The sequence below is a fragment of the Methylobacterium sp. E-045 genome, assembly GCF_022829685.1.
Classification (GTDB): domain Bacteria; phylum Pseudomonadota; class Alphaproteobacteria; order Rhizobiales; family Beijerinckiaceae; genus Methylobacterium.
Genome location: NZ_JAKSYE010000076.1, coordinates 1 through 56,123 on the forward strand (window position 1 = coordinate 1; position 56,123 = coordinate 56,123).

Annotated in this window: 53 protein-coding genes, 1 tRNA gene and 1 rRNA gene (1 of these 55 running past the window's edge); 24 read left to right on the forward strand and 31 right to left on the reverse strand. The window is 66.8% G+C overall.

The window, feature by feature from the left end:
- Positions 1-111 precede the first annotated feature (111 nt).
- From rrf to MKK51_RS12045, 6 genes are all read left to right on the forward strand, one after another.
- Positions 112-227 (forward strand): 5S ribosomal RNA (gene rrf, locus MKK51_RS12020).
- 238 nt (positions 228-465) lie between these two features.
- Positions 466-1,176 (forward strand): response regulator transcription factor, encoded by a 711-nt coding sequence (locus MKK51_RS12025; RefSeq protein ID WP_243977581.1) that lies wholly within the window; start codon positions 466-468, stop codon positions 1,174-1,176.
- Positions 1,173-2,561, forward strand: coding sequence for a sensor histidine kinase (locus tag MKK51_RS12030; RefSeq protein WP_243977342.1), 1,389 nt, complete (start codon positions 1,173-1,175; stop codon positions 2,559-2,561). Before MKK51_RS12025 ends, MKK51_RS12030 begins: the two co-directional genes overlap by 4 nt.
- A gap of 293 nt (positions 2,562-2,854) precedes the next feature.
- Positions 2,855-3,061, forward strand: coding sequence for a type II toxin-antitoxin system ParD family antitoxin (locus MKK51_RS12035; RefSeq protein ID WP_243977343.1), 207 nt, complete (start codon positions 2,855-2,857; stop codon positions 3,059-3,061).
- On the forward strand, positions 3,048-5,156 hold the full coding sequence (locus tag MKK51_RS12040) for a PAS domain-containing protein (protein WP_243977344.1): 2,109 nt from the start codon (positions 3,048-3,050) through the stop codon (positions 5,154-5,156). The genes MKK51_RS12035 and MKK51_RS12040 overlap by 14 nt, the downstream gene beginning before the upstream one ends.
- 258 nt (positions 5,157-5,414) lie before the next feature.
- Positions 5,415-8,273, forward strand: a complete 2,859-nt coding sequence (locus tag MKK51_RS12045; protein WP_243977583.1) for a bifunctional [glutamine synthetase] adenylyltransferase/[glutamine synthetase]-adenylyl-L-tyrosine phosphorylase — start codon at positions 5,415-5,417, stop codon at positions 8,271-8,273.
- A gap of 160 nt (positions 8,274-8,433) precedes the next feature.
- Here MKK51_RS12045 and MKK51_RS12050 read toward each other — a convergent pair whose 3' ends face one another.
- The 3 genes from MKK51_RS12050 to MKK51_RS12060 form a co-directional block, all read right to left on the reverse strand.
- Complete coding sequence (locus MKK51_RS12050; protein WP_243977345.1) at positions 8,434-9,447, reverse strand: adenosine kinase; 1,014 nt, start codon at positions 9,445-9,447, stop codon at positions 8,434-8,436.
- 99 nt (positions 9,448-9,546) lie between these two features.
- A complete protein-coding gene (locus tag MKK51_RS12055) occupies positions 9,547-9,867 on the reverse strand; it encodes a hypothetical protein (RefSeq protein ID WP_243977346.1) in 321 nt (106 codons plus the stop codon).
- Positions 9,868-9,951: 84 nt separating this feature from the next.
- Positions 9,952-10,845 carry a sulfite oxidase heme-binding subunit YedZ gene (locus MKK51_RS12060; RefSeq protein ID WP_243977347.1) on the reverse strand — a complete coding sequence of 298 codons (894 nt, stop codon included), beginning with the start codon at positions 10,843-10,845 and terminating at the stop codon, positions 9,952-9,954.
- Positions 10,846-11,070: 225 nt separating this feature from the next.
- Between MKK51_RS12060 and ligA the strand changes: the two genes are divergently transcribed.
- Positions 11,071-13,494 carry an NAD-dependent DNA ligase LigA gene (ligA, locus tag MKK51_RS12065; RefSeq protein WP_243977348.1) on the forward strand — a complete coding sequence of 808 codons (2,424 nt, stop codon included), beginning with the start codon at positions 11,071-11,073 and terminating at the stop codon, positions 13,492-13,494.
- Positions 13,491-14,360: a 3'-5' exonuclease gene (locus MKK51_RS12070; protein WP_243977349.1), complete on the forward strand. Its 870-nt coding sequence runs from the start codon at positions 13,491-13,493 to the stop codon at positions 14,358-14,360. Before ligA ends, MKK51_RS12070 begins: the two co-directional genes overlap by 4 nt.
- Here MKK51_RS12070 and MKK51_RS12075 read toward each other — a convergent pair.
- Positions 14,347-14,829: a peroxiredoxin gene (locus MKK51_RS12075; RefSeq protein ID WP_243977350.1), complete on the reverse strand. Its 483-nt coding sequence runs from the start codon at positions 14,827-14,829 to the stop codon at positions 14,347-14,349. The genes MKK51_RS12070 and MKK51_RS12075 overlap by 14 nt on opposite strands.
- Positions 14,830-15,517: 688 nt before the next feature.
- On the opposite strand from MKK51_RS12075, the gene MKK51_RS12080 reads away from it, so the two are divergent.
- Positions 15,518-16,114: a YqgE/AlgH family protein gene (locus MKK51_RS12080; protein WP_243977351.1), complete on the forward strand. Its 597-nt coding sequence runs from the start codon at positions 15,518-15,520 to the stop codon at positions 16,112-16,114.
- A gap of 22 nt (positions 16,115-16,136) precedes the next feature.
- On the opposite strand, the gene MKK51_RS12085 is transcribed toward MKK51_RS12080, so the two are convergent.
- Positions 16,137-17,123 (reverse strand): hypothetical protein, encoded by a 987-nt coding sequence (locus MKK51_RS12085; protein ID WP_243977585.1) that lies wholly within the window; start codon positions 17,121-17,123, stop codon positions 16,137-16,139.
- Between the two features lie 509 nt (positions 17,124-17,632).
- Here MKK51_RS12085 and dnaK point away from each other — a divergent pair.
- The 3 genes from dnaK (at position 17,633) to MKK51_RS12100 (ending at position 21,649) form a co-directional block, all read left to right on the forward strand.
- Entirely contained in the window at positions 17,633-19,549 is a 1,917-nt protein-coding gene (dnaK, locus tag MKK51_RS12090; protein WP_243977353.1) for a molecular chaperone DnaK, read from the forward strand.
- Between the two features lie 116 nt (positions 19,550-19,665).
- On the forward strand, positions 19,666-20,829 hold the full coding sequence (gene dnaJ, locus MKK51_RS12095) for a molecular chaperone DnaJ (protein WP_243977356.1): 1,164 nt from the start codon (positions 19,666-19,668) through the stop codon (positions 20,827-20,829).
- A 184-nt stretch (positions 20,830-21,013) separates the two neighbouring features.
- Positions 21,014-21,649 (forward strand): class I SAM-dependent methyltransferase, encoded by a 636-nt coding sequence (locus tag MKK51_RS12100; protein WP_243977358.1) that lies wholly within the window; start codon positions 21,014-21,016, stop codon positions 21,647-21,649.
- A 741-nt stretch (positions 21,650-22,390) separates the two neighbouring features.
- Here MKK51_RS12100 and deoA read toward each other — a convergent pair.
- The 4 genes from deoA to cdd are packed head-to-tail and all read right to left on the reverse strand — an operon-like array spanning position 22,391 to position 25,684.
- Positions 22,391-23,692, reverse strand: coding sequence for a thymidine phosphorylase (gene deoA / locus MKK51_RS12105; protein ID WP_243977359.1), 1,302 nt, complete (start codon positions 23,690-23,692; stop codon positions 22,391-22,393).
- Complete coding sequence (deoC, locus tag MKK51_RS12110; RefSeq protein ID WP_243977360.1) at positions 23,689-24,435, reverse strand: deoxyribose-phosphate aldolase; 747 nt, start codon at positions 24,433-24,435, stop codon at positions 23,689-23,691. Before deoC ends, deoA begins: the two co-directional genes overlap by 4 nt.
- Before the next feature lie 9 nt (positions 24,436-24,444).
- Positions 24,445-25,254, reverse strand: a complete 810-nt coding sequence (locus tag MKK51_RS12115; protein WP_243977361.1) for a purine-nucleoside phosphorylase — start codon at positions 25,252-25,254, stop codon at positions 24,445-24,447.
- Positions 25,247-25,684, reverse strand: a complete 438-nt coding sequence (gene cdd / locus MKK51_RS12120) for a cytidine deaminase (protein ID WP_243977362.1) — start codon at positions 25,682-25,684, stop codon at positions 25,247-25,249. The genes MKK51_RS12115 and cdd overlap by 8 nt, the downstream gene beginning before the upstream one ends.
- A gap of 189 nt (positions 25,685-25,873) precedes the next feature.
- Here cdd and MKK51_RS12125 point away from each other — a divergent pair, with 189 nt between their 5' ends.
- Complete coding sequence (locus MKK51_RS12125; protein ID WP_027170736.1) at positions 25,874-26,098, forward strand: DUF2093 domain-containing protein; 225 nt, start codon at positions 25,874-25,876, stop codon at positions 26,096-26,098.
- On the opposite strand, the gene lpxK is transcribed toward MKK51_RS12125, so the two are convergent.
- From lpxK to MKK51_RS12140, 3 genes are read right to left on the reverse strand one after another with little or no spacing between them, the layout of a single operon-like run.
- Complete coding sequence (gene lpxK, locus MKK51_RS12130) at positions 26,043-27,074, reverse strand: tetraacyldisaccharide 4'-kinase (protein WP_243977363.1); 1,032 nt, start codon at positions 27,072-27,074, stop codon at positions 26,043-26,045. The two genes, MKK51_RS12125 and lpxK, sit on opposite strands and share 56 nt — an antisense overlap.
- A complete protein-coding gene (locus tag MKK51_RS12135; RefSeq protein ID WP_243977364.1) occupies positions 27,074-28,378 on the reverse strand; it encodes a 3-deoxy-D-manno-octulosonic acid transferase in 1,305 nt (434 codons plus the stop codon). Before MKK51_RS12135 ends, lpxK begins: the two co-directional genes overlap by 1 nt.
- Positions 28,375-29,127, reverse strand: coding sequence for a lysophospholipid acyltransferase family protein (locus MKK51_RS12140; protein ID WP_243977365.1), 753 nt, complete (start codon positions 29,125-29,127; stop codon positions 28,375-28,377). The genes MKK51_RS12135 and MKK51_RS12140 overlap by 4 nt, the downstream gene beginning before the upstream one ends.
- Positions 29,128-29,500: 373 nt before the next feature.
- Here MKK51_RS12140 and MKK51_RS12145 point away from each other — a divergent pair, with 373 nt between their 5' ends.
- Positions 29,501-30,406, forward strand: coding sequence for a metallophosphoesterase family protein (locus MKK51_RS12145; protein WP_243977366.1), 906 nt, complete (start codon positions 29,501-29,503; stop codon positions 30,404-30,406).
- A gap of 25 nt (positions 30,407-30,431) precedes the next feature.
- On the opposite strand, the gene MKK51_RS12150 is transcribed toward MKK51_RS12145, so the two are convergent.
- Positions 30,432-30,593 (reverse strand): hypothetical protein, encoded by a 162-nt coding sequence (locus tag MKK51_RS12150; RefSeq protein WP_243977367.1) that lies wholly within the window; start codon positions 30,591-30,593, stop codon positions 30,432-30,434.
- A 532-nt stretch (positions 30,594-31,125) separates the two neighbouring features.
- Here MKK51_RS12150 and MKK51_RS12155 point away from each other — a divergent pair.
- Entirely contained in the window at positions 31,126-32,217 is a 1,092-nt protein-coding gene (locus MKK51_RS12155; RefSeq protein ID WP_243977369.1) for an acyltransferase family protein, read from the forward strand.
- 12 nt (positions 32,218-32,229) lie between these two features.
- On the opposite strand, the gene MKK51_RS12160 is transcribed toward MKK51_RS12155, so the two are convergent.
- Positions 32,230-32,982, reverse strand: coding sequence for a GDSL-type esterase/lipase family protein (locus MKK51_RS12160; protein WP_243977372.1), 753 nt, complete (start codon positions 32,980-32,982; stop codon positions 32,230-32,232).
- 71 nt (positions 32,983-33,053) lie between these two features.
- Positions 33,054-33,129 (reverse strand) — tRNA-Glu (locus MKK51_RS12165).
- 95 nt (positions 33,130-33,224) lie between these two features.
- Between MKK51_RS12165 and MKK51_RS12170 the strand changes: the two genes are divergently transcribed.
- Both MKK51_RS12170 and rpoH read left to right on the forward strand, forming a co-directional pair.
- Entirely contained in the window at positions 33,225-34,226 is a 1,002-nt protein-coding gene (locus tag MKK51_RS12170; protein ID WP_243977374.1) for an RluA family pseudouridine synthase, read from the forward strand.
- A 309-nt stretch (positions 34,227-34,535) separates the two neighbouring features.
- Complete coding sequence (gene rpoH, locus MKK51_RS12175; RefSeq protein WP_026175648.1) at positions 34,536-35,426, forward strand: RNA polymerase sigma factor RpoH; 891 nt, start codon at positions 34,536-34,538, stop codon at positions 35,424-35,426.
- A 72-nt stretch (positions 35,427-35,498) separates the two neighbouring features.
- Here the strand turns inward: rpoH and MKK51_RS12180 are convergent, their stop codons facing one another.
- From MKK51_RS12180 to MKK51_RS12205, 6 genes are all read right to left on the reverse strand, one after another.
- Positions 35,499-37,058: a histidine kinase gene (locus MKK51_RS12180; RefSeq protein WP_243977375.1), complete on the reverse strand. Its 1,560-nt coding sequence runs from the start codon at positions 37,056-37,058 to the stop codon at positions 35,499-35,501.
- Positions 37,059-37,267: 209 nt separating this feature from the next.
- Positions 37,268-38,560: an adenylosuccinate synthase gene (locus tag MKK51_RS12185; RefSeq protein WP_056150105.1), complete on the reverse strand. Its 1,293-nt coding sequence runs from the start codon at positions 38,558-38,560 to the stop codon at positions 37,268-37,270.
- Positions 38,561-38,696: 136 nt separating this feature from the next.
- On the reverse strand, positions 38,697-39,035 hold the full coding sequence (locus MKK51_RS12190) for a hypothetical protein (protein WP_243977376.1): 339 nt from the start codon (positions 39,033-39,035) through the stop codon (positions 38,697-38,699).
- Between the two features lie 171 nt (positions 39,036-39,206).
- Positions 39,207-40,052, reverse strand: coding sequence for a D-amino-acid transaminase (locus MKK51_RS12195; protein WP_243977377.1), 846 nt, complete (start codon positions 40,050-40,052; stop codon positions 39,207-39,209).
- A gap of 102 nt (positions 40,053-40,154) precedes the next feature.
- Positions 40,155-41,462 carry an adenylosuccinate lyase gene (gene purB / locus MKK51_RS12200; RefSeq protein WP_243977378.1) on the reverse strand — a complete coding sequence of 436 codons (1,308 nt, stop codon included), beginning with the start codon at positions 41,460-41,462 and terminating at the stop codon, positions 40,155-40,157.
- Between the two features lie 290 nt (positions 41,463-41,752).
- A complete protein-coding gene (locus MKK51_RS12205) occupies positions 41,753-42,499 on the reverse strand; it encodes an arginyltransferase (RefSeq protein ID WP_243977379.1) in 747 nt (248 codons plus the stop codon).
- 399 nt (positions 42,500-42,898) lie between these two features.
- Here MKK51_RS12205 and MKK51_RS12210 point away from each other — a divergent pair, with 399 nt between their 5' ends.
- Both MKK51_RS12210 and MKK51_RS12215 read left to right on the forward strand, forming a co-directional pair.
- On the forward strand, positions 42,899-44,494 hold the full coding sequence (locus MKK51_RS12210) for a glycosyltransferase family 39 protein (RefSeq protein ID WP_243977380.1): 1,596 nt from the start codon (positions 42,899-42,901) through the stop codon (positions 44,492-44,494).
- A complete protein-coding gene (locus MKK51_RS12215; protein ID WP_243977381.1) occupies positions 44,491-45,720 on the forward strand; it encodes a glycosyltransferase in 1,230 nt (409 codons plus the stop codon). Before MKK51_RS12210 ends, MKK51_RS12215 begins: the two co-directional genes overlap by 4 nt.
- Positions 45,721-45,755: 35 nt before the next feature.
- Here MKK51_RS12215 and MKK51_RS12220 read toward each other — a convergent pair whose 3' ends face one another.
- From MKK51_RS12220 to hemB, 4 genes are all read right to left on the reverse strand, one after another.
- Complete coding sequence (locus tag MKK51_RS12220; RefSeq protein WP_243977382.1) at positions 45,756-46,253, reverse strand: RDD family protein; 498 nt, start codon at positions 46,251-46,253, stop codon at positions 45,756-45,758.
- Between the two features lie 101 nt (positions 46,254-46,354).
- Entirely contained in the window at positions 46,355-47,413 is a 1,059-nt protein-coding gene (locus MKK51_RS12225) for a methyl-accepting chemotaxis protein (RefSeq protein WP_243977383.1), read from the reverse strand.
- Positions 47,414-47,587: 174 nt separating this feature from the next.
- Positions 47,588-47,962 (reverse strand): hypothetical protein, encoded by a 375-nt coding sequence (locus tag MKK51_RS12230; protein WP_243977385.1) that lies wholly within the window; start codon positions 47,960-47,962, stop codon positions 47,588-47,590.
- A gap of 1 nt (position 47,963) precedes the next feature.
- The gene (gene hemB, locus MKK51_RS12235; protein ID WP_243977387.1) at positions 47,964-49,019 is read right to left on the reverse strand and encodes a porphobilinogen synthase; all 1,056 of its coding nucleotides are present in this window, start codon (positions 49,017-49,019) and stop codon (positions 47,964-47,966) included.
- Between the two features lie 225 nt (positions 49,020-49,244).
- On the opposite strand from hemB, the gene MKK51_RS12240 reads away from it, so the two are divergent.
- The 4 genes from MKK51_RS12240 (at position 49,245) to MKK51_RS12255 (ending at position 52,181) form a co-directional block, all read left to right on the forward strand.
- On the forward strand, positions 49,245-50,321 hold the full coding sequence (locus tag MKK51_RS12240; RefSeq protein ID WP_243977389.1) for an enoyl-CoA hydratase/isomerase family protein: 1,077 nt from the start codon (positions 49,245-49,247) through the stop codon (positions 50,319-50,321).
- Positions 50,318-50,785 carry a DUF6163 family protein gene (locus tag MKK51_RS12245; RefSeq protein WP_243977391.1) on the forward strand — a complete coding sequence of 156 codons (468 nt, stop codon included), beginning with the start codon at positions 50,318-50,320 and terminating at the stop codon, positions 50,783-50,785. Before MKK51_RS12240 ends, MKK51_RS12245 begins: the two co-directional genes overlap by 4 nt.
- A 164-nt stretch (positions 50,786-50,949) precedes the next feature.
- A complete protein-coding gene (gene ldtR, locus MKK51_RS12250) occupies positions 50,950-51,462 on the forward strand; it encodes a transcriptional regulator LdtR (RefSeq protein WP_018042165.1) in 513 nt (170 codons plus the stop codon).
- Between the two features lie 296 nt (positions 51,463-51,758).
- A complete protein-coding gene (locus MKK51_RS12255) occupies positions 51,759-52,181 on the forward strand; it encodes a thiol-disulfide oxidoreductase DCC family protein (RefSeq protein ID WP_243977394.1) in 423 nt (140 codons plus the stop codon).
- A gap of 170 nt (positions 52,182-52,351) precedes the next feature.
- Here MKK51_RS12255 and MKK51_RS12260 read toward each other — a convergent pair whose 3' ends face one another.
- The 6 genes from MKK51_RS12260 to pqqA (MKK51_RS12285) all read right to left on the reverse strand — a co-directional run bounded on the left by MKK51_RS12260 (position 52,352) and on the right by pqqA (MKK51_RS12285) (position 54,270).
- On the reverse strand, positions 52,352-52,576 hold the full coding sequence (locus MKK51_RS12260; protein ID WP_243977396.1) for a hypothetical protein: 225 nt from the start codon (positions 52,574-52,576) through the stop codon (positions 52,352-52,354).
- A 37-nt stretch (positions 52,577-52,613) separates the two neighbouring features.
- The gene (locus MKK51_RS12265; RefSeq protein ID WP_243977398.1) at positions 52,614-52,964 is read right to left on the reverse strand and encodes a 4-fold beta flower protein; all 351 of its coding nucleotides are present in this window, start codon (positions 52,962-52,964) and stop codon (positions 52,614-52,616) included.
- A gap of 7 nt (positions 52,965-52,971) precedes the next feature.
- Positions 52,972-53,322, reverse strand: coding sequence for a hypothetical protein (locus MKK51_RS12270; RefSeq protein WP_243977400.1), 351 nt, complete (start codon positions 53,320-53,322; stop codon positions 52,972-52,974).
- Between the two features lie 221 nt (positions 53,323-53,543).
- Positions 53,544-53,807, reverse strand: coding sequence for a hypothetical protein (locus MKK51_RS12275; RefSeq protein WP_243977401.1), 264 nt, complete (start codon positions 53,805-53,807; stop codon positions 53,544-53,546).
- 220 nt (positions 53,808-54,027) lie between these two features.
- Positions 54,028-54,117, reverse strand: a complete 90-nt coding sequence (gene pqqA, locus MKK51_RS12280) for a pyrroloquinoline quinone precursor peptide PqqA (RefSeq protein ID WP_018042171.1) — start codon at positions 54,115-54,117, stop codon at positions 54,028-54,030.
- Between the two features lie 63 nt (positions 54,118-54,180).
- A complete protein-coding gene (pqqA, locus tag MKK51_RS12285; protein ID WP_227437192.1) occupies positions 54,181-54,270 on the reverse strand; it encodes a pyrroloquinoline quinone precursor peptide PqqA in 90 nt (29 codons plus the stop codon).
- A 527-nt stretch (positions 54,271-54,797) separates the two neighbouring features.
- Here pqqA (MKK51_RS12285) and mgtE point away from each other — a divergent pair.
- On the forward strand, positions 54,798-56,123 hold the 5' portion of the coding sequence (mgtE, locus tag MKK51_RS12290) for a magnesium transporter (protein WP_243977403.1). Its footprint extends 45 nt past the window's final position; only the first 1,326 of its 1,371 coding nucleotides appear in the window; it begins with the start codon at positions 54,798-54,800; its stop codon lies off the right edge, out of view.

Sequence of the window (56,123 nt, forward strand, 5' to 3'; positions counted from 1 at the left end):
TGTTATACACTCAACGCACGCCCACACAATATCCCCAATAACGTCCACCCTTGCCCTGCACGACGCCCTTCCGATCTCAAAATGCTTGCCGAACAGCCTGTCCTCCGCCGGTCTGGTGGTTTGGGCGGTGTGCCCAGAACCCGATCCCATCTCGAACTCGGCAGTTAAACACACCAGCGCCCATGGTACTGTGTCTCAAGACACGGGAGAGTCGGTCGCCGCCAGACCTGCACAGAACAGATTACAGCCCCGATAAACGATCGACGCAAAACACCCGCCTCTCACGAGGCGGGTGTTTTGCGTTGTGGCATCGCTTGTCTTACCGAATGGTCATGATCCAGCCAAAGCGCGGTAAGCCGATCTCCGGCATCCTCCGTCCCGTCTCACGAGAGGGGAGGGGGCTTCGTGCCGATCCAGGTTCAACCGGCTTTCCCGCGCAGTCCCGACCACGTATCGTCCGGCCCCATGCGCCTTCTCATCATCGAGGACGACCGCGAGGCGGTTTCCTATCTCGTCAAAGCCTTCAGGGAAGCCGGTCACGTGCCGGACCATGCGGTCGACGGGCTCGATGGCTATGCGCTCGCGCGGGAAGGCGCTTACGATGTCCTCATCGTCGACCGCATGCTGCCGAAGCTCGACGGATTGTCGCTCATTCGCTCCCTGCGCGAGCAGGAGGTCACGACCCCCATCCTGATCCTCTCGGCCCTCGGTCAGGTCGACGACCGGGTGAAGGGCCTGCGGGCCGGAGGCGACGACTATCTCCCGAAACCCTATGCGTTCTCGGAATTGCTCGCCCGCGCCGAAGTGCTGGCCCGGCGCCGGGCCGCCTCGCCCGGAACCATGGAGGCGACGTCCTATCACGTGGGCGACCTGCACCTCGATCGCCTGTCGCATCGCGTCACGCGCGGCGGCCATGACATCCTGCTCCAACCCCGTGAATTCCGGCTGCTCGAATATCTCATGCGTCATGCCGGGCAGGTGGTGACCCGCACAATGCTGCTCGAACATGTCTGGGACTACCATTTCGACCCGCAGACCAACGTCATCGACGTCCATGTCTCGCGCCTGCGGGCCAAGCTCGACAAGGATTTCGACACCGCTCTGATCCATACGATCCGCGGTGCCGGCTATATCCTGCGACCGGACGAATCGCCCCGCGAGCCGGTCGCCTCGTGAGCGAGGCCGAGCGGGCGCCCGCGCGGATCCGGAACCTGTTCCGGACGACCGCCTTCAAGCTCTCCTTCGCCTATCTCCTCGTCTTCGCGACCTTCGCCTTTCTGGCCCTGGGCTATGTGGCCTGGAATGCGAGCCGTGTCCTCGACGACCAGATGGTGTCGACCATCGAGGCCGAGATCAACGGCCTGTCGGACCAGTACAAGGCCGGTGGCCTGCGCCGGCTGATCTCCGTCGTCGAACGCCGGGCCGGCGAACCCGGCGCCTCTCTCTATCTGGTGACGACGGCGGCGGGTGAGCGGGTCGTCGGCAATGTCGGCGCGCTCGCGGACGGAACCCTGGCCCAGCCGGGCCAGACCGAGGCGGCCTATGCCCGCAGCGGTCAGTCCGATGTGCTCGACCACCACGCGATCATGCAGGTCTTCGTCCTTCCCGGAGGGTTTCGCCTCGTCGTCGGGCGCGACGTGGAGGAGCGTGACAGGCTGCGCTCCATCATCGCGACGACCTTCGGCTCCTCCGTGGCCCTGGTCGTCATCCTCGGCGTCGTCGGGGGATGGTTCGTGGCCAGCCGCGTCCTGCGGCGCGTCGATGCCATGACGGAGACGACGCGCCGGATCATGGCCGGCGACCTCGACGGGCGCCTCGCGGTGGCCGGCAACGGCGATGAGCTCGATCGCCTGGCGAGCAATCTCAACGAGATGCTCGAACGCATCGGTGAACTGATGCGCGGCCTGCGCGAAGTCTCGGACAATATCGCCCATGATCTCAAGACCCCGCTGACCCGGCTCCGCAACCGCGCCGACGAGGCGCTCCACGGCGCCGACACGCCCGAGCAGTTGCGCGGCGCCCTGGACGGCGTGATCGAGGAGAGCGACGGCCTGATCCGGGTCTTCAACGCCCTTCTGATGATCGCACGGCTGGAAGCCGGCAATGCGCAGGAGATCATGGCCCGGTTCGATCTCGGCCTCGTGGCGCAGGAGGTCGGCGAACTCTACGAGGCACTGGCGTCCGAGCGGGGAATGGAGCTCGTCATCGCGGCACCCGAAGGGCTCCTGATCCGTGGCAACCGCGAACTGGTGGGGCAGGCCCTCGCCAATCTCATCGACAACGCCGTGAAATACGGCGGCTCGGGCGGGACGGTCCGTGTCACGGCGGAAGAGCGCGGGTCGGGTGTGGCGGTCATCGTCGCGGATAACGGCCCCGGCATTCCCGAGGAGGCGCGCGGGCGTGTGCTCGGCCGGTTCGTCCGACTGGAGGAGGCGCGCTCCCTGCCGGGCTTCGGGCTCGGGCTCAGTCTCATCAACGCGGTGGTGCGCCTTCATCAGGGCACACTCGCCCTGGACGACAATCGGCCGGGACTTCGCGTCGTGATGACCCTCCCGGCCTGAGAGGGTTCGCAAAACTCCCGGTGACGGCCGGTTCTCGCTCACGGCACGACTGCGCGGCCGAGACGTTTTGATAGATACGAAGCGGGTCCGCGTTGGCGAGCCCATGCTCCATCGGGTGGTCGACATCCGGCGGATGGAACCGACGGCCTGGCTCCGCTCTCGACCCTACTCGGACACTGGCGTAGGCACCGTCCAACGTCCGGTCCTGCCGGAAAGCGGACGCTATAAGGGCCGCGACCGGATTCCACATGTGTCACGTGTAAGACAGTGTGTGGACGTGTTACCGATCCGGCATGGCCGTGCGCGAAACCATCACCATCTCCGTGCCCCCGGAACTCCGGGTGTTCTTGCAAGGGTGCGTCGCCACCGGCCGCTATAGCAGCGTCAGCGAGGTCGTGCGGGCCGCCCTGCGCGAGTTCGAGCACGCCGAGATGGGTAAGACCCCGATCTCCCGGCAAGCGATGGCGCAGAGGACTCCTCCCCCTCATGACCGCGCCTGATCCGATGTCGGGTAGCCTCGACTTCCTCAGCGAGGGTGGTGAGATGGGCGCGCGCATCCGCGTTCATGACTGGGCGGCTACACCACTTGGCGAACCGTCATCGTGGCCGCAGTCCCTGCGCTCCACCCTGTCAGTCTGCCTAAACTCGTCGATCGTCAGTGCCCTCTACTGGGGCTCTGAGTTCGTCCTAATCTACAACGACGCCTACGCTCCCGCTCTCGCCGAGCGCCATCCGCAAGCGCTAGGCCAACCGCTTCGCGAGGTCTGGTCCGAGCTCTGGTCCGTGCTCGAACCCCAACTCGAACGTGTCATGGAGACAGGGCAAGGGTTCGCAACAGACCGGCAAAGGCTGCTAATGAGGCGCCATGGGCGCATGGAAGAGACCTACTGGTTTTATAGCTTCGCGCCCGTGCGCGCCGAGGGTGGAGCGGTCGCAGGCGTGTTCGTCAACGCCATGGATGTTACGTCGCAAGTCGACACCGAGCTAAAGCTCCGCGAGCGCGACGAGCGACAGCGACAGGTCTTCAGGCAGATGCCCGGCTTCGTAGCGGTCTTGAAAGGTCCTGAGCACGTCTACGAGTACGTCAACGAAGCCTACGTGACGATAGCTGGTCAGCGCAGCTTCCTCGGTCGCGAGGTGCGAGACGTGTTCCCCGAGCTCGAGGGGCAAGGCTTCTTCGAGTTGCTCGACCAGGTCTACACGAACGACGAACCGTTCTCGGCTCAGGGTTTGCCGCTCCGTCTCGCTGGTGAGGACGAGGACCGCTTTATCGATCTTCTGTACCAGCCGATCCGCAACGATGACGGCGTGGTCAACGGCATCTTCGTCGGCGGCTACGATGTCACCGTGCAGAACCGCGCAATAGTCGCCTTGCGCGAACTCAATGAGACGCTCGAACAACGGGTGGCCGAGCGCACCAAGGAACTTATGCTGGCGGAGGACGCCTTACGCCAATCCCAGAAACTTGAAGCCATCGGCCAACTGACCGGCGGCGTTGCCCACGACTTCAACAACCTGCTCACCGTCATCAAGTCGTCCACTGACCTGCTCAAGCGTCCCGACCTCGCGGAGGAACGCCGCCTTCGTTACGTCGCGGCGATCTCCGATACGGTTGACCGCGCTGCCAAGCTCACGGGGCAGCTTCTCGCATTTGCCCGGCGGCAGGCGCTCAGGCCCGAGGTGTTCGATGCTGCCGAGAGCGTTCGAGCAATCAGTGACATGATGGGTACGCTCACCGGCTCACGTATTCACATCGTCACGCAGCTTCCGGTTGATCCCTGCTTCATGGATGCCGATCCCAGCCAATTCGATACCGCGCTGGTGAACATGGCCGTGAACGCACGCGACGCGATGAACGGCGAAGGGCACCTCACGATCCGGGTCGAAGCCGTCGAGCAGATGCCAGCCATCCGAACGCACGCGGCGGTGGTTGGGGCGTTCATCGCCGTGTCCATCATCGACACCGGCTCTGGCATCCCTGAGGAACGCCTGGACCACATCTTCGAGCCGTTCTTTACGACCAAGGGCGTGGGGCAAGGCACGGGGCTTGGCCTGTCGCAGGTGTTCGGCTTCGCCAAGCAGTCTGGTGGCGAGGTCGCGGTCACAAGCGTGGTCGGCAAGGGCACTACGTTCACCCTGTACATGCCGAGCGTCGAGACGATGGGACAGGTAGCGGTCCCCTTCGAGCCCGAGGTTCTGATGGATGGTCACGGCACCTGCGTGCTCGTGGTGGAGGACAACGCGGAGGTGGGCAACTTCGCGGTTCAGACCCTGCGGGACCTGGGTTACGTGCCCGTGCTGCCGACGCATGCCGAGGAGGCGCTGGCCGAGTTACGACGAGATGCCAACCGCTTCGACGTGGTGTTCACGGACGTGGTGATGCCGGGCATGACCGGGATCGATCTCGCCCACGAAATTCGCCGTCTGCATCATGATCTGCCGGTCCTACTGGCTTCGGGCTACAGCCACGTGCTCGCGCAGAACAGCACCTACGGGTTTGAGCTACTGCACAAGCCTTACTCGATCGAGAACCTGTCGCGCCTTCTGCGCAAGGTCGCGACGTGGCAGCGCCGCAAGCGCATCGTGGGCTCGTAGAGCGCCGTCATCGTCTGCTCTATCCGTGTTCCGGACATTCGTTAGACGATTGTCGAACTTCCGCTGACCACCCTGGACAGACGCTCAAGGCGGGTACCCTCCGTCAGATTTCCACCACGAGCTTGGGCTCTTGAGGTGTCGTGCGTTGTCTGACGTCACATCAGTGCCCGCTTTTGCTGAACCCGTTGAGCCGGGAAAGGACAGCCCGTGACCGAGGAAGCGCCTTTGACCCAGCGCCTGACGAGGGCGCCCGTCCTGATGGATCCCGAACGTGCGGCGGCACGGCTCGAAGAGGTCGAGGCCTCGTTCGGCCCTCTCGACGAGGCGGGACGAGCGCTGCTTCTCGGCCTCGCCGACCATTCTTCCTTCCTGTGGCGCTGCGTGGTGCGGGACCCCGGGCGCGTCGCCGCGATGCTGGCCAGCCCGCCCGAACGCGTGGTGGCCGACCTCATCGCCCGGCAGCGCTCCGCTGCACGCAGTGAGAGCGGAGAGGTCCGCGATCTCGATGCCGTCGCCGCCGAATTGCGACGCAACCGCGGCGACCATGCGCTCCTCGTGGCTCTCGCCGATATCGGCGGGCTTTGGCCCCTGGCGACGGTGACCAAGGCGCTCTCCGACTTCGCCGATGCATCCGTCCATGCCGCGGCCGACGCCTTGTTGCTGCAGGCGGCCAAGGCCGGGCGGTTCTATCCCCAGGACGTCGCGAGCCCTCAGGCCGGATCCGGCCTCGTCATCCTCGGCCTCGGCAAGCTCGGGGCCGGCGAACTCAACTATTCCAGCGACATCGACCTCGTCGTGTTCTTCGATCCCGATCTCGCGCGGCTGAAGGAGGGGCTGGCACCGACGCCGTTCTTCTCCAAGCTCGCGCAGGGGATCGCCAAGCTGCTGCAGGAGCGCACCGCCGAGGGCTACGTGCACCGCGTCGATTACCGGCTGCGCCCCGATCCCGGATCGACGCCGACGGCCATCTCGCTGAACTCCGCCTATCTTTATTACGAGAATCTCGGCCAGAACTGGGAGCGCGCCGCCTATATCAAGGCCCGTGCGATCGCCGGAGACATCCAGGCGGGCGAAGACTTCCTGACCGGCTTGCGGCCCTTCGTCTGGAGAAAATATTTCGATTTCGCCTCCATCGCCGACGTCCATGCGATGAAGCGCCAGATCCATGCCGTGCGGGGGCACGACACGATCGCGGTCGCCGGCCACGACATCAAGCTCGGGCGCGGCGGTATCCGCGAGATCGAGTTTTTCGTCCAGACCCAGCAGCTCGTCTTCGGCGGGAGACGGCCGGACCTGCGCGGCCGCCGCACCATCGAGATGCTGGCGGCGCTCACGAAGGAGGGCTGGATCGACGGCGCCGCGCGCGACGAACTGGGACAAGCCTACGATTTCCTGCGCACCGTCGAGCATCGCCTGCAGATGGTGAACGACGAGCAGACCCAGCGATTGCCGATGGAGGCGGCCGGGATCGAGGCGTTCGCACGCTTTGCCGGTTTTGCCGATGCGGAGGCGTTCGAGACGGACCTGATGCACCACGCCCGGCGGGTGCAGGCGCATTACGCGCTGCTGTTCGAGGCGGAACCGGACCTGTCCGCCTCGGTGGGGAATCTCGTCTTCAGCGGGACGGACGACGATCCCGCGACCCTCGCCACCCTGCGGACCCTGGGCTTTGCCGATCCCGAGCGCGTGGCCGAGACGGTGCGCGGCTGGCATTTCGGTCGTCGCCCGGCCGTCCGCACGGCGCGGGCCCGCGAGGTTCTCACCGAACTCGTCCCGGCCTTGATGCAGGCGCTCGGCGGCACACCGAACCCGGATGTGGCCCTCGACACCCTCGACCGGGCCTTCGCGCGGATGCCGGCGGCGGTGGAACTCCTCACCATCCTGCGTTCGAACGACCGGCTGCGCCTGCTCTTCGCCGACCTGCTGGGGAGCGCACCGCGCCTCGCCGAGACCGTCGCCTTCAGCCCCCATGTCCTCGATACGGTGATCGACCCCGCCTTCGTCGCGCCGACGGTGGATGCCGGCGATATCGCCGCGCAGTACCGGGGCCTCGTCGGCAAGCCGGCGGCCTACGAGGATTTTCTCGACCGCAGCCGGGATGCGGCGCGGCAGCTGCGCTTCGTGACCGGGGCGCGCTTGCTCACCGGCATCCTGTCGCCGCAGGCGGCGGGGCGGGCCTATGCCGGCATCGCCGACGCCGTGGTGGAGGCCAGCCTCGAAGCGGTCTCGCGCCAGTTCTTCGCCGAGCATGGGGAGGTGCCCGGTGGGCGCTGCGTCGTCCTCGGCCTCGGTCGGCTCGGCGCCAAGCAGATGACGGCGGAATCCGACATCGACCTCGTCGTGCTCTACGATTTCGACACTGAGAACCGGACGAGTCGGGGGCCGAAGGCGATCGACGCGGTCATGGCCTACAACCGGCTGACGCAGCGACTGGTGGCGGCGCTGACGGCGCTGACCCGGCGCGGCGGTCTCTACGAGGTGGACCTTCGCCTGCGTCCCGGCGGCGGGCAGGGGCCCGTGGCCGTGCAGGTGCGGAGTTTCCTCCCCTACCAGCAGGGGGAGGCCGATCTGTGGGAGCATATGGCGCTCACCCGTGCCCGGGTCATCGCCGGGGACCGGAGCCTCGGCGACGCCGTGATGGACCAGATCCGGACCATCGTCGGCTCGACGCGCGAGACGGCGGAGGTCTACCGCGCGGTGCGCGAGATGCGTCAGGTCGTGGCCGGCGAGAAGGGGTTTGCGGGACCGCTCGATCTCAAGCTGGCCCCGGGCGGATTGCTCGATCTCGACTTCATGGCCCAGGCCCTGACCCTGGCCCATGCCGAACGCCATCCCGGTCTCATCGGCCTCGATGCATCCTCTGTTTTCGCCGAGGCCGGTAAGCGGGGCCTGCTACCGGTGAACGAGGCCCGTCGGCTCGGCGAGGCCTATCGCATCGTCGACGACGCCCTCCATTGGCAGCGGCTGATGGGCGAGGCGGAATCGAAGGCGGGCGCCTCGGTGGCGCTGACACGGCTCGCCATTGCCATGGGCCTGCCGGATGCCGCGACCCTGGCGGCGGAACTCGATGAACGCCGCGCCGAGGTCAGATCGCTGTTCGAGCGCTTGCTCGGCTGAGGCTCGCCGGCCCGCTCGTTCGGGTCTGTCCCACCGGAATCGCCGTCATTCGCCGCTGCGTCGTAAATCGCGGCCGATGGCGGTCGAACGGGGGGTGCCGTGGCGGTCGAACGGGGGGTGCTGCCGTGGCGGTCGAACGAGGGGTGCGATGGCGGTGGCTTCAGAGAAGGCCGCGCCCCTTGGCTAGGGCCACGAGGTCGTGCTGCGGCCGGGCGCCGATATGCTGGATCACCTCCGCCGCCGCCAGCGCCCCGAGCCGGGCGCTCGACACGTTGTCGAGACCGCGGGCGTGGCCGGCGAGGAACCCCGCCGCGAACAGGTCTCCGGCGCCGGTCGTATCCACCACCTCATGCACCGGTGCGGCCTCGATGGCGCGGATCTCGCCGCCCTTCACGACCATCGCGCCCTCGGCGGACCGGGTGACGAGGCCGAGGAGATGCATGCCGCGCTGGTTGCGCTCGTCGCGCAGGGCCTTGATCGCGGCCTCGTCGTCCTGCGTCTCGTAGAGGCTCTTCAACTCACTGATATTGGCGAACAAAATGTCGATGCTGCCATCGCGGATGAGGCCGAGAAACTCCTCGCGGTAGCGCCCGACGCAGTACGCGTCCGACAGGGTGAGCGCGACGGCGTTGCCGGCATTGTGGGCGATCCTGGCGGCCTTGCGGAACGCGTCCTTGGCCGCCGGCGGGTCCCAGAGGTAGCCCTCGAGATAGACCGTGCGGGCGCTCGCCACGGTGGCCTCGTCGACATCGGCCGGCGACAGACCCTGGCAGGCACCGAGATAGGTGTTCATCGTGCGCTCGCCGTCCGGCGTCACCAGGATGAAGCAGCGGGCCGTTGCCGGTCCTTCCGACGCGGGCGCTACGGCGAAGGACACGCCGGTCGCCTTGAGATCGTGAGCGAAGAGGCCGCCGAGCTTGTCGTCGCGGACCTTGCCGATGAAGCCGGTCTTCGCGCCGAGGAGGGCCGCGCCCACCGCGGTGTTCGCACCCGAGCCGCCGGAGACGATGGTGGCCGGTCCCATCACCGAGAACAGGCTCTCCGCCCGCTCTTCGTCGATGAGCTGCATGGCGCCCTTGGGGACGCCCTGCTGCTCGAGAAACCCGTCATCCGTCCGCGCGATCAGGTCGACGATGGCATTGCCGAGGACGAGAAGGTCGAGGGGAGCAGTCATCGGACATCCTGTCTGGCGCTGGCGATGCCGCAGGCTGTGGCATCGCACCCGGGGAGGGTCAAGCGCGGGAGGCGCGACATCGGTCTCCGAAGACCTCGGCTATTGCAGCGCCTTCACCTCGCACTGCACGTAGTCGCCGCTCGCTTTCACATAAGCGTTCAGCGCCTTCACATAGGCCTCGGCCAGGGGACGATAGGCCGCGATTTGCAGGTTGTAGGCCTTCACCGCGTCGTTGAACGTGTAGGCCTCCCAGCCGGGACATCCGCCCTTGGCGTCGAGGCAGGCGGGCTTGGCGGGAGCAACCGGCTTCGTCGGGCGCGTCGCCGGGTCGGGCGGCATGGCCTTCGCGCATTCCGCCATGGCGAGGGACGGCAGAAGGGCCGTCAGGACGAGAGCCGCTCCAAGAAGCCTGACACGCATCGCTGGAATTCCCTCACGTTCGAGACGCCCGTTCACCAGGACGGCGCTGCGCTTGTGCGCGAGGGATTGGTCCGTCGCAAGCGCTCAGCTCGCCTGGACGGCCTCCTGCCCGGACCGGTGAGAGACCGGTTTACCCTTGCCGCCGCCATTCATGGCCGGACGCATGATGTTGAGCAGCGGCAATGCGATGCCGGTGACGAGCACCCACCAGGCCGGACGCAGGCCATCGTAGAATTCGAGGTTGGCTCCGAGCACCGCGCTGGCGGGCACGCCGCTTTTGAACCCGTACCACGCCGCTTCCACCAGCGCGGTGACGAGGGACGTCGCGAGGGCGAGGCCGAAGAGGGTGATGGCATTCATCGGAAGACGGTAGCGCTGCATAGCCCGCCATCCCATCAGCAGAAGGAACAGGCCGGTCCAGTAGACCGGCGCCGACACGTCGATCTTGGCCTGAAGGAAGTAGTGGAGCAGGCCGAGCACCGCGATGGCATAGACGGTCTTGTGCAGGCGCGGCCAAGCCTTTCCGAGGCGGCGGATCATCCCGTCCGTGGAGGTGATCCCCAATACGGCGAGGCCGAGCAGGGCCACGAAGCCGATGGTGAGGTAGAACCGCGAGACAATCTCGCTCGCGACCTTCGACAGGATGAAATTCTGGTCGACGACGTAGAGACCGAGATGGACGAGCCCATAGGCGAGGACGGTGAGGCCGAGCATGCGCCGGACCAGGATGAGCTTGGGATAGTTCGCGATCCGCCTCAGCGGCGTCACCGCCAGGGAGAGCAGCAAGAATCGCACGGCCCATTCGCCCGTACCGTGGATAAGGGCGGTGATCGGCTTCGGCCCGAGGGCGTCGAACCCATAGGCGGCGGCGAGCCAGAGCCCCGGTGCCAGCGCGAACAGGAATGTCGCGAGTTTCAGGCCCGAGACGCGGCCGGCGCGGTCGCGCCAGGGTGCGGAGAGAGCGGGTTTGGCCGGCATGAAGATCCGTCGGTGAAAAGTCCTCGCCTTCAGATAGGCGAACGTGGGGAGGATATGGGGTGGCTCGGTCGCACGTTCGCGCGAGACCGCCTCTTCCATTCGTAGGCCTTCGACAGAAGGTTACCTTTCCGTCGTGCCGCTGCGGCGCATCCGCGGGGCCTCCCGTCGCGGTATCCGGATGTGATAAACTCCGCGACGCCCCAGCCAAAGCCGTGAAACGTGTTCATGCCAGCACCCGCCTTGCCCGACCCGATCGATGCATTCAGCGCCGAGGAGGCTCGCGCCGAGCACGCCGCATTGTCGGAGCAGATCGCGGAGGCGGACAGGCTCTATCACGGAGAGGATGCGCCCGAGATCACGGATGCGGAATACGACGCCCTCCGGCGTCGCCTCGAGACGATCGAGACCCGCTTCCCCGATCTCGCCGGCACCGGACAGGCAAGCGTGTCCGTGGGCGCGAAGGCCTCTGAGAAGTTCGCCAAGGTCCGGCACGCGGTGCCGATGCTGTCGCTTGGCAATGCCTTCGCAGACGAGGAGGTCCACGATTTCGTGGCCCGGGTCCGCCGCTTCCTCAACCTGCCCGACGAGCCGCTCGCCTTCACCGCTGAACCGAAGATCGACGGCTTGTCCCTCTCCCTACGCTACGTGGAGGGCAAGCTCGTCACGGCGGCCACGCGCGGCGACGGCGAGGTCGGCGAGGATGTGACCGCCAATGCGCGAACCGTCTCCGGCATCCCTGAGACGCTGGCGGGGACGGGCTGGCCGGAGATCTGCGAGGTGCGCGGCGAGGTCTATCTCTCGCACGCGGATTTCACCGCCATCAACGCCCGCCAGGAGGCGGCGGGAAAGGCGCTCTTCGCCAATCCGCGCAACGCGGCGGCTGGGTCCCTGCGCCAGCTCGATTCCCAGATCACCGCCTCGCGACCATTGAAATTCTTCGCCTACGCCTGGGGCGAGATGTCGGAGATGCCGGAAGTCACGCAGCACGGAATGATCGCAGCCTTCGCCGCTTGGGGATTCGCGGTGAACGACCGCACGGTGCTCTGCGCCGACGCTGAGGCCATGCTGGCGCATTACCGCGTCATCGAGGAGGATCGCGCCGGTCTCGGCTACGACATCGACGGCATCGTCTACAAGGTCGACGATCTGGCGCTTCAGCGCCGCCTCGGCTTCGTCTCGCGCAGCCCGCGCTGGGCGCTGGCGCACAAGTTCGCCGCGCAGAAGGCCTTCACGATTCTGGAGGCCATCGAGATCAATGTCGGCCGGACCGGGTCGTTGAATCCGTTGGCGCGCTTGAAGCCGGTGACGGTGGGGGGCGTCGTCGTCTCGAACGCGACGCTCCATAACGAGGGCTACGTCCAGGGCGTCGGCGGCGACGGCGAGCCGATCCGCGACGGTCGCGATATTCGCGTCGGTGATACGGTCATCGTCCAGCGCGCCGGCGACGTGATCCCGAAGGTCATGGATGTCGATCTCGCCAAGCGGCCGGCTGATGCGAAACCCTATGTCTTCCCGGAGACATGTCCCGCCTGCGGCAGCCGCGCCGTCCGCGAGGTCAATCCGCGCACCGGTCAGCGCGACGCGATACGCCGCTGCACCGGCGGTCTCATCTGCCCGGCGCAGGGTCTGGAACGCCTGAAGCATTTCGTCTCCCGCAACGCCTTCGATCTCGAAGGCTTCGGCCAGACCTATATCGAGGTGCTGTTCGAGGCCGGTCTCATCAAACAGCCCGCCGACTTGTTCCGCCTTCAGTTCGCATCGCTCAAGGAGGCCATCGTCGCTCGCCGCGAAGCGCTTTCGGCCGAGCGCCGCGCCGAGGGTGAGCCACCGGCGAAGAAAGCGAAGAAGAAGGGCGACGACGAGGACAAGGCGATCAAGAACCTCTTGGCCTCCATCAATGAGCGCCGCAGCCTGCCCCTCAACCGGTTCCTGTTTGCCCTCGGTATCCGCCATATCGGCGAGTCCACCGCCAAGGCCCTTGCCAAACGCTTTCCGGACATGCCGGGCCTAATGCAGGCGATCGCCGCTGCCGCCGCCGCTCAGGCCGGACCGGATTGGCTCGAACTCTCGGCGGTGCCGAGGGTCGGACCGACGACTCGGGACCGGTTGCTCGAATTCGGTTTCCCGGGCGAGGCAGAAGGCGGCGAGGCTGCGACGGGCCGGCGGCCGACCGCGGCGCAGCGGGCCAACCTGATCGCCCATTACGGCGACGAGGCCGCCGTGGGAGCGGCCGTCGCCCGTGCCCGTGACCAGCGTCCCGGGGATCCCTACCGGGTCTTCGCTGACGATGGCGAGATCGGCCCCGTGGCGACGGATTCTCTCATCGCCTTCTTTGCCGAACCTCACAATGCCGATGCGGTCCATGCCCTGCTCGATGAGGTCAACACCGAGCCGATGGCCGCGGCTGCCACGGCGACTGCTTTCGCTGGAAAGACCGTGGTCTTCACCGGCTCCCTGGAGCGCATGACCCGAAGCGAGGCCAAAGCCACGGCCGAGCGCCTCGGCGCCAAGGTCTCGGGCTCGGTCTCGGCCAAGACAGACCTCGTCGTCGCGGGTCCGGGAGCGGGCTCCAAACTCAAGGATGCCGAGAAGCACGGGGTCAAGGTGGTGAGCGAGGAGGATTGGCTCACCATGGTGGAGACGGCGTGACGACGCTCGCCATCGATTTCGAGACAGCCAACGAGCGGCGCGACAGCGCCTGCGCGGTCGGGCTCGCCTGGATCGAGGGTGGGGCCGTGGTACGGCGTGAATCCCGGTTGATCCGCCCTCGTGAGATGCGCTTCTCCCCCGGCAACATTCGTGTTCACGGTATCCTGCCAGCGGATGTCCGCCAGAAACCGGAATTCCCGGACGTGATGGCGGAGTTTCTGCCTGACCTCTCGTCCGGGCTGATTCTCGCCCACAATGCCGGCTTCGACATGGGCGTGCTCCGCGCCTCGCTCCATGCCTATGGGATGGCCGTTCCGGCTATTGCTTCGCTCTGCACCCTCCAGATCGCCCGGAAGGTCTTTCCCGCACCGGAGGGATGCGGCCTTGGCAAGGTCGCCGCCCGGCTTGGCATCCGTTTCGAGCATCACGATGCGGGCGAGGACGCCTACGCCTGCGCGGAGATCGCCCTGGCGGCGGCAAGGGAGCGTGGCGCGCCCGACATTCCCGCCCTGGCGAGGGCAATCCATCTACCGATCACACGGCTGCCGGCCGGTTATGTCGAGCGGGAAACGCGATCGTTCGGGACGCCCGGCCTGCAGAGTGCGGCGATGCGGTTTTCCGTGCGTGGGAGCCGCGGCAATCTCTACGCAGTGACCCTGGAGGATCGCCCGGGCGGCCCGCGCCTGCGCTGCACCTGTATGGCGGGACGCTACGGCGTCGCCTGCCGCCATGCCAAGGCGCTTCTCGTCGGCGATATCACCGATCTCGTGTCCGGCAACCACGCGGACGTGGTCGCCCTTAGCCGGATGTTCGACGAGGCCGCGATGCCGCGGCCTCGTCCTCCAGAACCGTTCAGATCACCTTGAGCAGGGCGTCGACGCCGGAAATCTCAGTCTTGGCCGGGGATTCTTCGACGTTGAGAACGCGCACGACGCCGTCATCCACCAGCATGGAGTAGCGCTTCGAGCGCGGCCCTAGGCCGAAACCGGCCCCGTCCATGTCGAGGCCGATCGCCTTGGCGAACTCGGCATTGCCGTCGGCGAGGAACTCGATCCCATCGGCGTTGCTGGCCTTCTGCCAGGCTTCGAGCACGAACACATCGTTGACCGAGGTGACGGCCACGGCATCGACGCCGCGCGCCTTGACCTCTTCCTGCTTCTCGACGAAGCCGGGCAGGTGGTTGCGGTGGCAACTCGGCGTGAATGCGCCGGGCACGCCGATCAGAACGATGCGGCGTCCCTTGAAGATATCGTCAGTGGTCTTCGCCTCGGGGCCCCCGGCGCCGCTCACGCGAAATGTCACCTGGGGAAGGTGGTCGCCAACCTGGATCGTCATCCGTCCTCGTCTCCTCAGATCGCCTAGAGCCCATACCCGGTCTTGAGGACCGATTCTGACACCACGTGGTGCGTGAGCCCATCGGCCAACGGCGCCATAATGGCCCTCCGATGGGCGAGAAGGGTCTAGCCCGTGCCCATGGGCGTGTCGAGGCAACCCGCGGAGAAGCCGGTCCCGTCCACATTTCCCTGATGGATCGCGACCGTATTCAACGAGAACGGAAAGGATGCCATCCTCAGCCTCGCCGGGTTCAGCTCAGGAGCGGGATGCGAAAGGCTGTTTCGGTTCCTGACCCTAAGGAAGGCCGAAAACGGATGAATAGACGAGATGAGGTAGTCAGCTCGATGCCGCCGATATCGGCCTCGTGGAGAGCTGTCCGTCGTCGTCTTCTCGGAGCAGGGAACGAAGATCGTCAAGTTGATGCTGATCCGAAGTGGCATATGTCACTTACGGCTCAATTCCGACCGCCTGTTGCTCATCGAGAACCACGAGCGGGTCGTAAGGCTGAAGAAGCAGAGGATCAATTCCGATGCTTGGGCCGTCGAAGCTCAGGAGCCTCGGAAAGCCTCGAAAAAACTCTTCACTTCCTGTCGCCTCAGCGGTCAGAGCAAGGTTGCCTTCTTCGTTATCCCGATGGACCTGTCGCATCCCCGCTGGACAAGCCCTCCGGCCCAGGTAGCATGATGCGATGCGACATGATCCGGTTTCCGCCTATCTCGACGGTCAGTTCCTGGTAGCAATGCCCGGCCTCACGGACGAGCGCTTTGCAAGGTCGGTGATCTATCTTTGCGCCCATTCAGCCGATGGGGCGATGGGGATCATCCTGAACAAGCCGGCCAGCGACCTGAACATGCCCGACCTCCTGGTCCAATTGGATATCGCCAGCGAGGATGACGCGATCCGCCTGCGCGAGACGGTCGGTCATATTCCGGTTCTGATGGGTGGCCCGGTCGATGCCAAGCGCGGCTTTGTGCTTCACACCGACGATTTTCACATCGACCAGTCGACACTTATCATCGATGACGGGATATGCCTCACCGCCACCGTAGAAATTCTGCGGGCCATCGCGAGCGGGGCGGGGCCGGCCAGCGCTGTCCTCGCCCTCGGCTATGCCGGGTGGCAGGCGGGTCAGCTTGAGAGTGAGATCTTGGCCAATGGCTGGCTCAACTGCCCAGCCGATCCCGACATGATCTTCAATGCCGCGCTCGACACCAAGTACGAGCGCACCCTGCGCAGCAACGGAATTGATCCGGCGATGCTCTCACTTAGTGCTGGCCGGGCCTGAAGGGCATCAGCCCAGCCACGTCTCACTCGCCGACCGGAGAACCGTCACCGTCGGGGTTCATCCCCTCCACCGCCGGCTTCGGCTTGCGCGGGCGTGGCGTCGTGCTCGCGGTCGGTGTGCTCGTATTGGCACCGAGCCTCGCCGCGAGAGACAAGGCACGGGCTTCAGTAAAGCGCACGTTGCAGAAGCCGTGGGCGCCCTCGCGGGCATAGGTCCGGCATGTTTGCTCGCGGTCGGAGGAGAAAGCCGCCTGTTCGGTCACGATCGTGCGAACATCCTGCCCACGGGCACGCTGAGTCATCACCTTGTAATTGTCTCTCACAGCCTTGTCAGCGACGCCTCGTCCGGAATCGAATTCGGCGGAACGTGGGATCAGGGTTGCGGCGGCAGGTCCCCAGAGACCCGAAGGAGTCGTTGCGCAATCGGCCGATGCGAAGCTGCAGACACGACTGCCGCCCAGCGACGTCACCAAGACGCTACCCTCGAGAACCTCGAACCGAAGCGGACATTCGCCGCCCGCTATCTCGTAGCGTGCCACGCCCTGGGGACGTCCCTCGGAGGATAGGGAGATCGGCGAGCCGCCCGAAAGCGGAACCTTGCAGGCCTCATTCGGCTGCGAAATCTTGGTGCCGGGCAGGGTGACCCGCACCGTTGCCGCGCTGCCCGCCTTGTCGATCTTGAGGCTCCCGGTCAGGCCGTTCAGCAGGAGTTCCTGGCCAAGAATGTTATCATCGCCCGGCGTCTTGAGGACGACGGGGCGCAGGGGAGCCGGAGCCGCTTTCGGCGCTTCCGGCGCCGATTCTCCCGGCGCGCCTTGCGGGAGCAGTGTCCCTGGCTGAGGCGCCCCCGCCGGAGGTACTCCACGCGACGGCACAGGAGGCTTGGCCGCCTTGCCGATGCCGAACAGTTCCTCGAAAAAGTTCTGCGCGGACGCTTCGTGAGCCGAGAGAGCGACCAGGGGCAGGACGAGGAGAGAGGGGATCAGGCGGAAGGCTCGGGACGGACGCATCAGGTCTTTCATGCCTCTGAAGCTCGCAGCACCGGACCGACGAACCGTGAATGTGCAACGGGCTTTCGTCTTTGCATCAGCTTTTTCGAAACCCGGTATCATATGTGGGGCTGACGCTTCCGATGGCCGACCTGCTTCCGATCCGCGCTGACGGCCCGGCAGCCGGTCTTTCATAACCGAGCCTAGCACGCGATCGATGGCGCGGACGTGGCGTCCCTGCAACATTTTTGGGGTCCACGGCGCCGAATATCTGTCATCCCGTGTGCGAACATCCTGGTCCGCAAAGGCGATGAGGTCGGCGTGGCAGTTCGGAGCGTGTCGCCTTGCGGCCCCGCATCACCCTTCTTATATCCGACGGGACGCGGGATTAAGACCTGGATGGGCGCGTTTCAGGCGCTCTGGCTGGTTCGAATTCCGCTCTCACAATCTTTCGTTCTTCACCGCCATGGGCCGGGCCGCTTCGGGGCTCGGCGGTCTGCTTGACCAAATGACATGAGAGGGATCCCACCATGGGTAAAGTAATCGGCATCGATCTGGGCACCACCAATTCCTGCGTGGCCGTCATGGAAGGCACGCAGCCCAAGGTCATCGAAAACGCGGAAGGCGCGCGCACCACGCCGTCCATCGTCGCCTTTCTCGACGATGGAGAGCGTCTCGTCGGCCAGCCGGCCAAGCGCCAGGCGGTCACTAATCCGGAACACACGTTTTTCGCCATCAAGCGTCTGGTGGGTCGCACCTACGACGACCCGATGACGCAGAAGGACAAGGGCCTCGTGCCCTACAAGATCGTCCGCGGCGACAATGGCGATGCCTGGGTCGAGGCGGACGGTAAGAAGTACTCCCCTTCGCAGATCTCCGCCTTCACGCTTCAGAAGATGAAGGAGACTGCCGAGGCCCATCTCGGCCAGCCGGTGACGCAGGCCGTCATTACTGTTCCCGCCTACTTTAACGACGCCCAGCGTCAGGCCACCAAGGATGCTGGCAAGATCGCCGGCCTTGAAGTGCTGCGCATCATCAACGAGCCTACGGCGGCCGCTCTCGCCTACGGCCTCGACAAGAAGAAGACCGGCACGATCGCGGTCTACGATCTCGGCGGCGGCACCTTCGACGTGTCGATCCTCGAGATCGGAGACGGCGTGTTCGAGGTGAAGTCCACCAACGGCGACACCTTCCTCGGCGGCGAGGATTTCGACAACCGTGTCGTCGAGTACCTCACCTCCGAATTCAAGAAGGAGCAGGGTATCGACCTGACGAAGGACAAGCTTGCCCTTCAGCGCCTCAAGGAGGCTGCCGAGAAGGCGAAGATCGAGCTGTCCTCGGCGACGCAGACCGAGATCAACCTGCCTTACATTACTGCTGATGCGACCGGGCCGAAGCACCTCGCGCTCAAGCTCAGCCGCGCCAAGTTCGAGAGCCTGGTCGACGATCTCGTCCAGCGCACCATCGAGCCCTGCCGCAAGGCTTTGAAGGATGCGGGGGTCTCGGCCTCCGAGATCGACGAGGTGGTTCTGGTCGGCGGCATGATCCGCATGCCGAAGATCCAGGAAGTCGTGAAGTCCTTCTTCGGCAAGGAGCCCCATAAGGGCGTCAACCCGGACGAGGTCGTGGCCATCGGTGCGGCGGTGCAGGCCGGCGTGCTCCAGGGCGACGTGAAGGACGTGCTGCTCCTCGACGTGACTCCGCTGTCGCTGGGCATCGAGACCCTGGGCGGCGTGTTCACCCGGCTCATCGACCGCAACACCACCATCCCGACCAAGAAGTCGCAGACCTTCTCGACGGCCGAGGACAACCAGAATGCGGTCACCATCCGGGTCTTCCAGGGTGAGCGCGAGATGGCGGCCGACAACAAGATGCTCGGCCAGTTCGACCTCATGGGCATCCCGCCGGCCCCGCGCGGCATGCCGCAGATCGAGGTGACCTTCGACATCGACGCCAATGGTATCGTCAACGTGACGGCCAAGGACAAGGCGACGAACAAGGAGCACCAGATCCGCATCCAGGCCTCGGGTGGCCTGTCGGATGCCGACATCGACCGGATGGTGAAGGACGCCGAGGCCAATGCCGAGGCCGACAAGAAGCGCCGCGAGCTCGTTGAGGTGAAGAACCAGGGCGAGAGCCTGATCCACGCCACCGAGAAGTCGGTGAAGGAGTACGGCGACAAGGTCTCGGCCGACGACAAGGGCGCGATTGAAACTGCTATGACCGCTCTTCGCACGGCGCTTGAGGGGGACGACGTCGAAGTTATCAAGTCCCGCACGACGGACCTGATGCAGTCATCGATGAAGCTCGGCGAAGCGATGTATGCAGCCGGCCAGACACCCGAAGGCGGGGCCGAGGGCGCTGACGGCCAGGAGCCCAAAAAGGATGACGTCATCGACGCCGACTTCCAGGAAGTCGATGACAAGGACCAGAAGAAGCGGGCATAAGGCCCACGCTGCATGCGGGGCCGGAGTGATCCGGCCCCGCATCATGTCTGGTCAGCGACAATGGCGTGATCCCGAGACGATCAGTGTGATCCGCCAGGGACTTTTGAGGACGGGGAATGTCGAAGCGGGACTATTACGAGATTCTTGGGGTCTCAAAAACCGCGACCGACGGCGAGATGAAGGTCGCTTTCCGCAAGCTGGCGATGACCTATCACCCGGATCGTAATCCGGGGAATGCGGAAGCAGAACTCAAGTTCAAGGAAATCAACGAGGCCTACCAGACGCTCACCGATGGGCAGAAGCGCGCGGCTTATGACCGCTTCGGCCATGCCGCCTTTCAGCAGGGCGGAGCGGGTGGCCCCGGATTCGGTAACGAATTCGGTGACTTCATGTCGGACATCTTCGACAATTTCTTCGGTGATGGACGCGGTGGCGCGGCGGCGGGCGGTGCGCGCGGAGGTCGCGGTGGCGCGACCCGCGAGCGCGGCGCCGACCTGCGATACAATCTCGAGATCTCTCTCGAGGATGCGTTCGCCGGCAAAACCGAAACCATCACGATGGCGACGGCCGTCACCTGCGAGGTCTGCTCCGGGAGCGGCGCGAAGGCCGGATCCAAGCCCAAGCCCTGTCAGACCTGCGGCGGCTACGGTCGCGTACGGGCGGCGCAAGGGTTCTTCGCCATCGAGCGCACCTGCCCGGCCTGTCACGGACGCGGTGAGATTATCGATAATCCGTGCGGCAATTGCTCCGGAGCGGGTCGTGTGACCCGGGAGCGCACACTCTCGATCAATGTCCCGGCCGGCGTCGACGATGGCCTGCGGATCCGTCTGGCCGGCGAGGGCGAGACAGGCCTGCGCGGCGGCCCGGCCGGCGACCTTTACGTCTTCCTCTCGATCAAGCCGCATACCTTCTTTCAGCGGGATGGTGCCGATCTGTTTTGCCGTGTGCCGATTTCGATGGTCACTGCTGCCCTGTCAGGGGAGATCACTGTGCCGGTCATCGACGGTTCGCAGACCGAGGTCCGCATTCCCGCAGGCACGCAGACGGCCAAACAGTTTCGGATCAAGGGCAAGGGCATGCCGGTCCTCCGGTCCCGCGATGTCGGCGATCTCTATATTCAGGTCTTTGTCGAGACACCGCAGAACCTGTCGAAGCGCCAGCGCGAATTGCTTCAGGAGTTCACCAACACGGCCTCGGACGAGAACCATCCCGAAAGTGCCGGGTTTTTCTCCAAGGTCCGCGATTTCTTCGATGGTTTGAGCGGCGTCGCGAGGTCGTGACGATCCGCGATATACGGGATGGCGGATCGAAACGGCTTGGCCGTCGTTGTGGCTGTGGCAGCGCTGCATCGTCGCCAAAAGCACGATGCGCCGGTACCGCCCTATGCCGAGCTTCGACCTTGACGGGCCATGGCTTTCGTCGTCTAGCCTAGACTTCCCATGCGTGATCTGAGGACATTGGATCTTGCCGCCGCTCCATCGACCCAGCGCTAAAGCCTATGCCGCCACCGGTTCGGTCCGTGAACGGCGGGAGCCGCTGGAAGATGAAGCGCGTTTCCTGCGGTCCTGGTTCGAACGTCCCCTCGTTACCGGATCGGTAACGCCGTCGGGCAGGATGTTGGCCCGCATGATGGCGTCCTACGTGGACCCCCGTGTCCCGGGACCCGTCATCGAGTTAGGGCCCGGCACTGGTCCCGTCACCGAAGCACTGATCCGCCGCGGCATCGAGCAGGAGCGGCTCGTCCTGGTGGAATACAACCCGGACTTCTGCAAGCTGCTGCAGAAGCGCTTTCCACGGGCCACGGTCTTGCGTGGAGATGCCTACAATATCCGCGAGACCATCGGTGAGCTTCTCACCGAAAAGGCCGCCGCCACTGTCTCCAGCCTGCCGCTGTTCACCAAGCCCCTGGAACAGCGGCTCGGGCTTCTGAACGCCACGCACACGCTCATGCATCCGGGCTCGCCCTTCGTGCAGTTCACCTATGCGGTCGTACCGCCGATCCCCGAGCGCTGCGATGCCGGGAGCTACACGGCCAGCCGGTCGAGCCGGGTCTGGCTCAACCTACCGCCAGCACGTGTCTGGGTCTACCGCCGTCCCTGAGGGACCGCCGCCGAACACCACCTGAAGACGCAGCTCATCCATGGTTCAGCCCATCGCCACTACCGTCAGATTATTGCGCCGGGACAGCCCTGACGCAGCGAGACGACGGAGACTGGACATGGCCTTTCGCGCATTCGCACATCGGACAAGGGGGTGGCTCGCCGCTGCTGCGCTCACCCTCGGCGTTATCGGCATAGCGCCGAGCATCGTTCAGGCGGCACCACTTGCTCCCGCCGCTGCCCTAGCCGAATCGGCGCCGGCCGACATCGTTCCGGTCCAGTACGGCTGGGGCGGGCATCATCACCATCATCGCAGGCACCATGGCTGGGGCGGACATCACCGTCATGGATGGGGTGGGCACCGGGGGTACGGCTGGGGCGGTCATGGTCATCACGGATGGCGCCCGCGCCATCATGGCTGGGGCCACCACCACCATCATGGGCATCGCCATGGCGGCTACTACCGCTTCTAGTGAAAAGACCCCGGCGGTATCCTCCGCCGGGGCGTCTTTCTGTCGAGCTTAGATTGCTACCGATCGAATGGTGCGGGCAAACTCCCTCGGTTTCACGGAGTGCGGGCTACCCTCTTCTCGCTCACGATCGTCATAGTCCTCTGATGAGAAAGCTCGAGTCTGTCAGTACGCTGGCGAAGGCGTTGTGTACGATGGTTCTCGTGCGTCCGCCCGGTTCCTGAAATGGATGCGCGGCGTCGTTCCCCTGCGCGTACCGGCTGCCATGCTTATCAGGCGATCCGCTGGATGATGCCCGGTCGCGGGAGAGGGGCGTCGGGGGCGATCCGGTAGGCCGCCCGCAAGGTCGTTTCGGCGGCATCGGCCTGGGTTTCGGTGCGGGCATGGACGATGCCGAGAAGGTCTGCGGCATCGCCCGGACGGGCCAGCGCCGAGAGACCCACCGCCGGATCGATGTCGTCCTGGGGCCGGGTGCGTCCGCCGCCCAGCGCAATGACGGCGAGCCCGATCTCACGGGTCTCGATCTGCGAGACGATGCCCGTCCTGAGAGCTTTCACCGGGCGGATCACCGGCGCGACGGGGCAATACTGGTCGACCTTCTCGATGAAATCGGCAGGCCCACCCAAGGCGGAGACCATGCGCCCGAAGATCGCGGCGGCCCGTCCTGAATCGCGGGCGTCTTCGACCCTTTGCGCCGCGTCGGCGATGTCCGTGGCGAGGCCTCCCAGAATCAGCATTTCGGCGCAGAGCGACACGGTCACGGCATGGAATACCGGCTCGCAGGTGCGACCTGTGAGGTAATCGACGATGTAAGCCACTTCCAGAGCGTTCCCGGCAGAGGAGGCGAGGGGGGCGTCCATGTCGGTGATGAGCGCCACAGTGTTGAGGCCGGCGCCGTTGGCCACGGAGACAATGCTCTCGGCCAAGGCCCGCGCTTCTTCGATACCGGCCATGAAGGCACCGGAACCGGTCTTAACGTCCATGACGAGGCCGTCGAGGCCGGCGGCGAGCTTCTTCGAGAGGATCGACGCGGTGATGAGGTCGAGGGATTCTACCGTGCCGGTCACGTCACGGATGGCGTAAAGGCGCCGATCCGCCGGGGCGAGATCGGCCGTCTGCCCGATGATTGCGCAGCCGATGGAGCGGGTGACGCTGCGGAATCGGTCGAGGCCGGGCGTCGCGTCGTAGCCGGGGATGCTGGAGAGCTTATCGAGGGTGCCGCCGGTATGCCCGAGCCCGCGGCCGGAGATCATCGGCACGTAGCCGCCGCAGGCAGCGACCATCGGGGCGAGGGCGAGACTGACCGCATCGCCGACGCCTCCGGTTGAATGTTTGTCGAGAACGGGGCCGGGTAAATCCCAGTCCAGTACCGTGCCTGAATGAGTCATTGCCCGCGTCAGGGCCACGCGCTCGGGCAGCGACAGGCCACGGAAGAACACCGCCATGGCGAAAGCGGCGGCCTGCCCCTCGGTCACCCGCCCGTCCGTGAGGCCGCAGACGAAGTGCGTGATCTCGGCATCCGTAAGGACGTGCCCGTCCCGCTTGGCCCGGATCAGCTCCTGCGGCAGCATCATGCCTGACCACCGAGGCTGGCGGTCAGAGCGTCGTGCAGGCTGCTCGCCCCGATGCGGAAGGTCGTCGGCTCGACCCAGCCCGGTCCCATGATCCGGTCAGCGATGGCAAGATACAGGGCGGCATCGGCAACAGTCCGTAACCCGCCGGACACCTTGAATCCGACCGTTCGTCCGCTGTCCCGGATGGCAGCGAGCATCGCCGCGGCGGCCTCCGGCGTTGCGGAGACGGTGCTCTTGCCCGTGGAGGTCTTGAGGAAATCCGCTCCTGCGGCGATGGCGAGACGGCTGGCTTCAGTGACGCTCCCCGTGTCCGGCATGGCGCCGGATTCCAGGATCACCTTGAGGATCGCGCGTCCTGTGATCTCCCGCACGGCCTCGATCATCCCTGCCGCAATCCCCGCGTCGCCGGCGAGAAACGTCCGGTAGGGCATGACGAGGTCGATCTCATGCGCTCCGTCATCCAGTGCCTCGGCGGTATCGTCGACCGCGCGCTCGATATCCGTGCCTCCGGCGGGGAAATTGATCACCGTGGCAATGCGGACGGGACTTCCAGCCAGTAGGTCCGCGCAGCGGTGGATATGCTGGGGCCAGACACAGATCGCGGCGACCCGGCTCGCGCGGGCTTTGCCGCAGAGTGTTTCGATAGCCTGATCCGAGCAGGCATTGCCGAGATCGGTGAGATCGAGGAGGGGCAGGGCGCGCCGGGCAATGGCGGTATCCGTATGATGGGGATCGACGATCATGCCCCTGTCCTACAGCCGTGCGACGAACGCGTCGATGAGACGGGTGAGGTCGACCGCGGCGGCGGCGGCCGTGCGCTTGGTCTCTTCGTGATGCGGATCACCATCTCCGATTCCGGCAGCGAGGTTCGTGACCACCGAGATCGCCGCGACCCTCAGCCCGAAGAACCGTGCGAGGATCACCTCGGGTACTGTCGACATGCCGACGAGGTCGGCGCCAAAGCACTTCGCCATGCGGATCTCGGCCGGGGTCTCGAAACTCGGGCCTGAGAACCACGCATAGACGCCCTCATGCAGTGGAATCGCACACGCGCGCGCGGCCTCGTGGAGAATCCCGCGCGCCGCCGCATCGTAGGCTCCGCCCATGGGGACGAAGCGGTCATCGCCCGTCTCGCCGATGAGCGGATTGAGGCCCGACAGGTTGATGTGGTCGGTCATGACCACGAGGCTGCCCGGCCCTGCCTGTGGCAGCATCGATCCCGCCGCGTTGGTGAGGAGAAGGAGCGGGGCTCCGAGCGCCTTGGCGACGCTGAGGGGCACCTTCATGACGGCCGCGTCGCCGGTCTCGTAGGCGTGGCTCCGCCCTTCGAAGACCAGCACCCGCCGCCCGGCGAGTCGCCCAGCATGGAGGGTGCCGCCATGCCCGGTCACGCCAGGGGAGGGAAAGCCCGGAATTGCCGAGTAGGCGAGAGAGAAGCGGTCTTCGAGCTTGCCTGCGACGAGCCCGAGGCCCGTGCCCGTAACGATCGCGGCATCGTAGGGACCGCCGAAGCCGTGACTCCGCACGACGTCGGCGGCGAGGGAAATGGCTGCGTCAGGCATCGGAGTGCGAATACCTGAGCTTCAGATTGTCGGGGCCGAAGGACTCGGGGAGCAGCGCCTCCAGGGTGAAGCTGCGGCGGATACCCTCCGGTCCGGCGATGTGGATCGGCGTTTCGGGTTCGGCGAACTCCCTGATGCGCTGGCGGCACGCGCCGCACGGCGTCACCAGAATCGGTCCGTTTCCGGTGATGAGGATGGTGGTGATGGCGCGTCCGCCGGCCGCGATCATGGCGGCGATGGCGCCGGCTTCGGCGCAGGTGCCGACGGGATAGGCGGCGTTCTCGACGTTGCAGCCGGCATGCAGGCGGCCGTGCTCGTCCCTCACGGCGGCGCCGACGGGAAAGTTCGAATAAGGCGCATAGGCCAGGGACTTAGCAGCCGCGGCGGCCTCGAACAGAGCCGCGAGGTCCGCGCCGATTGTGTCCGTCATCGCATCGGGTCCGGTGGGAGGATTCGACGGCTGTTAGAACAGGAACGCCACCCCCCTGTCGAGCGCCATCGGACCCCCCGTTCGCGCGCCATCCGACGCCCTTTCGAGCGTCAGCGAACATCATCGACATGGCGCCGTCACGATCCTAGAACGATCCTTCGATGGTCTCAGTTGGGAAGCGGGCGAGACATGCTGGGTCGGTTCGAACGCAAGGCCTCCGGCGAGGCGACGGTGGAGTATGGCGACGGCACCATGCGCATCGTGAAGCCCGGCAGTTTCGTGCGCTGCGCGGTGACCGGCGAGCCGATCGCCCTCGACAGCCTGCGCTACTGGAGCGCCGAACGACAGGAGGCCTACATCACGCCCGAGGCGGTGATGAAGCGTCTGGCCGAGCTGGGACGGTCGCCGGGCTGAACGCCTCGCCCGCGCGGCTCAGCTGGGCGAGGAGGCTTCCCTCGTCGTCGAACCGAAGGGTCACGCCTAGTGCCGTCACCCCGGCGGCGAAATCCGCCGGCAGGCGCACCATGTCCTTCTCCGTCGTCACCAGCATCGCCCCCAGGGCGTGGGCCCATGCCGCGAGCGCGGCGAGGTCCGCTGCACCATAGGGGTGGTGATCCGGAAAGGTCCGGGTCTCGATGACGCTCGCTCCGGCCTGCGCGAGGGTTTCGAAGAATTTCTGCGGTCGACCGATCCCGGCGAAAGCCAGCACGGGCTGTCCCACGACGGCTGTCGGCGCTGTCGGGACCAGGCGGCCCCGATGGACCGGCAGCCCCCGCGACCCCGCCTCCACCGCCAATGCCTCGCCCTGGGCACCCGCGCCGATGACGACGAGGCCGTGGACATGGCGCCATTGCCGCGCGAGCGGTGCCCGCAACGGGCCGGCCGGGAAGGCGAGGCCGTTGCCGCTGCCGCTGCCGGCATCGACCACCGCGAGGGACAGATCCTTGGCGAGGCTCGGATTCTGGAGCCCGTCATCCATCACCACCACATCGGCACCGAGAGCCCGGCACAGCCTCGCCCCTGCGGGGCGGTCGCGGGCGAGGACCGTGCGGGCGCCGCGTGCGAGGAGGAGCGGCTCGTCGCCCACGTCCAGGGAGGTGTGCCGGGCCGGATCCACCGCCACCGGGCCGGCAAGACGCCCGCCATAGCCACGGGTCAGGAAGGCGGGCTCCGCGCCGATCCTCCTCAGCAACGCCGCCACCGCGAGGGCGGTGGGGGTCTTGCCGGCCCCGCCGAGGGTGAAGTTGCCGATGCAGACGACGGGGCATGCCGCCCGCTCGCCCGCGCGGTCCATGCGGGCGGCGACCCGCGATCCGTAGAGATGCCCGAGGGGCGCCAGGATCCAACCGAGGGAATGACCCGGAACATCCCAGAAGGCCGGAGGGCGCATCAGGAGCCGGCCATGGCCGTGAGCTTCATCTGGGCGATGAAGGGGTCGAGGATCGCGAGGGTGCGCTCCACCGCCCCTTCGAACGGCCGCAGGGCGGCGTTGCCGGCAGCGGCCATGGCGCGGGATCGGGGCGTGTCGAGGAGGAGGTCGGCCAAGGCGGTTGCCAGTTCCCCGGCATCCGCCACCATCCTCGCCCCACCGGCCTCGTCGAGGGCGCGATAGACCTGGGCGAAGTTCTGGACGTTCGGCCCGTGCAGGATCGCCGCGTCGAGGCGGGTGGGTTCGATCGGGTTCTGGCCCCCGCGCCGTGTCATCGAGCCACCGAGGAACACCAGCGGCGCGAGGCGGTAGAACAGGCCCAGTTCCCCGAGCGTATCGGCGACGTAGAAATCGACGCCCCCATGGGGGCGGCCGCCGCGCGAGCGCTGCGCGCTGCGCAGGCCGACGGCGGCGGCGCATTCCGCGACCTCCCCGCCGCGCTGGGGATGGCGCGGGACCACGATGGTCAGGAGATTCGGCAGTCTCGCCCTCAGCGTCGCGTGGGCCTCGGCCACCATGGCATCCTCGCCCGGATGCGTGCTGGCCGCGACCCAGACCGGCCGGTCGCCGACGACGTCGCGCAGATAGGCGAGCTGCTGGTCGTCCGCCGGGGGGACGGCCGAATCGTATTTCAGGTTCCCGGCGACGCTCACGCGGGGCGCGCCGAGCCTTTCGAAGCGCTCGGCATCGTCCTTGGTCTGGGCGAGGCAGATGGCGATGCGCGAGAGCAGGGCTTCCGCCGTCCGCGGCGAGCGCGCCCAGCCCTTGAACGAGCGTTCCGACATCCGGCCGTTGACGAGGAGGAGGGGGATGCCGCGCTGGTGCAGGGCGATGACCGTATTCGGCCAGATCTCGGATTCCGCCACCAGCGCCAGATCCGGCTGCCAATGATCGATGAAGCGCTCGATCCAGCGCGGCGCGTCGAGGGGCATGTATTGATGCACCGCGCCCGCCGGCAGGCGCCGGCCGATCAGTTCGGCGGCGCTGCGGGTTCCCGTGGTGACGAGGACGCTGAACCCCCGGGCGATCATGCCGTCGATCAATCCGACGAGGGAGAGCACCTCGCCGACGCTGGCGCCGTGCATCCAGGCCAGGGGTCCGGTGGGGCGTGCCCGCCCGGGAAGGCCACGGCGCTCGGGCAGGCGACGGGGGTCTTCCTTGCCCTTGCGCGAGCGCCAGGCCAACAGGCCGGCCACCGCCGGCTCACCCACATAGAGCCCGTAGCGATAGGCCTGGAGGGCGATGGTGAGGGGAGGCGTCTTCACGCGAACGGTCCGAGGGCAAGGGAACCGGCCACCGGATCGACGACCCGGTCGAGGCGCCCGACGAGGGTGTAGGCGCGATCGTGGACCCGGTTCATCTCGTGCTCCAGCCGCTGGCGCAGACGCTCCAGTTCCTCCGGTTCGACGTCGCGCGGGACGAGGACCGGCTCGCCGAAGACCATGGCGCCCCTGCCGAAGGGCAGCCCGAAACAGGCCTTGTCCCAGCTGTTGAAGCGCAGGTGCCGGCTCGTCACCACGGCGACGGGAATGATCGGCCGGCCTGAGAAGCGCGCCAGGGTGAGGATGCCGACGTCGCATCGGCGCGACACCTTGGGCACGTCGGCGCTGAAGGCGACGCTCTCGCCGTCCTTCAGGGCGCGGATCATGGCGCGCAGGCCTTCCGCCCCGCCCTTCGCCCGGACGTCCCGCACGGCGCGGCCACGGGCTCCGGAGGCCCGGATGACGCGAACCCCCATCCGGGTGAGGGCGATGGTGTTGATGTTGCCGTCCGCCGAGCGCGAGATGATCGTGGCGATCCGGTCCTGCGGCCGGCGCATGAACGAGATCATCGTATGCTGGCCGTGCCACATCCCGGCGATGAACGGCGACAGCCCGTCGAGCCACCGGTGCGGCTCGGCCGGCTCCACCGTGAAGCGGTTGGTGGCGCGCACGAGGCGCAGGTAGTGATAGGCGGCAAAGCCGAGGCTTTTCTGAACCGGTGGCGACCGGCCGACGCGCTTGAGAAGGCTCATTCACTCGGTTCCGCGGGCCGCCGGATCGGCCATCCGTCCAGTCGGTGCTCGAGACGTCCACGCCCGGTTGCGTCGTCGGCGCCTGACACCGAACGTCGCCCGCTCGCGAGCCATGCCGGTCCCGCAGGGTCTAACGCCGTTCGAATTGCCCGCGCAACCATGCCGGGGCCGCTTCACGTCGTGCGGTCCGGTTGCTCGATCGTCACATGCGTGTGAGCGTCGCGGCGGGAGCGATGCCGATCGGCGTAGGTCCGCGATGCGGGACGGGCGGTGCTCCCGGCGCTCGGTTCGAAGCTCCCGGCCGAAAAGGAACGAGGCTTGACGCGGTAGCCGGGAGTGACGAAGGCGAGCGCCTGTTTCGAAACGGAGACCGATGTTCCGCCTCGCTCACCTCACCGATCCGCATGTCGGCCCCATCGCCCGTCCGCGCCTGCGCCAGCTTCTGAGCAAGCGGGCCACCGGCTACGTGAACTGGCGGCGCGGGCGCAGCCGCCACCACGACATGGAAATCCTCGCGGCGCTGGTGGCCGATCTGCGGACGCAGCCCCACGATCACGTCGCCTGCACGGGGGACCTGTGCAACATCGGCCTGCCGAGCGAGTGGTCGACGGCCAAGGTGTTCCTCGAAGCACTCGGCTCCCCGGACGCGGTGAGCTTCGTTCCGGGCAATCACGACGCCTATGTGCGCGGCTCGCTCGAGGGTCTGTTGAAGGCCTGCGGTGCCTGGACCTCGGGCGACGACGGCACCGATGGGGTGTTTCCGTATCTCAGGCGGCGCGGTCCGCTCGCGCTCATCGGAGTGTCGTCGGCCATTCCGACAAAACCCTTCGTCGCGAGCGGCCGGGTCGGCCCCCCTCAGATCGAGACCGTCGAGGCGATTCTGACACGCTTGGGCCGTGAGCCCGAACCGCCGTTTCGGGTGGTCATGATCCATCATCCACCCCAGCCCGGGGGGGCGTCGCCGGGGCGCGAATTGAAGGATGCGGACATGTTCACGGCAATGATCGGTCGCGCCGGCGCGGACCTGATCCTGCACGGGCACAACCATGTGGGAAGCATTAGCTTCGTCAAAGGGCCAGGACGCATGAGCGTCCCCGTGGTCGGCGCTCCCTCGGCCTCGGCGGTGTCGCATGGCGGCGCGTTGCACCGCCGTGCGAGCTATCATGTCTATGCGGTGACCAGAGCCGACGGCCGTTATGTCGTCGAGGCCAAGGAACGCGGCCTGACCGAGGCCGGGACGATCGCCGACCTCCGGGTGTTGATGCTGACGCAGGGATGATCCTCCATCCGCGCGCCGCGCCGGATCACGCCGTCAATGCCACCTGGGGGCGCTGCGCCTGACGGGTGATGCTGGCTTGATAGAGTTCGGCTTGAAGCCGGGTGAGGCCACTGACGAGGGCCGTGGGCCCGCGATAGACCGTATAGGTGCCGTCATGGGTCGGTTTGACGTGAATCGTCTGGGACATGGCGTGTCTCCCGGCCTCAACGAATCGGTCGATTCGTTCCTTCGGAGTAAGTAGTGTTAATCGGGCGTTCATCAGCCGCAAGGGCGGCGGCGGCCTGTCCCGCCGACATTCGTCATTGCGCCGCACTTTGACGATAGGGGCCGTCCCGCGGCATTCGCCCGAAACCGACGCTCGTTCAACGGGTAACCGATCGGCGCGTGCGGTGCACAACGATCCGGGGGCGTTCGTTCGCGATGAGCCACCGGCGGGGCAGGGGCCGGGGCGGCGAAGCTCTTTTGGACGAGGAGCCCGGCCGGAGCGCGGGATCGCGCCACACGCAGCGTCGATATCGAGGGGGAGGGCACCCGAGAGTGTACCCCAAGAATGCGCCCCAACAATTCGCCCCAAGAACGCTCCCAGAGAGTCCACCGACGGATCGCCGACGTTTAAGGAAGTAGAAGCGCCTCCTGACGCCATCATGCCGAAACAGAGGGTCTGCGACGGTGTGCCGAGGACGGCGTTCATGGCATGACCGGAGCGACCAGGGCGGACCATGATGGCAGGCCACGAGCGATCGCCTGAGCGACCGGGAAGGCTCCTCGAACTCGACGCCTTGCGCGGGATCGCCGCAATCCTCGTCGTCGTCTTCCACTTCACGGCCGCTTACGGAAATGAGATCGGCTGGACCGGCACTCAGCCGCTGGTCCGATTCACGTCAGGCCAGGCCGGGGTGGCGCTCTTCTTCGTCATCAGCGGATTCGTGATCGCGATGACGCTCGAGCGGTCGCGCACGGCCCTCGACTTCATCGCGAGCCGCTTTGCCAGGCTTTATCCGGCCTTCTGGTTCAGCGCCCTGCTCACCACCGGTCTGATCGTCGCCACCGGGTTCAACCCGTTCCATCTGACGCTCCAGGGCTTCCTGGCGTCGCTGACCATGGCGAACGGCCTCACCGACATGCCCTTCATCGATCCGGCCTACTGGACGCTGACGCGGGAGATCCTGTTCTACGCGTTCTTCGCCGCCGCCTATTTCGGGCTCGGGTCTCGTCACACCACCAGCGTGCTCCTGGGGTGGATCATCGTGACCTCCCTCTATAACGTGTTCGTGGCCGATACGAACGTCTATGCCTGCCGCACGGCGGCGAGCTGCGGCGCCATCCTCCTCAACGCCACCTTCGCCCATCTGTTTGCCGCCGGCGCCCTCGGCTACAAGCTCCATCGCGGCGAGCGCACGCCCCTGGTCGTGGCGAGCCTGTTCCTGGCAACCGCGGCGGCAAGCGTCTCGTTCTGGCCGGAGCAAGGGTTCCAGCCCTCAGCGTCCCTGAAAGCGGCTTTCTTCGTCGGTCTCGTGATGGCCGCCGCCGCGGGATATCTGACGATCCTGCGGTCCCCCGTGCTGATCTTCCTCGGAGCGATCTCCTACTCGCTCTACCTCCTGCACCAGGTGATCGGCTATTTCCTCATCGGCGGCCTCGTCCGGTGGGGGCTCGGTGCCGATCTGGCGATCCTGACGGCGTTCTGTCTCGTCCTCATCCTGGGGAGCGCCGTCTGCTACGGTGTCGAGCGCCCCTCGCAGCGCGCCATTCTCCGGCTCTATGCGCCCTATCGGGAGCGGCGGCGCGTCGATGCCGTCCCCTCGGTCTGACCTCACACCGGGTCAACGCGTCATCAGCTGACGGATGCGCGCGTCGAGGGCGCCCCCGAGAATGGCGTAGCCCAGGCTCGTCGGGTGAAGTCGGTCGGCCATGACCCGGGGTGAGAGATGGCCCGCCGCATCGACCATGGCGCGGCCGGGATCGAGGTAGATCACGCGCCTGTCGTCGCCGCAGCGGCGGATCAGCTCGTTCACCCGCGCATTCACGGCGCGCTCTGGCGACGTGGCGTCCTCGCCCCGTGGCAGGATGCCGAGGAGAAGGATCCGGCTGTCCGGCGCGCGGGCCTGGAGGACGCGGATGATCTCCGCGATGCCGAGAGCTGTGTCTTCGGGCCGGCTGCCCCTGTCGGCATTGTTGGTGCCGATCAGGAGCACCACGAGGTCGGGCTTCAGGGATGGCGGCCATTGTCCGTGATCGAGGCGCCAGAGCACGTCCTGCGTGCGATCGCCCCAGAGCCCCAGATTGAGCGGCGACCATTCTCCCCAGAACATGCCCCAGAGGTCGGAATCCCATCCTTGGGTGATGGAATCCCCCAGGAAGACGAGGCGGTGCGCGCTGAGGTCCCGCCCGGTCAGCTGTGCGGAGAGCGGGGCGCTGCGCTCGCGCAGTTCGGCCACGGACGCCGATTGGGGACTGGCCTCGAGGGGCATCGGCTGACGCGGCGCAAGCGCCAGACAGCCGGGCGATGCGATGCCCGGTCCTGCGGACCAGAGGAGGGCGAGCGAGAAGAGTGTCGAGAGCAGGGTGCGGCGCATCGCCGGCCTCGGGCCGATCCGGGGACAGGGGCGAGGCTGTTGTGTCAGGACGACCGACCTGCAAGAACCGCTGGCGCTCCCAAGGGGAATCGAACCCCTGTTTTCGCCGTGAGAGGGCGACGTCCTAGACCGCTAGACGATGGGAGCTTTCCGGCCGGTTGGCGATCGTATAGCGACGGTCGCGCGGGGGAGCAAGGCCTCCCGCGCGCTTAAATTCCATCGGCAGCGAAAGTGATCACATCGTGCAAGAACCGCAGGACCGCCGCGTCGTCCTCGACCTGGACGCGCAGGCGGAACGCATCGACAGGGCACTCGCCCGCGCGCTGCCGGACGTGTCGCGCTCGCGGCTGCAGGACCTGATCCGCACCGGTCAGGTGAGCAAGGACGGGGTCGTCGTCCTCGACCTGTCGCTGAAGGTCGGCGCGGGCGCCGTCCTCGACGTGATCATTCCCGCGCCGGTGGACGCGACGCCGGTGGCGGAGACCCTCGACCTCGTCATCGTTCACGAGGACGACGACCTGATCGTCATCGACAAGCCGGCGGGGCTGGTGGTCCACCCGGCCCCCGGCCACGATGCCGGAACCCTGGTGAACGGCCTCATCGCCCATTGCGGGGAGAGCCTGTCGGGCATCGGCGGCGTGCGGAGGCCGGGGATCGTGCACCGGCTCGACAAGGACACGAGCGGTCTCCTCGTCGTGGCCAAGAACGATCTCGCCCATAAGGGACTCACCGCGCAATTCGCCGACCATGGCCGCAGCGGGCCCCTGGAGCGCGCCTATCTCGCCCTGACCTGGGGGGCGCCGGAGCCGCGCCTGGGCACGATCGACGTCGAGCTCGCGCGCAGCCAGCGCAACCGCGAGAAGATCGCGGTCATGCGCCCGGGCGAAGGGCGCACGGCGATCACCCATTACGTCGTCGAGGACATCCTGGATGCCGGAACCGAGGTCGCCCTGGTCCGGTGCCGGCTGGAGACCGGGCGGACCCACCAGATCCGCGTCCATCTGAGCCATCGCGGCCATCCGCTTCTCGGCGATGCGGTCTATGGCAACGCCTTCAAGACCAAGGCCGCGCGCCTGGGGCCGGCGGCGCGGGCCGAGCTGGAAGCCCTGGGCCGGCAGGCGCTCCATGCGGCGATTCTCGGGTTCGAGCATCCCCGCACCGGCGAGGTCCTGCGCTTCGAGAGCCCGATCCCGCCGGACATGGCGTCCCTCATCGCAGCGCTGAAGGCGAACGATCGGTCCTGAGGACGCGGGAGCGCGCGGGGGCGCGGACCCGTGACGGCAGGGGGAACCCCTCGACCCCCGTCCCTGTTGCAGGGGTGTCGCTGTCAAGGGTCGCCGGCAAACAGGTGTGCGGGCGCACCCCGGGCCGCGGCCATTCGTGCCACCTTCGGGCAATCGGCTCGCTGGCGCGTTGATGGCGATGGTCGAGTCACGGACCGCTACCGCACCGTTTCCTTTCCGAGTAGGCTCGGGGAGTGGGACGGTCGGCTCGAGGAGCGACGGTTCGTTTCTGGTCCGCCCGTTCGGGGGACCTTTCAAGGAGAGACGGCTATGGCAGGCGCACTACCCGTGCTCGCCACCGAGGGTGGCCTTTCACGCTACCTCGATGAAATCCGCAAGTTTCCGATGCTCGAGCCGAACGAGGAGTTCACGCTGGCCAAGAGCTGGCGCGAACAGGGCGACCGCGATGCGGCGCACCGGCTCGTCACCTCGCATCTGCGGCTCGTGGCGAAGATCGCCATGGGCTACCGTGGCTACGGCCTGCCGATCGGCGAGGTCGTGTCCGAGGGCAATGTCGGCCTGATGCAGGCCGTCAAGCGCTTCGAGCCCGACAAAGGCTTCCGTCTGGCCACCTATGCCATGTGGTGGATCAAGGCCGCGATCCAGGAATACATCCTGCGCTCGTGGTCGCTGGTGAAGATGGGCACCACCGCCAACCAGAAGAAGCTGTTCTTCAATCTCCGGAAGGCCAAGGGCAAGATTTCCGCCCTGGACGAGGGAGACCTCAAGCCGGATCAGGTGGCTCAGATCGCGGTCAAGCTCGGCGTGCCCGAGCAGGACGTGATCGACATGAACCGCCGCCTCTCCGGCGATACCTCCCTCAACGCGCCGCTGCGTGAGGAAGGGGAGGGGGAGTGGCAGGATTGGCTGGTGGACAACAGCCCGAGCCAGGAAACCGTGCTCGCTCGTGAAGAAGAGGGCCAGAACCGTCTGACCGCCCTGCGCGACGCGCTGTCGGTCCTGAACCCGCGCGAGCGCCGCATCTTCGAGGCTCGCCGTCTCGCCGATGACCCGATCACCCTCGAAGACCTGTCGGGCGAGTTCGGGGTGTCGCGCGAGCGTGTCCGCCAGATCGAGGTGCGGGCGTTCGAGAAGATCCAGGAGGCGGTCAAGCGTAACCTCGCCACCCGCGAGGCCCCGCGGGCTGCCGCCCACGCCTGAGACGCGTCCTCTGAGATCGATGATGGAGGAGCCGGTTCCGCTGATGCGGGACCGGCTTTTTTCTTGTCGGCTCTACCGACGCCACTGCTCGAAGGCGGAGCGGATGACCTGATTGCCCGACGAGCCCTTCTCGAAGGTCAGTACGCCGCGAGGCCCGGAGGCGAACTTGATCGGCAGGTCGAACCAGTTGCGGTGCTCCAGGAGGTCGGTGTTGCGGTCCACGTCGGCCTGCAGCGACGACAAGCCGATCAGGAACAGGTTCTCCTTCACGCGCACCGGCAGGCCCGAGACCGGCGACCCGCGGCCTGCCTCCTCATCCTTCGCACTCAGCAGGCCGACATCCTGCACCGAATGCGTGTCGCCGGCCGGACTCGTCGTGGTGAAGGCCAGTTCGATGGTGTGGGAGGCGGGGAAGGTGGGGTCGAGATTCCGCCTGATGGTCATCACCAGGGACAGGCCGGCCTCGGCGAAGGTCAAACGTCCCCGGATGACGGTCTCGAGCGGCTGACCCTGCTCGCCGTTCATTGCCTCCAGCCGCCACACCACCATGCCCTGGAAGGTGATCGGCTGGGCATTTCCTCCCGCCGTGTTCTCCTCGAAGAGAACGGCGCGCTGCGCGACCGCCACGTCGGGTTGGGCCGGCGGCTTGGTCGGATCGGCCGGCGTCGCGGCCGGCGTCTGCCGGGAGGAGGAATCGCGTCGTTCCGAGGAGGCGGGAGCCTCGCCGCCGATCCGGTCGGCGTATTTCGAGGCCCCGGACTCGGTCGCTTCTCCCTGTGCCTCGGTGTTGCCGGGCTGCAGGTCCGAGGGCTTGTCGCGCAGCATGAAGGCCGCCACCGCGATCAGCCCGACGACGATGAGCAGGACGCTTCCCACGAAGACGTTGCGGATCAGACGAGGGCGGCCCTTGCGCGGGGCGACCACGTCGATGCGAGGGCGATGGCGTGCATTGGCGCCATCGCCCGCTGCGGGCATCGTCTCGCGTTCGGCGACCGGCGGCTCGGGCATCGGCTCGGCGGCCGGTTCCGGCTCGGGCGCGTCGCTCGCGGCCTCACCGCTCGAAGCCTTCCGTGCGGCTTCCCGCGCGGCTTTCCTGTCGGCCACCTTGTCGGCGGATTTCGCCTTCCGGGGCTTGATCGGCAGGACCGGCGCGGCCTCCCTGGAGACCGGAGCCGGTCCGTCCTGCGTCGGCGGCAGCGGCTCGGGTGCCGACGCCTCCGTCGGCGCCCCCGGCTGGCGATCCGGACGGGACGGGCGGATCCCGAGATTCGGCTCCAAGGCCGGCGGTAGGGCAGGCTCGGCGACGCGACCTCGCGCGGTGTCGGCGGATCGATCGGGCGCCTCCGCTTCCGGCAGCGTGTCGCGCTCCTCCGGCACGGCGAAATCCGGCGGCGCCACATCGTTGGCGACGGCGGCGGGCGGCCCGCCATGCTCGCTCTCGACCTTGCTGATCGCGGTTTCGAGGGCTTTGCTCTCGAGGTCGATATCGGCTTCGGACAGGGGCGGTTCGAGCGAGCGAAGCTGCCCGATCAGGGCGCCGCGGGCCCGGTCGTAGACCGCCTTGCGCAAGGCCGGGGAACGGTCCGGCATCGCTTGGAGCGCTCGTGCCAGCAAGGGGTAATAGTCGGCCATCGAACCTCGGTCCGCCCTATACGGGCCGGCCGGCAGGCCGCCCCTTTTCTCACGGCAGGAGTGGAACACCCCTGGGCGAGGACGTCCGCATCATCCGCGATGTCCGCCCTCCGGACGAGGCACCATCCACCCGCACGGCGCCTCATCCCCTGGAATTCGTCCGCCGGTCGCCATGGAGGAACCGGCGGGCACGATCGTTGGCCGGACGCTCAATCCTCGAAGGGATTGTGCATCAGGATGGTGTCGTTGCGCTCCGGCGACGTCGACAGCAGTGCCACCGGTGCTCCGATCAGTTCCTCGATCCGGCGCACGTACTTGATCGCCTGAGCGGGAAGATCGGCCCAGGAGCGCGCTCCGGCGGTGGTGCCGGACCAGCCCTCGATCGTCTCGTAGATCGGCTCGACCTTGGCCTGCGCGGCCTGGTTGGCGGGCAGGTGATCGAGCACCTGTCCATCGAGGCGGTAGCCGGTGCAAACCTTGATCTCGTCGAACCCGTCGAGGATGTCGAGCTTGGTCAGGGCGATCCCGTCGATGCCGGAGGTCCGTACGGTCTGGCGCACCAGTACGGCGTCGAACCAGCCGCAGCGGCGCTTGCGTCCAGTATTGACGCCGAACTCGCGCCCCTTGGCGCCGATCGTCTCGCCGATCTCGTCGAAGAGTTCGGTGGGGAAGGGACCCTCGCCGACGCGGGTCGTATAGGCCTTGGCGATGCCGAGCACGTAACCGATCGCCGACGGCCCCATGCCGGAGCCGGTGGCGGCCTGGGCGGCGACGATGTTTGACGAGGTCACGAACGGGTAGGTGCCATGATCGACGTCGAGCAGGGCACCCTGCGCGCCCTCGAACAGGATGCGCTTGCCCGCCCGGCGCTCGTCGTCGAGGAGCTTCCACACGGTGGTGGCATAGGGCAGGATCGTCGGCGCGATCGCCTTCAACTCCGCGAGCAACGCGCCGGCATCGACTTCGTCGATCCCGAGGCCCCGGCGCAGGGCGTTGTGGTGGGTGAGCACCCGCTCGATCTTCGATTCCAGGGTGCTCTCGTCGGCCAGATCGACCACGCGGATGGCGCGGCGGCCGACCTTGTCCTCGTAGGCCGGGCCGATGCCGCGCTTGGTCGTGCCGATCTTGAGGCCGGCATTCGAGGTCTCGCGAAAGTGGTCGAGTTCCCGGTGCAGCGGCAGGATCAGCGTGGCGTTGTCTGCGATGCGCAGGGTCTTGGGCGAGATCTCGACGCCCTGGGCCTGGAGCCGGGCGATCTCGTCCACGAGGTGCCAGGGATCGACGACGACACCGTTGCCGATCACCGACAGCTTGCCGCCGCGGACGACGCCGGACGGGAGCAGGGCCAGCTTGTAGGTCACGCCATCGATGACCAGGGTATGCCCGGCATTGTGGCCGCCCTGGAAACGGACCACCACGTCGGCCTGCTCCGAGAGCCAGTCGACGATCTTACCCTTGCCTTCGTCGCCCCATTGGGCGCCCACGACGACGACGTTCGCCATTCACTTCAACCTGTCCGGTGCCCGCGTGGAAACGCCCCGCCGCAAGGGCGAGCCGACACGCATCTCCGGGGTCTTTCCGCGATCCCTCGCAGGAAATCAAGCAAACCGGGCGCGAACGCTTGGGAGCATCCGAGCCTTACCGCGCTTCGGTGCCCGGTTCGCGGCCCGGCAACTGGCCCGGCTTGATCACCGGCATGCCGCTGTTCCCGGTCTCGGGAGGCTTGACCACCAGGCCCGGGGCGGAATCGCCGGGCGGCGTGATGACGCCGTCGTTCTTCTCGAGCTTGTCGCTCAGGGTCGAGCCGCCGGTTCCGTCCTCGGACGGACGCACCTTCTCCGGCACCGTCTCCGTCGAGGGCGGGATGTTCGGGGAGGTATCGCGCCCTTTCAGCGGTGCATCGGGCGACTGGGCATAGGCACCCGTTGCCGTCAGGGCGAAAGCGAGCAAGGCGGCGTGACGGAACGGTGTCGGCATCGATGTCCCCCAGGAAGTCGGGAGACAAACCGCTCCGGCGGCGATGCAGTTCCTGCCGTGCCGCCGGATGGCCGATCGGATCGGCTCGCCCCTGAGCGAGGTTCGAGTCGGCCCTTGAAGTGTCGCCGGTTCCGGGCCGCAGAACCGGTGGCCGCTTTCGCTAAAACCCGCTCAGGCCCCGGCCATCTCGAGGTACAACGCGCGCAGACGCTTCGTCAGCGCCCCCGGCGTGCCATCTCCCAATGTGCGCCCGTCGATATCGATGACGGGCATCACGAAGGCGGACGCGCTCGTGTAGAAGGCCTCTTCCGCTGCGAACGCCTCCTCCACGGAGAAGAGCCGCTCCTCGATCGTCAGTCCGGCTTCCTCGGCGAGGCGCATGACGGCGAGGCGCGTGATGCCGGGCAGCAGGGCGGTGGAGAGCGGGCGGGTGACCACCTTTCCGCCGGTGATGATGAAGGCGGTCGAAGAGGAGCCTTCGGTGACGAAACCGTCCTCCACCATCCAGGCCTCGGCGACGCCGGCCCTGGCCGCCTCCTGCTTGGCCAGAACCTGGGCGAGGAGCGCCACCGACTTGATGTCGCGCCGCTTCCAGCGGATGTCGGGGACGGTGATGACCTTGGCGCCGCGCTCCGCCAGCGGGTTCTTGGCCACGGTCTTGGCCTGCGTGAACATCACCACGGTGGGTTCGGTCTCGGCCGGCGGGAAAGCGAAATCCCGCTCGTAGGCGCCCCGCGTCACCTGCATGTAGACGAGTCCCTCGTCGACGCCGTTGCGGCGGACCAGTTCGGTCTCGAGCCGGATCCAGTCTTCGGTGGAGTGGGGGTTGCGGATCCCGATCTCGCCCAGGGACCGGTCAAGCCGGGCCAGATGCGCCGCGTTGTCCACGAGCCGGCCGCCGAGGACGGCCGACACCTCGTAGATGCCGTCCGCGAACAGGAAGCCCCGGTCCATGATCGACACGGTGGCGGCCTCGAAGGGTACGAACTCGCCGTTGACGTAGACGATGCGCGACATCGAACTTCCTCTTCTCCGGACAGATACGGCGGCCTCGCCGCCACGCGATCCGCGAAGCACGAAGCGTGCTCCGCGGATCGCCACGTCGGGTACGATTGACGATCAGGCCGTACCGAAGACGCGCGAAAAAATCGTGTCCACGTGCTTGAAATGATAGCCGAGATCGAAGCACTCCTCGATCTGCTCCGGGCTGAGGGACGCGGTGACGTCCGTATCGGCCTTCAGCAGGGTGAGGAAGTCGCCTTCGCCGCGCCAGACCGGCATGGCGTTGCGCTGGACCAGGCGATAGGCGTCCTCGCGGGACACGCCCGCCTGCGTGAGGGCCAGAAGCACCCGCTGCGAGTGGACGAGGCCGCCGAGCTTGTCGAGGTTGCGCTGCATCTGCTCGGGATAGATCAGCAGCTTGTCGATCACGCCGGTCAGCCGCGCCAGGGCGAAGTCGAGGGTCACCGTCGCGTCGGGGCCGATCATGCGCTCCACCGAGGAATGCGAGATGTCGCGTTCGTGCCAGAGGGCCACGTTCTCCATGGCGGGCAGCGCGAAGGAGCGCACCATGCGGGCAAGCCCGGTGAGGTTCTCGGTGAGGACGGGGTTGCGCTTGTGCGGCATGGCCGACGAGCCCTTCTGGCCCTCGGAGAAGAACTCTTCCGCTTCCAGCACCTCCGTGCGCTGCAGGTGGCGCACCTCGATGGAGAGACGCTCCACCGAGCTGGCGACGACGCCCAGGGTGGCGAAGAACATGGCGTGGCGGTCGCGGGGAATGACCTGCGTCGAGACCGGCTCGGGCGTGAGGCCCATCGCCCTGGCGACATGCTCTTCCACGCGGGGGTCGATATTGGCGAAGGTGCCGACGGCGCCGGAGATCGCGCAGGTGGCGACCTCCTCGCGGGCGGCGACGAGACGGGCGCGGGCGCGCTCGAACTCGGCATAGGCCTGCGCGAGCTTCAGGCCGAAGGTCACCGGCTCGGCATGGATGCCGTGCGAGCGGCCGATGGTCGGGGTGAGCTTGTGCTCGAACGCCCGGCGCTTGATCGCGGCGAGAAGCGCATCGACATCCTTGATCAGGATGTCGGCGGCCCGGACGAGCTGGACGTTGAAGCAGGTGTCGAGGACGTCCGACGAGGTCATGCCCTGGTGCACGAACCGCGCATCGGGACCGACGATCTCGGCGAGATGCGTCAGGAAGGCGATGACGTCGTGCTTGGTGACCGCCTCGATGGCGTCGATGCGGGCGACGTCGAACACCGCGTCGCGGCCCTTGTCCCAGATCGTGGCGGCGGCCTCCTTCGGCACCACGCCGATCTCGGCCAGCGCCGTGGTGGCGTGGGCCTCGATCTCGAACCAGATGCGGAAGCGGCTCTCGGGAGACCAGATCGCCGTCATCTCGGGGCGGCTATAGCGGGCAATCATACGGGCGCCTCGGGTCGGACGGATCGGGACAACGAGGCTGGCGCCTAGCATGGGCGGGGCCTGCGCTCAACGCGGAGGCGCGCCGTGCCATGGGATCCATTCCCGTCGACCCGCGGCGTCGGGGCGTGAACCCGGCGCCGGCGCCCGATCGCCGCTCGGCCTCGGGCGTCGAGACGCGGAGCCAGGTCCGCGACGCCGATGGCGCCAGGGCCTGTCGGGCCGGGGATCGTTGGCGCTCGGGTCATGGCCGAGTCGTGAGGCAGGGCTCGCCGCGACGCCGTTGCGGCGGACTATTCCACCCGCTGCCAGCCCGGTCCCATCAGGCGCTCCTGGGGGCGGAAGCGGGCCTTGTAGTCCATCTTGCGCGAGCCATCGACCCAATAGCCGAGATAGAGATACGGCAGGCCGAGGGAGGCGGCCCGGCGGATATGGTCGAGGATCATGAAGGTCCCGAGCGAACGCTGGGCCTCCGCCGGATCGTAGAACGAATAGACCATCGACAGGCCGTCGGAGAGCACGTCCGTCAGGCAGAGGGCCATGGTCGGCCCGGTGCCCCGCCCGTTGATCGCCGTATCGGGACCGCGCCGGCGATAGGCCACGAGATGGGTGTCCACATGGCTGTCCTCGATCATCATGGCGTAGTCGAGCACGGTCATGTCGACCATGCCGCCATCGCCATGGCGCGCGTCGAGGTAGCGGCGAAACAGGGCGTATTGCTCCGAGGCCGGGCGATTGGGCTCGGGATTGCCGATGAGATCCGCGTTTCGCTGGAGGATGCGGCGATGGCTCGCCGAAGGCAGGAAATCCGCCACCACCACCCGCACCGAGATGCAGGCCCGGCAGGTCTCGCAGGCGGGGCGATAGGCAATGGTCTGCGAGCGCCGGAAGCCGCCCTGTGTGAGGATCTCGTTGAGGTCACGGGCGCGCCGCCCCACGAGATGGGTGAACACCTTCCGTTCCTCCTGCCCCGGCAGGTAAGGGCACGGCGAAGGCGCCGTCAGATAGAATTGCGGTGTGTCGCGGGGATGGCTCGTCACGCTTGCAGCTGACCTCGGGGCCGGCGGGAGCGTTCCCCGCACGGGGCGAGTGTACCCGCCCCGTGGCGGCGCTCAAGTGGGTGAGCGCCCCGGCGCCCGATTTTCACGAGGGCGACTGGCATGGCAGGGCTGCGGCCCGTATCAAGGCCGCCATAGGGGGACCGGTCGCGTTTCCGACCCAATTCAGGATGAATGCACCCGTTGTCGCGGGGCGGTCATCGATGACGGGCGGAAACACGCCGGCAAAGTTCGCGCGAGCATGGTGCCCGCCGCCTTCCGGCGGTGGGCCGGATACGTGAGGCGGCATGACGGGATCGTCGGCACTGACCGGTGCCGAGGTTGACCCGATGTTTCAGGACCGGATAGGGAAATCGTCTCATCAACGCTCTCGAAACATCGATGCCGCGCTCCGACCGGTCGAGTGACATCGGGGCCGGTCCCTCGCGGGAGGAAGCCGGATCGGCGGATGACACCCGTCGTGTCCTCGCCGTCCTCATCGCCTCTTTCCTGGTCCGGCTCGTGGCGGTGCGGTTTCTCGACCTCAGCTTCATGGAAACCTATGGCGCGGTCGTCGCGAGGCAGCCGTCGCTCTCGTTCTTCGACCAGCCGCCGCTGACATGGTGGACGATCGCGGGCGTCACGCGCCTGTTCGGCTCCGACGACGCCCTGGTCGTGCGCCTGCCGTTCCTCATGATGTCGGTGATATCGGGCTGGCTGATCTATCGGATCACGACGCGTCTCTTCCATTCCCGTGCGGGGTTCTACGCGGTCTGCGCCTATCTGCTGTCACCTCTTCTCGGACTTTCGGACGGGAGCCTGGCCCAGACCAACGGGCCGATGACCGTCTTCATTCTCGCGGCCCTCCTGACCTTCCTCCATATCGACTTCGCCGCCTCGCGCGTTCGCGACAACAGGGTCTGGTACGTCTGCGCCTTCCTGTTCGGATGCGCCCTCGCGTCCAAATATCTCGCCGTCCTCCTGGTGCCGGGACTGCTCGTCGCCGTGGCGAGCCGGGCCGAGGGGAGGGCCTGGCTCCTGCGCCCTGCCACCTATCTCGGCCTCGTCGTCCTGCTGGTGCCGCTCCTCCCGGTCATCATCTGGAACGCGGAGCACGGCTGGGTCTCCTTCCTGTATCAGGGTGCCCGCGCCGGTGGGGACGGCAGCATCAACCTGACGCGGGCGTTCCGCTGGACCCTGACGCAGGTCTTGATCGTCCATCCCCTCGTCTTCGGCCCGGCCCTCTACATGCTGTATCGCGGCCTTCGACACGGGCCGAGGCAGGAGGGGCCCTGGCTCCTGGCCTGCATGTCCGCGCCCGTGCTCGCATTCATATTCGGCGTCATGGTCTGGAGCAGCCACCCCCTGCGGGGCTATCACTGGGCCTCCATGGGCTATCTTCCGCTGCTGCCCCTCGTCGGCGTCTGGGCGGATGGCCTCGCCTCCCACCGGCCGGACGCCGCACGGCGCTGGCTCGCCACCCTGGCCGCGACGACGATCCTGGTGGTCGGTCTGCTCATGGCCCACGTCGTCACCGGCTGGGCCGAGCGGGTCGCACCGGCCAAGGCCTTCCGGTCGCAGGATCCGATCCTGCTGGAACTCTACGACTGGGACGATCTTCCTAGCGCGCTGACGGCTCGCGGGTTCGATCCCGCGCGCACCTTCATCGCCGCGACCCGCTGGGAGGATTGCGCCAAGGCGTTCTATGCCGTGAGGGACAAGTTCCGCGGGCTGTGCCTCGCAGGCGACAACATCCACTTCACCTATCTCGCCGATGCCGCGAAATTCCGCGGCATGGATGCCGTCATCATAGACAGGTATGCCAACCTCGATGCGGTGGGATATAATCTCGACGGGCATTTCGAGACCTTCTCGGAAGATGCGCCCATCCGCCTGAATTTCCACGGGCGCAAGATGCACGATCTCAGGATCGTCCGGGCGACCCATTTCGATGGGACCTGGCCGAAGCCCAGGATCGGCGCGAAAGGCCGCCAGTGACGCTTCCCCCTGCCCAGGCACCGTCCGATCCCGAAGCGGATCAGCCCCTCCTCACGGTCGTCATCCCGACATTCAACGAGCGGGACAACATCGCCGTCATCTGCGGCCGGATCGCCTCGGCGCTCGCGCCGCTCCGTTTCGAGGTGATCGTCGTCGACGACGACTCGCCCGATGGAACATCCGCCGTCGTCGAAGATCTGGCGCGGAGCGATCCACGGATCAGGCTCATCACCCGGACCGGTCGGCGGGGGCTCGCGGGAGCCTGTATCGAGGGGATGCTGGCGGCGCGTTCCGAACTCGTCGCCGTCATGGATGCGGACCTGCAGCACGAACCGGCGACGCTGACGCCGATGCTCGATCTGATGACCTCGACCGAGTGCGACGTCGTCATCGCCAGCCGCTACCTCGACGACCCCGACGTGGCGGCCTTCTCCTCCGTGCGCAAAGCCCTGAGCAATGCCGGAAACCGGCTGGTGCGAGCCCTTCTCCGGGTTCAGACCAGCGATCCCATGAGCGGCTTCTTCCTCATGCGCCGGAGCATTCTGGTGAAGGCCGCGCCGCGCCTGAGCCGCGACGGCTTCAAGCTCCTCGCGGATATCCTGGCCCAGGGCGGCCGGTCGCTGAAGATCGGGGAAGTCCCCTATGTCTTCGGCCCCCGGCTGACCGGGGAGAGCAAGCTCGACGAGAGGGTCCTCTTCGATTTCGCGGTCCTTCTCATCGCGAAATCGGCCTTCGGCGTGCTTCCGACCCGGTTCGTCTCCTTCGCCCTCGTCGGAGGCCTCGGTGTCATCGTCCACCTGTCGCTGCTGGGGCTGATGCTCCACGCCCTCAACGACGATTTCCTGACGTCCCAGACCATCGCCACGCTCGGGGCGATGACGGCCAACTTCTTCCTCAACAACATCCTGACCTATCGGGATCAGCGGATCGTCGGCGCCGACCTCCTGCGCGGGCTCGCGGTCTTCTGCCTGTCCTGCTCCTGCGGCGCGTTCAACAATATCCTCGTCGCCCACCTCGTCTACACGGGCACCGGCATCTGGTGGCTGGCTACGGGCGCGGGCATTCTCATCGGCGCCGCCTGCAACTACGTGCTGTCGGCCCTCACCGTATGGCGGCGCTTCGACAAGCGTCCCGATCGGAAGACGCAGGCCCACCAGAGCGACGCCGCTCTCTCGAGCAACGGGGGAGACCTCGGCATTCCCCGGCCTCCCTCCCTGTCGCGGTAGAGGCGAAGTCTCGCCCGGACTTCGCCCCGGCGGGTTCAGACCCGCACCACCGCGAGGCCGACCAGCACGTCATGGCCCAGGCGCCGGTCCGACCTCATGAGCCCGAACAGGATATCGACGAACCACAGCAGGAACGTCGAGATGGCGACGTAGAACAGCAGGGCGTGGATGGCGGCAGTGATGAAATCCACCCGCAGGCCACTCGCCGGGGACACCACGCGCAGGCCCATCATCCGCATGCCCCAGGTGCTCTGGGCGGCGCCGCCCACCGTCACCGCGCTGTAGAGGATGCCGCTGGCGGGAAGGATCGCGAACAGGGTCCAGCCGAGCCCGAAGGTCAGCACCCCGAGCACCGTGATCGCCAAGGTGAGGAGGGCGGTGAAGCCGAGGATGAAGAGGATGTCGAGGAGATAGGCGACGAAGCGCGCCCCGAGGCTCGCCCGGACGGAGGGGACCGGGAGGGCGTTCGGGAGCCCTGTCCCGTAGCGCTCGGCATAGCCGGCGGGGTCGTAGCCTGGGGGCGTGTTGAGCATGGCCGGTAGCCTTTGAGAGGGGAGACGATTCTCCTTCACGGGAAGACATGGGAGGGCCCATGCCTTCGCTCAAGGTCACACGGGCCACGCTGGGTTCGCGGTCAGGCGGATTGCTCGATCACGCCGCGCCAGCCGAGCCCGCGATAGGTCTCGTAGCCCGGCGTCTCGTGGAAGGCGACGAGGCGCCCCGCTGCATCGATGTAGCTTCCCTGGCTCCGTCCATCCGTGCGGAGGGGATAGCGCTCGGTAAGGAGGCCGTTGCCCTTGGAACAGGCAAGGATGCGGTTCTCGGCATCGAGCAGCATGACGCGGCTGTGGGCCCGCTCCGCCGGCGCGAGGCGGACACCTTCGACGATGGTGCGCGCCTGCGGCTCCCAATCGAAATGGATCGCCAGAAAGCCGATGGGCCGGCCGTTCGTCTCGCCGCCCTCCCGCACGGAGGCCACATAGGTGGCGCTCTGCGAGCCGTTGAGGGCGGCGACCCGCGCCACGTTGGCCACCGCGAAGTCGTCGCCGGAGGCCAGCGGCTTTGCGCGGGCGAACCACGGCTCCTGGCTCACATCCTGGCCGACGACATCGAACCGGTTGGGCCGGCCATTGGCGATGACCTTGCCGTCGCGGCTGCACAGCCAGAGATCGAGATACACCGTGTAGGCGGAGAGGATGACGCCCAACCGGTGCGAGGCGTGGTTCCGGGCCGCCTCGGTCGGGGCGAGGGCGCATTCGACGACCGCGGCATCGGTCGCCCACCATCTCACGTCGCATGTCCGCTCGTAGAGGTTCCGGTCGATGATCTCGACGGCGTTGAGGGCGAGATCGATGCAGCGCGCGGACCGGCTCTCGCTGGCGAGATGCTCCACCGCCTGGGTCAGGCTGTCGACGCCGTCGCCCAGGGCGTTGCCGAGGCCCGAGACGAGACCCTCGATCTCGCTTGCAACGCTGCGGACCTCATTGGCGACGACGGAGAAGCCGGCTCCTCGCTCGCCTGCATGAGCGGCCTCGATGAGGGCGTTCAGGGCCAGCAGATTCATGCGCCGCGTGATGGACTTGATCGATCCGACGCTCCGATGAGTGAGAGACTTCAACTGCTGGGTCGATGTCTCCACGAGCATCGAGAGGCTGTCGGCCGGCTGATCTACCTCGTTCAGTTTTGTCGACATCGTATCCTCGGGATGGACAGACCAAGCTTGACGCTTGGTATTCTTTATATCGAGTCAAGGTGGATGGTTGTTGCAGGTCAGCAGGGGAACGATGTGAGAGAGGATCGTCAGAGACGATCCGTTCGCCTGCCGAAACAAACCCAAGCAATATGAATGCCAAGGCCGCGCGAATGCCTAACGCGGCGGCGCGGGATCGTTTGCTTCGGAATCTAATGTCTCGAGATAGTATTTCTTAAGCATGAAAAGCGCTCCGCCCGACACCGCCTTGTGGTCCAGGCGGAGGCCGATGAGTCCCGCGCCGCCGTCGAACAGGCAGTCGATGCGGTGCTGGCGTTGGCCCAGGGCGTAATCGACGCGTACGCTGTCGGGTGCCGATCCGCGGCCCACATGGAGCAGGCGGGGCGAGAGGTCGGATGCGACCAGCGCGGGGAGCGTCCGCCGGCAGGTGGTGATCCGCAGCCGGTCGACGGAGCTGTCGCAGCCCGCCAGGACGCAGACGATGACGATCGGCAGGAGCGCAACGGGGGCGCGAGCCGCCCGCGGGGGCATCTCAGATGCCGTCGCGCAGGCGCTCGGCCACCCGTGGCGCGTAGTAGGTCAGGATGCCGTCGGCGCCCGCGCGCTTGAAGGCGAGGAGGCTTTCGGTCATGGCGCGGGTGCCGTCGAGCCAGCCGTTGAGGGCGGCGGCCTCGATCATCGCGTACTCCCCGGAGACCTGGTAGGCGAAGGTCGGCACGCCGAACTCGTCCTTCACCCGGCGGATGATGTCGAGATAGGGCAGGCCCGGTTTCACCATCACCGAATCCGCGCCCTCCTCGAGGTCGAGGGCGACTTCCCTGAGGGCTTCGTCCGAATTGCCCGGATCCATCTGGTAGGTCCGCTTGTCGCCCACCAGGGCGGCGGAGGTGCCGATGGCGTCGCGGAACGGGCCGTAGAAGGCGCTCGCATACTTGGCCGCATAGGCCATGATCTGGACGTCGCGGAAACCGGCCTTGTCGAGGCCGGCGCGGATCGCGCCGACGCGGCCGTCCATCATGTCGGAGGGGGCGATGATGTCGGTGCCCGCCTCGGCCTGGATCAGGCTCTGCTCCACGAGGAGCGCCACCGTCTCGTCGTTGAGGATGGCGCCGTCCTCGATCAGTCCGTCATGGCCGTGGCTGGTATAGGGGTCGAGGGCGACGTCGGTCATCACGCCGATCTCCGGCACCGCCTTCTTCACCGCCCGCACGGCGCGGCAGACGAGGTTGTCGGAGTTGAGGGATTCCGATCCGGTCGGGTCGCGAAGCGACGCTTCGGTATAGGGAAAGAACGAGATGGCCGGGATGCCGAGCCGGGCCGCGCGCTCCGCGTCGCGGACGATCTCGTCCACGCTCAGGCGCTCCACCCCCGGCATCGAGGCGATGGGCTCGCGCCGGCCGGTCCCCTCGATGACGAAGAGCGGCCAGATGAGGTCATCCACCGTCAGGGTATTTTCGCGCACGAGGCGGCGCGACCACTCCGCCTTGCGGTTGCGTCGGGGGCGCTGCGTGATGCTCAGCGATGCGGCGGAACTCGCCTTGGCGGTCTCGATGGCGAGGGGACGCGGGGTCGGGGTCGCTTCGGTCATGATCGCTACGTCTCGAATGCCCGTCGCGGGCGCATCGGGGCCGGCCTAACACATCCCCAAAACTCTTCGAAACCCGGGCCGATCGCCGCCCCCCGGCCGACGGGCCATGTTGACGGGCCGGAAGAGAGTTCGTCTAAGCGACCCTGCGAGCATGGGGGAACCGGCGCGCAGGCGCGGACCCCCGCGAGCCCCGAGGGTGAGGCAGCCCCCAATCGGAGACGACGGATGACAGGCGCAGACGAGCCGGAGATCCTGTTCGAGCGGCGTGGCCATGCCGGCCTGATCACCCTGAACCGGCCCAAATCCTTGAACGCGCTCACCGTCTCCATGTCGACGGCGATGTATCGCGTCCTTTCGGAATGGGAGCGGGACGACGCGATCACCCGCGTGGTCGTGCGCGGCCGGGGCGGCCGGGCCTTCTGCGCCGGCGGCGACATCCGCCAGATCTACGACCTCGCCCGCCGTGGGCTGGACGACGAGGTCAGGCGGTTCTGGCTCGCGGAGTACCACCTCAACGCCTATGTGAAGCGCTATGCGAAACCCTACATCGCCCTGATCGAGGGGATCGTCATGGGCGGCGGCGTCGGTCTGTCCCTGCACGGGAGCCATCGAGTCGCCTCGGAGCGCTACAGCCTGGCGATGCCGGAAGTGGGAATCGGGTTTTTCCCCGATGTGGGCATGACCCACGCGCTGCCGCGTCTGCCCGGTCGCGCAGGGGTCTATCTGGCCCTGACCGGCGCCCGGATCGGTGCCGGCGACGGCCTCGCTCTCGGGCTCGCCACCCACCATGCGGCGGCGGAGACTTTCGACGCCATCACGGATGACCTCGCCGGTGGCGGCGCCATCGAACCGGCTCTCGACCGCCACGCGACCGCTCGTCCGGAGGTCGGGCCGATCACGGCCCATGGCGCCACGATCGAGGCCTGTTTCTCCGCCGACAGCGTCGCCGGGATCCTCGCGCGGCTCGACGCGGACGGGTCGCCCTTCGCCGCGGAGACCGCCGCGCTGATGCGCACGCGCTCCCCGCATTCCCTCTCCATCGCCCACGAACAGATGAAGCGGGGCGTCGCGATGAGTTTCGCCGAGGCGATGCAGGCGGAGTATCGCCTCGCCCGGCGCGCCATGCACTGGCACGACTTCCACGAAGGGGTCCGTGCCGTGCTGGTGGACAAGGACAACCGCCCGGACTGGCGGCCCGCCACCCTGGCCGAGGTCGACCCGGCCGGGATCGCCGAGGCCTTCACCGCTCTGCCCGACGGCGACGCGCCGAGATTTGATGGCTCGGAAAGGATCTCGTCATGAGGGGACTGACCAAGGTCGGCGCGACGCGGGACGGCCGCGGGCGCGCCAGCGACATGGCCGGCGACCGCATCGAGCGGTCGCCGCGTGTGCAGCAGACGGGGTGGGACGTGGTCCTGGTCTGGTTCATGCGCCTCACGGCAATGGTCTGGCTGCTTAAGGGCGTCTCGACCTGGGCGACGATCCTCGATGTCTTTCCCGGAGCGCGCCCGTTCGAAGCCGAATCGCTCGGCCGCCAGACCGTCATCGTCTACTTCGCCGTGATCGACTTCATGGCGGCGATCGGGATGTGGCTCACCAGCGCCTGGGGCGGTGTGGTCTGGTTGTTGGCCGCCACGAGTGCCGTCACCCTGGCGATCCTGACGCCGCATCTGCTGCCGACGTCGATCCCGGCGCTGGGAATGCTCGGTGGTATTATTGTGATCTATTTCGCTTTGTCTTGGGCTGCGGCACGCGAGGTCAGGTAAACAACACCTTACTGAATTACTTTCATTTTGCATTTACCGACAGAGGTAAATTGCAAATTCATCGTATCGCTTAAACCGTCTTTCATCCGTGACTCGTAGATTGGCTTCATAAGCGGTACCGAACACAACGGCGCCCGACCCAAGAACCCTGACGAGGCATCCCGATGAAGTCCCAGTCCGCCAAGGTGATCGAGAGCAATACTTCCGCCGAGACCAGCCCGGCGCATGGTTCCTACCTCGAGGCGCTGCACCTCGTGGAGCGTCTCCACCGCCGCCTCCTCGACGTGATCAAGGACGAGTTCGAGCGTCGCGGCCGCGAGGACGTCAACAGCGTCCAGGCCCTGCTGCTCTACAACATCGGCGACAAGGAGCTGACGGCCAGCGAATTGCGGACCAAGGGGTACTATCTCGGCTCCAACGTCTCCTACAACGTGAAGAAGCTCGTGGAGGCCGGCTACCTCCACCATGCCCGCTCGAAGACCGACCGGCGCTCGGTGCGCATCAGCCTCACCGACAAGGGCCGGACGATCCACGACATCATCCAGGGCCTCTACGACAAGCACGCCCGCACCATCCAGCCGATCGGCGGCATCTCCGACGACGATTTCGGACGCCTCAACGTCGCCCTCGGCCGCCTCGAACGCTTCTGGACCGACCAGATCCGCTACCGCCTCTAGAGCGCTCTATCCGATCCAGCGCGGTCGGGCGCAGGTCTCGGACGGGGCGGCCGGTCCACGGGCGCCAAGGCCGGCGGCGGCGTCGAGCCACGGCCGTGAACGGCAGGAGGCCGGATGGCGAAGAACCATCCGGCCTCCTGCCGTTCACGGCCCGGTCTCATTGCCAAAAATCCGAGGCCCGGTCTCCGTTCCGAACTCCGCAAGGGCGACGGCCCGTTTTCGATGACGAATGTGCAAGCGGCCGACGCTTCGGGACGCGTGTCTCCGGGGCCGCAGAAACCGGCTATGATCGCCGGATGACCGCGTACCGCTCGGCAAAGCCCTCCACCGGCCCGATCATCCTGTTCGATGCCGAATGCGTCCTGTGTTCGGCCAATGCCCGGTTCGTCCTGAAGCGAGACCGCAAGGCCGTGTTTCGTCTTGCCTCCATGCAGGGCGAGATTGGGCAATCCCTCTGCCGCAGACACGGGATGGATCCGGGCGATCCGGCCAGCCTCCTCGTCGTGGAGGGAGACCGGATGCGTCGAGACAGCGACGCCGTCCTCAGCATCTACGAGAGGCTCGGCTTTCCCTGGGGGCTCGTCCGGGTGTTCCGGCTCGTGCCCGGCGCGATCCGCGACCCGGTCTACCGCTTCGTCGCCCGTCACCGGTATCGTGTGTTCGGCCGACGGGACACCTGTTGGGTGGCCCCGACGCCGTACAGGGACCGCATCCTGTGAGACGTTCGACACCCCGCCGACCCGGTCGTCATCAACAGGCGAGAGCGAGCGGGGGCCGTCCCGAAACATCGAGACGGCCGGCCCAGCCTTAGTGTCTCTCACAAAACTCCCGCTGCGCCGCCGTGCTCGGAGAGAGAGCCGACCGTGACCGGAAGTTTTGTGAGGCACTCTTAGGAGGGCTGCTCCTCGCCGACATGCTCTTCCTCCTCGGTGAGAGGGGGCTTCTCGTCGGCATCGTCCCCGATCAGCTCATCGAGTTCGTCGATGAGGTCGTTCACCTGATCTTCCGTGGCGAGGACACGGAAGATCTCGCCGTCCACGGTCTCGATGGTCAGGCGATAGCCTCCGTCCGTCTCGTCGGTGAGGACGCGGGCCAGCTTCTTCGTCGGTGTCATGGGGATGTCCTATCGTGCGAACGGGTGCGGTTGCGGGTCAGAGCAGGTCGGAGAAGACGCGATGGGACCAGGCCGTGGAGGAAGCGGGATGCGACGGGGCCTGCCGCAATTCGGCCCGCGCGGGCTTCGTGCCCCTCGGACCGGGCGTCGTCTTCACCTGCCGCTGGGGTTTGTGAGGGCCCCCCACCGCGTCCCGTTCGAAGAGGAGGCAGGCGCCGTCCTCGTCCGAGATCCAGCCCCGGTCCGCCCAGCCGATGAAGCGCCCGTCATAGGCGTAGACCTTGTCGTCATGGATGACGGCCGCGGCCCGGCCGCTCCACAGGTAGAGGGAGTGTCCGTCGAGGCAGTACGCCGCCTCGCTGCCGTGCCTGTCGAAGAACTCGATCATGGACGGCTCATGCCCCGATGTGGCTGTTGTGCAGCGTGCGGAGGTCGACGTAGCTCATGGTCTCGCTGCTCCAGGTCGGTCCGTCACAATCGTGCAGCCTCTTCGGAAGCGGCTTGTGCTTGTCGCCCTGATAGAACCCCATGATGACGGTCTGGCCATCGGTATCGTCGCACTCGATCCGGTAGGCCGGCTGGACGGCCGATCCGAGCCGGCTCAGGCGAACGCGCAGGGTCGGGTTGCGGGTCTGGTCGGGGACCATGTTGAGGTAGACGCCCTTCAGATATTCGAAGCGGTCCGCTTTCCGCCCGGCGAGATCCGCGATCGAGACGTTCTCGGCGAGCATGTCGGGTTTGTTCATGATGGATCCGCTTTCTGTGGGATGTGACGGGATGTGAGCCCACCGCATAGACAGGGCATTCCGCCCTGCGATGTTCCATGCGGGGCTCACGCGTCTTCGGTGGTGACCGGAATGGTCGTCGGCGTGCTCGCCCCCGAGGGTCGGCGCGAGGGGCACGGCAACACCGCGACCCACCGCATCGCTCGCTGCGTGCCGCGGCGGAGGGCGGATGTCGGGTTGCGTCAGTGCAAGGTCGGCGGCGGTTCGAGGAACGCGCGCATGCCGTCGCCGTCCTCGATGGCCTCGATGAAGGCGTCGAGGGCCTCTTCGTCGGAGGCGAAGGTGATGCCCCAGACGGTCGACCACCCTGTCTGATCGATGACTTCGAGGGTCCACGGATCCTGCGTGCCGGCGAAACGATAGACGTTCACGGTCACCGTGATGCCGTTCTGGGTCGCCCGTCCGGTCAGGTCCGAGAATTCCATCTGTGGCATCTCGTGGGTCATGGGGTGTTTCTCTCGAATGACGAGTTCACCGCAGGGACCCGAACGTGTCCCTATCTCATGAGCCGAAGTGTCGGTTCTAGCAGAGTTCTTGCCGGAACGGTTCGGGAAATTTTGAAATGGCCGGCCACCGAAACCGAGCGAGCACGAAAAAGGCGGCATTCCCGCTGGAATGCCGCCCCGTTTAACCGCTCAGGGAGCGATCGAATTAGTTGCGATCGACTTAGTTGAAGGTGTCGATCTCAGCCGACTCGTAGCTGGTGACTTCCATGCCGACGCACACTTCCTGAACGATGGGGGCAGACCACGTCATGACGTTTCTCCTGGTTGGTGGTGATGGGGCTTGGTGACACGGGCCCGTGAGGGCGCCGATCCCTTAGTTGAAGGGATCGATTTCCGCCGACTCGTAGCTGGTGACTTCCATGCCGACGCAAACTTCCTGAACAACGGGAGCAGACCATCTCATGGCAAAACTCCTTCGTGTCCGACGCCCTTGATATAGGCAATACATTGGGCACAATACAAGCGGGCGCGAGACTTATATTTTTCATATGAAGGGCCGGATTGCCGAGATTCGCCCTGGGAATGGGAAAAATCTCTTTCTTTTCAGAACTATGGTGCATCTTCGTGCCCGTTCGGCTCTCGATTCCGGCGGCATCCCCGCCCGTTCGGGGCGGTGAAACGAAGGCCCGGCCGGACGGCCGATGCCTCCCCCGGACGGGTCCGACGAACGGGGCGAAATTCACCTTGACGCGCCCCGTCGCGGAGGGCATGGGGGCGCCGCCGACGACTTCCCCTCGGTGATCCGCATGGGCGGATCGCAGGCGGAAGCCTTGGAGCCCGAATTCCCCATCCATGCCCAGCGACAGTCCCGTCGATCCAGCCCGCCCGGCCGATATCGTTCTGACCGCCTGACGCCCTGACGGGTTCACACGCGGCTCACCGCGATCCGGCCGAACACGGCCGATCGCCACCCTCCCGTGAGGTGAGCCCATGAACCAGATCGCCCCCTTTCCGACCAAGATCGATCCCTCCGTGCTGGCCGCCCGCCTGTCGGACGAACGGGCGCCCGACATCGTCGAGGCCCTGAACGAGGAGGCGCCCGAGGTCGCCGCCGCGATCCTGCTCGGCCTCCCCCATGACCGGGCGGTGGAGGTGCTCGACCAGCCCGAGCTCGACCTTGCCGCGGACATCATCGAGATGCTGCCGCGCGACCGGGTCGCCTCCTATCTGTCGGGCATGTCGGCGGACCGGGTGACGGACGTGTTCCGTGAGATCGAGGAGCCCGGCCGCTCCGATCTCAGGGCACGGCTCGATGCAGAGACGCGCGGCACGATCGACCGGCTCAGCGCCTATGGCGAGGAGAGCGTGGGCTCGCTGATGACCACGGAATTCGTCACCGTGCCGGGCAACTGGACGGTGCGGCAGACCCTCGACCACGTCCGCACAGTGGAGAAGACCCGCGAGACCATCTACGCGATCTTCGTCCTCGACCCGCGCACGCAGGCGCTGACGAAGGCGGTGCCCCTGCGCCGGCTGATCTCCGGCAATCCCGACGATAACGTCCTCAGCGTCGCGCCGGGGCGGCGGCCGCTTGCCGTCTCGCCCACCGCCAGCCGCGAGGAGGCCGCGCGGCTGATCTCGAAATACGACCTGCTCGCCCTGCCGGTGGTGGATGCGGTGGGCCACGTCATCGGCATCGTCACCGTCGACGACATGATCGACGCCATGGTGGAGAAGCAGACCCAGGACGTGCAGCGCTTCGGCGGCATGGAAGCCCTGCCGGAGCCCTACATGGATATCGGCTTCGGCACGATGATCCGGAAGCGGGCCGGCTGGCTCTGCGCCCTGTTCCTCGGGGAGATGATGACCGCCACGGCGATGCAGGGGTTCGAGGGGGAACTGGAGAAGGCCATCGTCCTCACCCTGTTCATCCCGCTCATCATGAGCTCGGGCGGCAATTCGGGCAGCCAGGCGACGTCGCTCCTGATCCGCGCGCTCGCGCTCCACGAGGTTCGCCTGCGCGACTGGTGGCGCGTGGCCCTGCGCGAGGTGCCCACCGGGTTGCTGCTGGGCGCCATCCTCGGGACGATCGGCATCGTCCGCATCGTCGTCTGGCAGAAGGCGGGCCTCTACGATTACGGCGAGCACTGGATGCTGGTGGCGGCGACGGTGGGGGCCGCCCTGGTCGGCATCGTCACCTTCGGTTCGCTGACGGGATCGATGCTGCCCTTCGTCCTCCAGCGCCTCGGCTTCGATCCGGCGACGGCCTCCGCGCCCTTCGTGGCGACCCTCGTCGACGTGACCGGCCTCGTCATC

Coding starts and splice junctions, on each gene's coding strand:
- MKK51_RS12045 (WP_243977583.1), top strand. CDS start 5,415: ATGGATCCCGAACGTGCGGCGGCACGGCTCGAAGAGGTCGAGGCCTCG.
- MKK51_RS12060 (WP_243977347.1), bottom strand. CDS start 10,845: ATGCCGGCCAAACCCGCTCTCTCCGCACCCTGGCGCGACCGCGCCGGC.
- MKK51_RS12115 (WP_243977361.1), bottom strand. CDS start 25,254: ATGCCTGACGCAGCCATTTCCCTCGCCGCCGACGTCGTGCGGAGTCAC.
- MKK51_RS12270 (WP_243977400.1), bottom strand. CDS start 53,322: ATGAACAAACCCGACATGCTCGCCGAGAACGTCTCGATCGCGGATCTC.
- MKK51_RS12025 (WP_243977581.1), top strand. CDS start 466: ATGCGCCTTCTCATCATCGAGGACGACCGCGAGGCGGTTTCCTATCTC.
- MKK51_RS12150 (WP_243977367.1), bottom strand. CDS start 30,593: ATGTCCCAGACGATTCACGTCAAACCGACCCATGACGGCACCTATACG.
- MKK51_RS12260 (WP_243977396.1), bottom strand. CDS start 52,576: ATGACACCGACGAAGAAGCTGGCCCGCGTCCTCACCGACGAGACGGAC.
- MKK51_RS12245 (WP_243977391.1), top strand. CDS start 50,318: ATGAGGGGACTGACCAAGGTCGGCGCGACGCGGGACGGCCGCGGGCGC.
- dnaK (WP_243977353.1), top strand. CDS start 17,633: ATGGGTAAAGTAATCGGCATCGATCTGGGCACCACCAATTCCTGCGTG.
- MKK51_RS12275 (WP_243977401.1), bottom strand. CDS start 53,807: ATGACCCACGAGATGCCACAGATGGAATTCTCGGACCTGACCGGACGG.
- MKK51_RS12185 (WP_056150105.1), bottom strand. CDS start 38,560: ATGGCGAACGTCGTCGTCGTGGGCGCCCAATGGGGCGACGAAGGCAAG.
- MKK51_RS12255 (WP_243977394.1), top strand. CDS start 51,759: ATGACCGCGTACCGCTCGGCAAAGCCCTCCACCGGCCCGATCATCCTG.
- MKK51_RS12190 (WP_243977376.1), bottom strand. CDS start 39,035: ATGCCGACACCGTTCCGTCACGCCGCCTTGCTCGCTTTCGCCCTGACG.
- ldtR (WP_018042165.1), top strand. CDS start 50,950: ATGAAGTCCCAGTCCGCCAAGGTGATCGAGAGCAATACTTCCGCCGAG.
- MKK51_RS12140 (WP_243977365.1), bottom strand. CDS start 29,127: ATGAGCCTTCTCAAGCGCGTCGGCCGGTCGCCACCGGTTCAGAAAAGC.
- hemB (WP_243977387.1), bottom strand. CDS start 49,019: ATGACCGAAGCGACCCCGACCCCGCGTCCCCTCGCCATCGAGACCGCC.
- MKK51_RS12160 (WP_243977372.1), bottom strand. CDS start 32,982: ATGCGCCGCACCCTGCTCTCGACACTCTTCTCGCTCGCCCTCCTCTGG.
- MKK51_RS12240 (WP_243977389.1), top strand. CDS start 49,245: ATGACAGGCGCAGACGAGCCGGAGATCCTGTTCGAGCGGCGTGGCCAT.
- deoA (WP_243977359.1), bottom strand. CDS start 23,692: ATGATGCTGCCGCAGGAGCTGATCCGGGCCAAGCGGGACGGGCACGTC.
- MKK51_RS12180 (WP_243977375.1), bottom strand. CDS start 37,058: ATGGCCGACTATTACCCCTTGCTGGCACGAGCGCTCCAAGCGATGCCG.
- dnaJ (WP_243977356.1), top strand. CDS start 19,666: ATGTCGAAGCGGGACTATTACGAGATTCTTGGGGTCTCAAAAACCGCG.
- rpoH (WP_026175648.1), top strand. CDS start 34,536: ATGGCAGGCGCACTACCCGTGCTCGCCACCGAGGGTGGCCTTTCACGC.
- deoC (WP_243977360.1), bottom strand. CDS start 24,435: ATGATCGTCGATCCCCATCATACGGATACCGCCATTGCCCGGCGCGCC.
- MKK51_RS12225 (WP_243977383.1), bottom strand. CDS start 47,413: ATGTCGACAAAACTGAACGAGGTAGATCAGCCGGCCGACAGCCTCTCG.
- cdd (WP_243977362.1), bottom strand. CDS start 25,684: ATGACGGACACAATCGGCGCGGACCTCGCGGCTCTGTTCGAGGCCGCC.
- MKK51_RS12210 (WP_243977380.1), top strand. CDS start 42,899: ATGCCGCGCTCCGACCGGTCGAGTGACATCGGGGCCGGTCCCTCGCGG.
- MKK51_RS12145 (WP_243977366.1), top strand. CDS start 29,501: ATGTTCCGCCTCGCTCACCTCACCGATCCGCATGTCGGCCCCATCGCC.
- ligA (WP_243977348.1), top strand. CDS start 11,071: ATGCCAGCACCCGCCTTGCCCGACCCGATCGATGCATTCAGCGCCGAG.
- pqqA (WP_018042171.1), bottom strand. CDS start 54,117: ATGACGTGGTCTGCCCCCATCGTTCAGGAAGTGTGCGTCGGCATGGAA.
- lpxK (WP_243977363.1), bottom strand. CDS start 27,074: ATGCGCCCTCCGGCCTTCTGGGATGTTCCGGGTCATTCCCTCGGTTGG.
- MKK51_RS12075 (WP_243977350.1), bottom strand. CDS start 14,829: ATGACGATCCAGGTTGGCGACCACCTTCCCCAGGTGACATTTCGCGTG.
- MKK51_RS12040 (WP_243977344.1), top strand. CDS start 3,048: ATGACCGCGCCTGATCCGATGTCGGGTAGCCTCGACTTCCTCAGCGAG.
- MKK51_RS12055 (WP_243977346.1), bottom strand. CDS start 9,867: ATGCGTGTCAGGCTTCTTGGAGCGGCTCTCGTCCTGACGGCCCTTCTG.
- MKK51_RS12085 (WP_243977585.1), bottom strand. CDS start 17,123: ATGCGTCCGTCCCGAGCCTTCCGCCTGATCCCCTCTCTCCTCGTCCTG.
- MKK51_RS12220 (WP_243977382.1), bottom strand. CDS start 46,253: ATGCTCAACACGCCCCCAGGCTACGACCCCGCCGGCTATGCCGAGCGC.
- purB (WP_243977378.1), bottom strand. CDS start 41,462: ATGATTGCCCGCTATAGCCGCCCCGAGATGACGGCGATCTGGTCTCCC.
- pqqA (WP_227437192.1), bottom strand. CDS start 54,270: ATGAGATGGTCTGCTCCCGTTGTTCAGGAAGTTTGCGTCGGCATGGAA.
- MKK51_RS12195 (WP_243977377.1), bottom strand. CDS start 40,052: ATGTCGCGCATCGTCTACGTCAACGGCGAGTTCGTACCCTTCGAGGCC.
- MKK51_RS12125 (WP_027170736.1), top strand. CDS start 25,874: ATGCTGGGTCGGTTCGAACGCAAGGCCTCCGGCGAGGCGACGGTGGAG.
- MKK51_RS12265 (WP_243977398.1), bottom strand. CDS start 52,964: ATGATCGAGTTCTTCGACAGGCACGGCAGCGAGGCGGCGTACTGCCTC.
- MKK51_RS12050 (WP_243977345.1), bottom strand. CDS start 9,447: ATGACTGCTCCCCTCGACCTTCTCGTCCTCGGCAATGCCATCGTCGAC.
- MKK51_RS12035 (WP_243977343.1), top strand. CDS start 2,855: ATGGCCGTGCGCGAAACCATCACCATCTCCGTGCCCCCGGAACTCCGG.
- MKK51_RS12230 (WP_243977385.1), bottom strand. CDS start 47,962: ATGCCCCCGCGGGCGGCTCGCGCCCCCGTTGCGCTCCTGCCGATCGTC.
- MKK51_RS12080 (WP_243977351.1), top strand. CDS start 15,518: ATGCGACATGATCCGGTTTCCGCCTATCTCGACGGTCAGTTCCTGGTA.
- MKK51_RS12155 (WP_243977369.1), top strand. CDS start 31,126: ATGATGGCAGGCCACGAGCGATCGCCTGAGCGACCGGGAAGGCTCCTC.